The organism is Microbacterium testaceum (genome assembly GCF_001476285.1).
Lineage (GTDB): Bacteria > Actinomycetota > Actinomycetes > Actinomycetales > Microbacteriaceae > Microbacterium > Microbacterium testaceum_B.
This window is the reverse complement of the sequence record NZ_LDRU01000040.1, coordinates 1-55,674: the sequence shown is the minus strand read 5'-3', so window position 1 is coordinate 55,674 and position 55,674 is coordinate 1. Positions and strand designations below refer to the sequence as shown.

The following is a 55,674-nucleotide window of genomic DNA, read 5'->3' as shown; positions in this document are numbered from 1 at the left end:
CAGCGAGTACGCCGAACACGATGGTGCCGAGGATCACTCCCCCGGTGAAGATCCCCGAGTTGACGAGGCCCTTCAACAGGTTGATGCGTCCGTCGATCGCCGTGTAGTTCTCGAGCGTCAGGTTCGACGGGTGGGGGAACGCGCCCGCGATCGAGGTGTCGGGGTTCGTCTGCAGCGAGCCGACGACCATGTAGAAGAAGGGGAACAGGAACGCCAGGGCGCCGAGCGTCAGGACGCCGTAGGTCACGACCTTGGACCTCATGATTCCTCCCTTCCCACGAACCGGCGCTGGAGCGCCGCGATGATCAGCACGAAGACGATCAGCACCACCCCGATGGCCGCGGCGACGTCGGGGTTCTGCTGCTCGATGCCCTTCTGGTAGATCAGCAGCACGGGTGAGGTCGACGCTCCGTTGGGGCCGCCGCCGTTGGTGAGCAGGTACGGCTCGGTGAAGAGGTTCGCGCCCGTGATCGTGGCGAGCAGCACGACGAGGAACGTCGCCGGGCGCACGCCCGGGACGGTCACCGAGAAGAACTGCCGGAGGCGTCCGCCACCGTCGACCGCGACCGATTCATACAACTCGCGCTGCACGTTCTGGAGCGCCGCGAGGTAGAGCAGGATGTAGAACCCGAGCCCCTTCCACGTCACGAACAGCGCGATCGTCGGCATCGCCAGCGCCGAGTTGACCAGCCACGACGGGTTCGGCGCGAGCGGCCCGAGGGCGTTGTTGATCAGCCCGTCGTTCGAGAACAGGAAGAGCCACACCGCGACCACGGCGACGGATGCCGTGACGTAGGGCACGTAGAACGCGACCCGGAAGAACGCCCGGGCGCGCACGACGCGGTCCAGCGCCGTGGCCAGCACGATCGAGAGCACGACCGTCAGCGGGACGTTGATGAGCAGGAAGATCCCGACGTTGCCGAACGACCGCCATACGGCGGGATCGCTGAGCGCCGTGACGTAGTTGTCGAGGCCGACGAACGGCCGGTCGACGTTCGCGCCCGGGGCGGCGAAGAAGTAGTCGTGGAACGACATCCACACCGCGAACACGATCGGGTAGGCGAAGACGACCGCGATGAAGATCAGGTACGGAGCGGAGAACAGGATGCCGAGCGGCTGCGCCCCGAGGAGGCGGCGCCGCTTCTTCCCGGCATCCCCCGCTCCCCCCGCACGACCGGACCGGCCGGGGTCGCCCCCGGTCCGCCCGGGCCTGCGGGTGAGATCGACGGTCATGTCACTTCCCCGCCGCGAGCTGGTCGATCTGGGTCTGGGCGTTGGACAGGAAGGTGTTCACGTCCTCTTCGCCGAAGATGACCGACTTGGAGTACTCGTCACGGAACGCCTGCCAGATCTCGACCGAGCTGGTGACGTTCGGCACCTCGACGGTGCGCGCGGCCTGGTCGCCGAACTGCTGGTACGCCGGGTTGGCGCTGAAGTAGTCGGCGTACGTGGTGGTCAGGTCGGTGCGCAGCGGCATCTGCCCGGTCTCCTCGAGCCACTTCCCGTCCTGCTCCTGGCTGGTGGCGAACTTCAACACCTCCCACGCGGTGCCCTTGTTCTGGCACGCGGTGAACAGGCCGACGTTCTTCGCGTCGCTGAAGGTCCACGTCTGGTCGGCCGCAGTGCCCTTCTCCGTCGGCACGGGCACGGCACCCCAGTTGACCTTGTCCTTATAGACCGAAACGGCCCACGGCCCGACGATCGCCATCGCGGCCTTGCCGTCGGCGAACGCGTCGCCCTGGTACTGCTCGTTGCCGGCGAGCTTGTCGGCGTAGATGGTGCGCCAGAAGTTCGCGACGGCCTCACCGTCGGCGTCGTTGAAGGTGGCCTTGCCGTCCTCGACGAGCTGCTTCCCGCCGGTCTGCGCGGCGTACAGCGGGTAGAAGTCGAACCACGACTGGAAGAACTCGCTCGTGGGCGCCGGGTTGATGGCGTAGTCCGAGACGCCCGCCGCCTTCAGCTTCTGCGAGGTGGCGAGGAACTCGTCGTACGTCGACAGCTGCGGGTTCTCGGCGTCGAGGCCGGCCTTCGCGAACAGGTCCTTGTTGTAGAAGATCATGACCGGGTTGCTCTTCCACGGCAGCTGGTAGAAGCCGCCGTCGTCGGAGCGGTACTGGTCGGCGAGGTCGCCGCTGCGGTCTTTGATGTACTGCTCGCCGTCGGGGAAGTCCGACAGGTTCACGAGGCCGCCCTGGCGCTGGAACCCGGGCACCGCCGCGGGCGAGGTGTTGAACACCAGGCACGGGGCGTTGCCCGCGGTGATCGCCGCGCCGATGACCTCTTCGCTGGAAGACCCGGCGGGGATCTCCTGCGCGGTGATCTGCTCGTCGGGGTGGTCGGCGTTCCAGGCCTCCACCATCTGCTGGCCCCACGCGATCTCCGCGGCGTTGTTCGAGTACCAGATGGTGATGGGGCCCTTGGCATCCATCCCGGATGCTCCCCCGCCGCCTCCGCTGCACGCGGAGAGGGCGAGGATGCCGGTGGCGGCTACTGCTGTGGCGAGAATGCGTCGTCGCATGTCTTCCTCCTTGTGGGGCGGGCGGGGGCCCGCGGGTGTCAGCTTCGGGTCGGCGGCGCGGTGGAGTCGCGCACCTGCAGGCCGGGGTCGGCGAGGGCCAGCGCCTCGGGCTCTCCCCCCGCGATCGCCTGGAGCAGAGCGCGGGCCGCGGCCGCTCCCCAGCCCCGCGCGTCGGTGGAGACGCTCGTGAGGGCGGGGAAAAGGTGCCGGCCGAGTTCGGTGTCGTCGAACCCGGTGATCGAGAGGTCGCGGGGCACCGACAGGCCGCGGCGCTGCGCCGTGCCGAGCCCCGCGACAGCCATGTTGTCGTTCGAGTACACGATCGCCGTGGGCGGGACCTCGGCGTCGAGCAGGGCGGTGGTGGCCCGCGCCCCGTCAGCGGCGCTGAAGTCGGTCTCGACGACACGGACCCGGATGCCACGCGCCTGCGCCGCGGCTTCGAACGCCGCGGCGCGGTGGCGTCCGTGCAGCATCGCGAAGGGCCCCGCGACGTGGGCGATGTCGGTGTGGCCGAGGTCGGCGAGATGGTCGACGGCGAGGCGGATTCCGGCGCCGTCGTCGACCGAGACGGAGGTGAAGGGGCTGTCGACGTCGGGGACGCCGAGGGTGACGGCCGCGATGCCGAGGCTCGCGACGAGGTCGATCCGCGGATCGTCGGCCCGGAGGTCGGAGAGGATCACGCCGTCGACGCGACGGTCGGCCGCGAGTCCGCGGTAGGTCTCCTCCTCGTGGCGGCCGGGGGTGGCGGCCGCGAGCACGAGCACCTGGCCCGAGACGGAGAACTCGTCCTCGACGCCCGCGATGAACGACGGGAAGAACGGGTCGGCGGCGATGACGTCGGGGCTGCGGCCGATGACGAGGCCGCACGCGAAGGCTCGGCCGACGCTGAGCGACCGCGCTCGCAGGCTCGGGCTCCAGCCCATTTCGGCGGCGACGGAGAGGATGCGGTCACGCGTGTCGGGGGCCACGCCGGCGCGGCCGTTCAGCGCGAACGACACGAGGCCCTTGCTGACCCCGGCGCGCCGCGCAACGTCGGCGATCGTGGGTCGCGTCTCGTTCGTCATGGTGCACCTCGCTGTGGCATCCGTCGATCTAAACCGGTTCAGTGATGGTAAGCCTAAACCGGTTCAGGTCCGGCGTCAAGATCCGCGGTGGGAGCGTTCCTCGACGGGTCGACGTGCGGGTTCGGGGCGCGTTTCTCCGCGTGGGGCGTGAGATTCCCCGCCCCCAACGCCATTTCGCGCCCCGAACTCCGGCCGCCATCGGGGACGCGCGCAACCCCTCCCCGATGTCGGAGGCCCTCGATAGCGTGAGGACATGAGCGAACGCGAGTACGACCTGATCGTCATCGGAGCCGGCCCCGTCGGTGAGAACGTCGCCGACCGCGCGGTGCAGGCGGGGCTCACCGCCGTGATCGTCGAATCCGAGCTCGTCGGCGGCGAGTGCTCGTACTGGGCGTGCATGCCCTCGAAGGCGCTGCTGCGCAGCGGCGCCGCGCTCCGCGCCGCGCGCGACGTCGACGGCGCGAAGCAGGCCGTCACCGGCGACCTCGACGTCGCCGCTGTCCTTCGTCGCCGCGACACGATGACGAGCGACTGGAACGACTCCGGCCAGGTCGAGTGGCTGCAGGGCGCGGGCATCGACCTCGTTCGCGGGCACGGACGCCTCACCGGCGAGAAGACGGTCCAGGTCACCGCCGACGACGGCACGACGACCGACCTCGTCGCCCGCCACGCGGTCGCGGTGTGCACGGGTTCCGCCGCACTGCTCCCCGACATCCCGGGCCTCGCCGACATCGAACCGTGGACGAGCCGCGAGGCGACCGCGGTCCAGAGCGTCCCGGCCTCGCTCGCCATCCTCGGCGGCGGCGTCGTCGGTGCCGAGATGGCGACGGCGTTTGCGAGCCTCGGCGCCCAGGTCACGATCATCGCGCGCTCGGGGCTGCTGGGCGGCACCGAGCCGTTCGCCGGCGAGCTGGTCGCGGACTCCCTCCGCTCGCGCGGCGTCACGGTGAAGACGGGCGTGGATGCCACGGCCGCCCGCCGCGACGACGACGGCCGGCGTGTGCTCGAGCTGTCCGACGGCACCACCGTCACCGCCGACGAGCTTCTCGTCGCGACGGGCCGCGTCCCCCGCACGACCGACCTCGGCCTCGAGACCGTCGGGCTGGAAGAGGGGTCGTGGCTCGATGTCGACGACACGCTCCTCGTGCGCGGCTTCGACTGGCTGTACGCCGTCGGCGACGTCAACCACCGTGCGCTCCTCACCCACCAGGGCAAGTACCAGGCTCGCGCTGCCGGCGACGTCATCGCCGCGCGGGCGCAGGGTGGCGAGGTCGACGACGCCCCGTGGGGCGCTCACGTCGCCACCGCCGACCACGACGCCGTGCCACAGGTGACGTTCACCGATCCCGAGGTGGCATCCGTCGGTCTCACCGCCGCCAGCGCCGAGAAGCGCGGGCTGAACGTGAAGGTGCTCGACTACGACCTGGCACACGTCGCGGGCTCCAGCGAGCAGTCCGACGCGTACGTCGGCAAAGCGCGCGCGATCGTCGACCTCGACCGTGGCGTCCTCGTCGGCGCGACGTTCGTCGGCCCCGACATCGCGGAACTTCTGCACTCCGCGACGATCGCCGTCGTCGGCGAAGTCCCGATCAAGCGGCTCTGGCACGCCGTGCCCTCGTATCCCACGGTCAGCGAGGTCTGGCTCCGCCTGCTCGAGACGTTCGGTCGCGACTCCGCGTAATCTGGCGCAATGCCCCGTTCCGTCGCCCTCATCCGCGGGGTCGGTGGACCCACGGCCCTGAAGATGCCGCTGCTGCGCGAGGTGCTGGCATCCGCGGGTCTCGGTGAGGTCGAGACGCTGCAGGTGGCGGGGAACGTCGTGCTCGACGACGGTGGCCGCTCCTCCGACGAGATCGCCGGGACGGTTCGGGATGCGGTCCGTTCCGCGTTCGGCCACGACCTTCCGGTGATCGTTCGCTCGCACACCGAGCTGGCGGACGCGCATGCGCGGAATCCGTTCGCCGACGCCTCGGAGGGACGCTGGGTTCAGACGGTGTTCCTCGACGCCGCACCGGTTGTCGCGCTGGCGGTGCCCGATGGCATCCCCGAAGAGGCCGTGCTCGACGGCCGCGAGGTGTTCGTGCGGTATCCCGAGGGCATCGGCGGGTCGAAGCTGCAGGCCGGTTGGTTCGAGAAGCGCCTCGGCGTCACGGGTACCGCCCGCAACGCGAACACGATCGCGAAGCTCATCGCGCTGAGCGCCTGAGCCGCGCGACCCGCACCCGATCACAGCGCCCTTCGCCCCCGCGCCGAGGGCCGCATCCACGCCCAAGCGAGCGCCCGCACCCGCGCCGCTCGCGCTCGCACCGGCATCGGCGCCTTCCCCACCCATAAACGCGATCCACGCACATAAACACGAGCACCACGCGTTTATGCGAGCAAACAGCGTTTATGCCGCGGCATCCCGCCCCCGCGGCACCCACCGCACGCCGCACAAACACCGCCGCCCCCGCAACCGAAGTCGCGGGGGCGGCGGGAACAGTGCGGCTCAGTGGAAGAAGTGCCGCTCGCCCGTGAAGAACATCGTGACGCCGGCGGCTCGCGCGGCGTCGACGACCTCGGCATCCCGCACCGAACCGCCGGGCTGGATGATCGCCGAGATCCCGGCGTCGATCAGCACCTGCGGGCCGTCGGCGAAGGGGAAGAACGCATCGGATGCCGCGATCGAACCGTGAGCGCGGTCGCCGGCGCGCTCGACCGCGAGGCGGCACGAGTCGACGCGGTTGACCTGGCCCATGCCGATGCCCACGGTGGCCGAGCCCTGGGCGAGCACGATCGCGTTCGACTTCACGGCGCGGCACGCTTTCCACGCGAAGATGAGGCTCTCCATCTCGGCGGGGCGCTCGCCCGAGACGAGCTCCCAGTCCTTCGCGACCGACTCGATGTCGTCGGGGAAGCGGTCGGCATCCTGCAGCAGCAGGCCGCCCGAGACGAGGCGCACGTCCATGCGCTCCTGCTGCCAGTCGGTGGGCAGCTGCAGCACGCGGAGGTTCTTCTTGAGCTTGAACACCTCGAGCGCCTCGGGCTCGAAGTCGGGCGCGATGATCACCTCGGTGAAGATGTCGCGCAGGTTCTCCGCCATCTTGAGCGTCACCGTGCGGTTGGCCGCGATCACGCCGCCGAACGCCGAGACGGGGTCGCACTCGTGCGCGCGCAGGTGTGCCGAGGCGATGGGGTCGAGGGCGTTCGGGGCGGCGACAGCGATGCCGCAGGGGTTCGCGTGCTTGATGATCGCGACGGCCGGCTTGACCATGTCGAAGGCGGCGCGCAGGGCGGCGTCGGCGTCGACGTAGTTGTTGTACGACATCTCCTTGCCCTGCAGCTGTGTCGCCTGGGCGATGCCGTGACCGCCGACGCGCGTGTAGATCGCGGCGCGCTGGTGCGAGTTCTCGCCGTAACGCAGCGTCGAGAGGCGCTCGGCCTGGATCGTCAGGTGCGCCGGGAGGTCGATGTCGTCGCCGAGCGTCCCCTCGGCGAACCACGTCGACACCGCCGTGTCGTAGGCGGCGGTGTGCGAGAACGCGCGCGCGGCAAGCTCGCGACGCTGCACCAGCGAGGTCCCGCCGTCGCTCTGCAGGGCCGAGATGATCGCGGGGTACGACTCGGGCGACACGACGATCGCGACGTTCGCGTGGTTCTTCGCCGAGGCGCGCACCATCGCGGGGCCGCCGATGTCGATCTGCTCCACGACGTCGTCGCCCTCGGCTCCGGATGCCACGGTCTCGACGAACGGGTACAGGTTCACGACGACGAGCTCGAACGGCAGGATGCCGAGCTCGTCGAGCTGCGCTTCGTGGCCCTCCAAGCGCAGGTCGGCGAGGAGTCCCGCGTGCACGTTCGGGTGCAGGGTCTTCACGCGACCGTCGAGCGACTCGGGGAAGCCGGTCACCGCCGAGACGTCGGTGACGTCGTAACCGGCCTCGCGCAGCAGCGTCGCCGAGCCGCCGGTCGAGACGATCTCGACCCCGGCCGCCGCGAGAGCGGCCCCGAGCTCGAGAAGGCCGGTCTTGTCGCTCACCGACACCAGCGCGCGGCGGATCGGAACGATGTCGCGGGGACGGTAGTCGGCGGGGTCGTGGCGGGGTCCGGCCATGGCTGCGGCTCCTGTGTCTCGTGCGGTTCGAAGAGCGGGCGACCGCCCGCGGGGATCAGGGGGTGCGGGATGCCGCGGCGGCGAGGTCGAGCTCGCCCTCGGCGATACGGCGGACGACGTCGATCAGCAGACGTCGCTCGACGGGCTTGATGCGCTCGTGCAGGGCGGCTTCGTCGTCGCCGGGGAGGACCGGGATGCGTTCCTGGGCGAGGATCGGCCCGGTGTCGACGCCGGAGTCCACGACGATGACGCTGGCGCCCGTCTGGTCCACGCCCGCGGCGAGAGCGTCGCGAACACCGTGAGCGCCCGGGAACTCGGGCAGGTACGCGGGGTGCGTGTTGATGATGCGCGGTTCCCACGCGGCGACGAGGTCGGCGGGCAGCAGACGCATCATCCCGCTCAGCACGACGAGGTCGGGGTTCCACACCGCCAACTGCGCTCCGAGCTCGGCGCCCCACTCCTCGCGCGTCGCGAAAGCGCCGAAGGGAACGAGGAACGTGGGGATGCCGAAGTGCTCGGCGTGCGCGAAGCCGTCGGCCTCGCGATCCGCACCGACCGCGACCACGCGCGCCGGGAAGTCGGGGGCGGCAGCCGCCTCGAGCAGGGCGCGGAGGTTGGAGCCGGTGCCGGAGATGAGAACGGCGACCGTGAGCACGGAGGCCAGTCTACGCAGGTGCGTCCGGGCCCGCCGAGCGCGTGACGCTCAGCCCCGACCCGCCGAACCGTCGTCGTCGGGCTTCGCCCACGCCGCGCGGATGCGCGCGCGCACCTCGTCGTCGCTGAGCTCGCCCGCCGGGTCCGTCTCGCCGGGGGCGCGATACGAACTCGGCCAGACGTCGTGGGCGATTCCCGTGCCGGGCGCCGACACGGTGGGGGCGGGCCCGGTGGCGTGCTCGTCGCGGTCGAACGGTGCGTGCGCGCGCGGGCTGAACGAGAACGCGGGCACCTCGTCGCGCGCCTCGTCCTGCAGGCGCAGCGTGACCTCGTCGGCGGCCGTCGGACCGAAGCGCGGGCTCAGCAGCAGGATCGCGAGGCCGACCAGCACCTCGAGACAGAGGGCGAGGGCGAGCGGGCCCGGCTCCGGGCCCGTGTGGGCCAGACGCCCGGGACCGATCGCTCCCGTCGACGCCACCGCGATGAGCGCACCCACCCCGCCGGTGAGCGCCGCGACGACGATCGCGAGGACCAGACGCGGGCCGACCGGTTCGGGGTCGGTGGTCAGTGGCATCCGGGATCGAAGGATCCACCCGGTCAAGGCGCCAATACCGACGGGGAGCAGCACCAGCAGGAGCAGCCACGGCGAGGTCGTGTCGGGGATCGCCCCGAGCACCGGGATGCCGGGGAGTGCGCCGACCTGCGTGGCTGCGGGGGTGACGGCGGTGTCGGTGCCGACCGCGAACCCCGGACCTGCGATGAACGCCACCGCCCACAGGACGAGCGTCGGGAGGTACATGAGCTGGCAGAGCGCGATGACGGTGGCGCCGATGGCATCCGCGTTGCTCGCCTGGTAGATGCCGATGACCTGGGTCGAGCGGGCGATGAGTCCCGCGACGACGACGACCCCGCCGGCACCGACGAGTCCCAGCGTCGTGAGGGCGAGGCCCCGCAGAGCGAGCGGCGGCACGCTCCCCCATGCTCCCGGCAGGCGCGCCAGCTGACCGCGCAGCGCGTCGATCGGCCCGTCGTCGCCGACGCGCCAGGCCCCGACCACGGCGCCGAGGAGGGAAGGAACGAAGAACAGCAGCGAGGGCAGCAGGATCGCCAGCCAGGTCTCGGATGCCACGAGCGCGGCGTTGCCGGTCAACGCGACGACACTCGCGATCGCGGCGAAGACCAGCGAGCCCGAGAGCCATCCCGTGATCCCGGCCCCGGCTTCCGCGGCGCGAACGCCCGAGCGCGCGGCGAAGAGCGCGGTGAACGCGGCGAACGCCAGCGGAGCGAGCGACAGGGTGAAGCTCGCGAGCGAGGGGTCGATGCCGGTGGCAGCGAGGTAGGTGTCGGGGAGGGTCACCGCGAGCGGCACGAGGTGCCCGAGGTGCCAGATGGCGGCCGTTGCGGGCCACAGCGCACTCCAGTCGGGGCTGCCGAGACCGGCCACCCAGAGCAGGGCGAGCGGGGCGAGCACGACGGCGATACCGCCCGCGGCGGCCAGGACGGCGTCGAGAGCGGCCAGAAGGGCGACGAGAAGGCGATGCATGGGCGTGAGAGACCCTACCCGCGCTCCCCCAGCGCTCCCCTCAGGCGCGGCGGCGAGCGCCCGAGACGAGGTCGCGCAAGGTTCCGAGCAGGCGGCGCCGAGAGGGCCTTGACCCCGTCGAAGGGTCCGCCCCCGGCGCCCGACCGGAGGCTTCGACAGGTTCAGCCACCTCCGCCGTCGCAGCGCTGCGCGCCGTCGCCCACCGCTCCCACACCACGGTCGCCAACCGCGGGTCAGCACCGATCGGAGCGGTGGTGAGATCCGCGTCCGCTTTCTCGATCACACGCGAGAAATGCCCCGGCGCGAGGACGTAGCTCGCCGCGACGGTGCGGCGACCGGCCTCGCGCGCCTCGTTCACGGCATCCGGGATCCGGGGTTCGGATGCCGCGGCGTACGCCGTCACGACGGGACCGGCGATGCCGGCCTCCGTCATCAGCTCGGCCATACGCTCGACGTCCACGACCGCGCCGGGGCGTGTGGAGCCCGCGGCGGCGAGCACCACGGTATCGTCCGCGCGGGCACCGATCGCGCGGACGCGGTCCACGAGGATCTCGGCGAGCACGGGGTGCGGGCCGAGCGCGGGAGCCACGGGAAGCCCGTCCGCCGCCTCCACGAGGTCGACCTCGGTGTGATAGCCCGTCGACAGCAGCAGCGGCACGATGACGATGTCGTCCGTGCGCTCGCGCGCTGCCGCGACGACGTCCGTGACGTAGGGCCCGTGCACGTCGACGTAGGCCTCGTGCACCTCGACGCCCGCGGGCGCGGTCTCGCGCAGCACCTCGAGCAGTTCGCGCACGACGACGCGCCCCTCCTCGAATCTCGTGCCGTGCGCACAGGCGATGAGTACAGCGGTCATGCGTCCTCCTCGTCGATCACGTCGAGCCGGTAGCCGCGCTTGTACACGGTGCGGATGAGGTCGAGCCCGCCCAGCGCCTCGCGCGTACGGGCGACAGCGACCTCGACGGCGTGCCCGCTCGACTCCGCGCTCGACAGCGCCGCGATGAGGTCGGCGCGCGAGACCACCGCCCCGGGCTGGCGGCCGAGCGCGCGCAGGATCTCGACGCCCGTGCGGGGCAGGGGCGTGAAGACGCCGTCGAGCACGATCCCGGACGACCGGATGCCGAGGCGCCCCGCCGTGGTGGGGATGAGCGGAGCGTCCGCCCCGCCGTAGTACGTGACGACCGCGCGCACGAGGGCTCCGAGTCGACCGCGGTCGGGGATGAGCGGGGGGATCCCCGCCTCGATCAGGGGGCCGGCGGTGATGGGGCCGACGGCGGCGACCAGGACGTGCCCGCGGGCGGCACGGGATGCCACCCCGTCGAGCGCGTCGGCCCGCTCGGCCGCGAGGATCCATTCGCGTGCCGCGGGAGCCGAGGTGAACAGGACGGCGTCGATCTCTCCGCGCGCGACCTGCTGCGTCGACGCCGCGACGACCTCGGGATCGGGCGGCGGACCCCAGCGGTAGATGGTGAGGCTCGTCACACGCGCCCCCGCGGCTTCGAAGGCCTCGTCGAGGCCGTCGGCCCCCGAGCCGTGATGCTGGACCGCGACGTGCAGCCCCTCGATCCCCTCGGCGACGAGGAAGTCGCGCAGCTCAGCCGCCGTCTCGCTCTCGGCGACCCAGTCGGCCTCGAATCCCGCCTGCTGGATCGCGCCGCGGGCCTTGGGTCCGCGCGCGACGATCCGCGCGGCGTCGAGCACCGGGGCGAGAGCGTCGTGGAGTCCCGCCTCGTCCGCCGTCTCCATCCACGCACGGAAGCCCACGCCCGTCGTGGCGACGACGACGTCCGGCGGGTCGTCGACCAGGCTGCGGGTCTGCGCGATGAGCTCCTCGTCGTCGACGTGCGGGACGATCGTGAGCGCGGGCGCCACGCGCACCCGGGCGCCGTGGCGTTCGAGCGCGGCGGACAGCTCCCCCGACCGCCGGTCGACGGGAAGCAGCACGGTGCATCCCTGGAGCACCGTGCTGATCGTCCGCGCGGGTGTGGTCACCCGATCCCCTCGCTCTGGGCGACCGCCACCGGGAGCAGCAGGTCGGGCCGGGCGACCTCGCCGAACACGAGGACCGCGGGGTTGGCGAGACGGTGGGTCTCGGCATCCTGGATCGCCGTGGCGAGCGTCGTGCGGATCGTGCGCTGGGCGGGCGTGTGGCCGTTCTCAACGAAGGCGACGGGGCGGTCCTCGGGAGCGCCCGCGGCGCGGGCCGCCGCGACGAACCGCGGCAGGGCGCTCACCCCCATGAGGGCGACGACGGTGGCGGTGTCGTCGCGGAGCGCCGCGAGGGTCGCTTCGCTCGGGGACTCCTGACCGTTCACAACGTGCAGGGTACCGGCCACGCCGCGATGGGTCACGGGGATTCCCGCGGCGGACGGGACGGCGATCGAGCTGGAGATCCCCGGGACGACCTCGACGGGGATGCCGGCCGCCCGGCACGCGATGACCTCTTCACCGCCGCGTCCGTAGACGAACGGGTCGCCGCCCTTGAGGCGCACGACGCGCAGGCCCTTCGCGGCGCGGTCGACGAGGATCGCGTTGATCTCGTCCTGCGGGACCGGGTGGTGCTGCGGGCGCTTGCCCACGTCGATGAGCTCGACGTCGTCGCCGATCTCGGCGAGCACCCCGGTGGGGCCGAGGCGGTCGTGCACGACGACGTCGGCCTCGGCCAGCAGCGCGCGGGCGCGCACGGTCATCAGGTCGACCGGGCCAGGACCGCCGCCGACGAGCGCCACGCTCCCCACGAGCGGGCGACGTCGGCGGCGGAGCGGAAGGGCGCCTTCGGCGAGGCGCTGGGCGATGGCGTCGCGCACGGCGACGGTGCGGCGCGGATCGACACCCGCGGTCGAGACGACGCCGACCATGACGTCGCCGCTCGTCGTCTCGGCGGCGAGGCGCGCGGTGCCCTTGCCCCCGTGTCCGGCGTTGACGCACCACACGCGGCGCGCCTCGGCCGCGGCGACGACGGACGCGTCCACGGATGCCGAACCCGTGGCCGTGTGGCAGAACCAGGCGTCGTCGAGGTCCGCGGCCGCAAACGGGCGCGCGTGCCACTCGATGTCGCCGGAAGCGGCGAGCGCGGTCAGCCCGTCGGTCGCGACCGGCGCGACGAGGCGCACCCGGGCGCCCGCGGCGCGGAGCCGGGCGATCCGCCGCTCGGCGACGGTGCCTCCGCCGACGCACACGACGAGGCGATCGGTGAGGTCGAGTCCTGCGAGAGCGATCATCGGGGGTCCTTTCCTGCGCCGACGGAATCATCCGCGGGGGCGAGCTTGACGAACACGACGCCGTCGGTCACCGCGACCGGGTGCACCCGGACGCTCAACGGTTCCTTGCCCTGCGTGTCGAGGCACGCGCCGGTGCGCAGGTCGAAGACCTGCTTGTACATGGGCGATGCCACGGTGGGCACTCCCCCGCGGTCGCCGACGATCCCGCGCGACAGGATCGCCGCCCCGCTGAACGGGTCGATCTGGTCGGTCGCGAAGAGTCGGCCGTCGTAGGTGCGGAACAGCGCGATCTGGCGCCCGTCGACGAGGGCGGCCGCCCCGCGCTCGACGAGCAGGTCGTCGACGCGGCAGATGCGGGTCCAACCGGGGACGGATGCCGCGGGCGCGGGCACGGCGGTCGCCTCGGGCGTTGCGGCGGCGGGGGTCTCGGCATCCGGAGTCATGGCATCCGTCCTCGTCGCGTTCACGATCGTCACGAGCGCACCGCCAGCGTCGTGCCGCCGATGAACACCGCGCCCGAGGTGCGCTCCTCGGCCGTGGCGGGACGGGGCTGACCGCGCTCGCTCACGTAGGCGAGCGTGGGGTCGGCCGTGTCGGGGGCGTTGACGAAGCTCTGGAACCGCTTGAGCTTCTCGGGGTCGGCAAGGGTCGCGGCCCACTCGTCCTCGTAGTTGTCGATGTGGGCGGCCATCGCCCGGTCGAGGTCTTCAGCGATGCCGAGCGTGTCGTCGAACACGACACCCTTCAGCGCCTCGAGGCCGCCCTCGTAGTCCTCCATCCAGGGCGCGGTGCGCTGCAGCCGGTCGGCGGTGCGGATGTAGAACATCAGGAAGCGGTCGATCGCGCGCAGCAGGCCCTCGTCGTCGAGACCCTCGGCGAAGAGCACCGCGTGGCGCGGGGTGAAGCCGCCGTTGCCGCCGACGTACATGTTCCAGCCGGCCTCGGTCGCGATGACGCCGACGTCCTTGCCGCGGGCCTCGGCGCACTCGCGCGCGCAGCCCGAGACGCCGAACTTGATCTTGTGCGGCGAGCGCAGGCCCCGGTAGCGCAGCTCGAGCTGCACGGCCATGCCGACCGAGTCCTGCACGCCGTAGCGGCACCACGTCTGCCCCACACACGACTTCACCGTGCGCAGCGACTTGCCGTACGCCTGCCCCGACTCGAAGCCTGCGTCGACGAGGCGCTTCCAGATCGCGGGGAGCTGTTCGAGCCGGGCGCCGAACATGTCGATGCGCTGGCCGCCGGTGATCTTCGTGTACAGCCCGAAGTCGCGCGCGACCTCGCCGATCACGACGAGCCCCTCGGGCGTGATCTCACCGCCCGCGATGCGCGGGACGACGCTGTACGTGCCGTCGCGCTGGATGTTGGCCATGACGTGGTCGTTGGTGTCCTGCATCGTCGCGAGCTCGCCGTCGAGCACGTGCTCCGCGTACAGGCTCGCGAGGATGCTCGCGAGAGCCGGCTTGCAGATGTCGCACCCGCGGCCGGTGCCGAAGCGCTCGACGATCGAGGTGAAGGTTCGAAGCCCCGAGATGCGGACGGCGTCGAAGAGCTGCGCGCGGGTGAACGCGAAGTGCTCGCACAGGCCGTTCGACACTTCTTTTCCGGATGCCGCCAGCTCGGTCTGAACGAGCTTCTTGACGAGGGTGAAGCACGAACCGCACGCCGCCCCGGCCTTCGTGCAGGCCTTGACCTCGGCGGCATCCGCGCAGTCGTGCTCGGTCACGGCCCCGCGGACCGTACCGGCGGTCACGCCGTTGCACGAGCAGACGATCGCGTCGTCGGGGAGGTCGCCCTGTGGGGCCGGGGCGAGGTCGCTCGGCATGAGATACGCCGCCGGGTCGCCCCCGAGCGCGTGGCCGACGAGCGGACGGAGCGACGTGTAGGCCGAGGCGTCGCCGACCAGGATGCCGCCGAGCAGCGTCTGGGCATCGTCGCTCAGCACGAGCTTCTTGTAGACGCCCGACACCGGGTCGGCGTAGGTGACGTCGAGGGCGTTCGGGGTCTCGGCGAACGCGTCGCCGAAGCTGGCGACCTCAACGCCCGAGAGCTTGAGCTTGGCCGAGGTGTCGAAGCCGTCGAAGGCGGCCTCTCCCCCGAGCAGGCGGGTCGCGGCGACCTCGGCCATCGCGTAGCCCGGGGCGACGAGGCCGATGCACTGTCCGTCGAAGCTCGCGACCTCGCCGATCGCGAGGATCGAGGGGTCGGAGGTGTCGCAGCCCGCGTCGATCACGACACCGCCGCGCGCGTCGACCGCGAGCTCCGCGGCGCGGGCCAGCTCGTCGCGGGGACGCACACCGACCGTGAACACGACGATGTCGACGGCCTCCCAGGTACCGTCGCGCAGCTCGAGTCCGACCACGGCGCCGGACTTGTCGGCATCCACCCGGGTCGTCACCGACTGGGTGCGCACCTCGATGCCGCGCGCCTCGATGAGCCTCTGCAGCGCCTTCGCGCCGCCCAGGTCGAGCTGCGCCGACATGAGCCGCTCGTTCGACTGCAGCACGAAGGGCGAGACGCCCTCGGCCTGGAGCGCACCGGCAGCTTCGAGGCCCAGCAGGCCGCCGCCGACGACCGCGCCGCGCAGGGGGCGGCCGAGCTGTGCGGAACGCTGGGCGATCCAGGCGCGCATGCCCGCGACATCGTCGAGCGTGCGGTAGACGAAGCATCCGCGGTGGTCGAAGCCGTCGAGCGCGAGGCGCGCGGCGTACGAGCCGGTGGCGAGCACGAGACGGTCGTAGTCGTAGGTGGACCCGGCCGCGGTGGTGACGGTGCGCGCCGCGCGGTCGATGGTGGTGACGCGCGCGTCGGTTTCGACACGCACCCGCTCGTGGTCGAGCACCGCGGGGTCGAGCGTGAGGTCGTCGGGGGTCTTGCCGCTGAAGATCCCGGTCAGGCCGACGCGGTCGTAGGGCCCGCGCGCCTCGTCGCCGAGCACGGTGATCGACCAGCGGCCGTCGGTGTCGCGGCTGGTGAGGCTCTCGACGAAGCGGTGCGCCACCATCCCGGCACCCACGACCACGACGGATCCGGATGACGCGGGGTGGAGCATGCCGTCACCGTACGCGGCGGACTTTGCCGACGCGTCTGCGGCGTGTTTCGTTCCGGTTGCGGGGTTCGAGCGGGCCATGCCCCGACGCTAAGCAGCCGAGGTTTCCCCCGCCGTCGCCCCGGCGTTACCCCCGGCGAACGTTTCTCTCACGCGGGGCTGTCGTTCGTGTGAGGTTTTGCCGGCGGCATCCGCCCCGCCCTGCAACCCGCAAACCCCGCTCGTGCCGGGTGATCCTCATCGAGTGTCCAAAACACCCGGACAAATTTTCAGAACGTCCGGGTGTCTTGGACACTCAGCGGCCCGTGCGGACCCCTCGCACGAAGCGTTACTCGACGGGCTCGAGCACGAACACCTCGATGCGCCGCTCGGTCTTCTTCTGGTACTCGTCGTAGTCGGGCCAGACCTCGGTCGCGTAGCCCCACCACTCGTCGCGCTCGGCCCCCTCGGCCTGGTGCGCGTCGTACTCCTTCTTCACGTCGCCGTCCTGCAGGGCGACGCGCGGGTTCTTCACGAGGTTGTAGAACCAGGCGGGGTGCTCGGGAGCGCCGCCCTTGGACGCCACGACCGCGTACTTTCCGTCGTGCTCGACCCGCATCAGCGCGGTCTTGCGGAGCCCTCCGGTTTTGGCCCCGACCGTGGTGAGGACGATGATGGGTACGCCCCTCAGCTCGGCGGCTTCCCGGCCTCCCGAGGCCTCGAACGCTTCGGCCTGCTGGCGGGCCCACTCGCTGGTGCTGGGCAGATACTCTCCTGAGAGCGACATGTCTCCCACGATACGTCGGCGTCTTCCCCTCCGGTCTAGCCCCTTCCCCCTTTTTCTGGAGCCTTCATGAGCGCTTCTGCTCCCGAGACCACGGCCGCCCCCGAACCGAAGAACGGCCTCGACCGGTTCTTCGAGATCACCGCCCGCGGTTCGACCGTCGGCGCCGAGGTCCGCGGCGGCGTGGTCACGTTCGTGACGATGGCGTACATCGTCATCCTGAACCCGATCATCCTGTCGGGGACCCCGGACGTCTCCGGCAACGCCCTCGGCTTCCCCCAGGTCGCGGCCACCACCGCCCTCACCGCCGGCGTCATGACGATGCTGTTCGGTCTCGTCACCCGCCTGCCGTTCGCTTTCGCCGCGGGCCTGGGCATCAACTCGTTCCTCGCGGTCGGCATCGTCGGCGGGGTCACCTGGCCCGAGGCCATGGGGCTCGTCGTCATCAACGGCCTCATCATCGTGTTGCTCGCCGTCACCGGGCTTCGTCGCATGATCTTCGAGGCCGTGCCGCTGGCCCTGAAGACCGCGATCACCGTCGGCATCGGTCTCTTCATCGCGTTCATCGGCTTCGTCGACAGCGGCCTGGTCACCTCGACCGGGCTCAGCTCGCCGCCGGTGGGCCTCGGTGTCGAGGGCTCGATCGCGACGATCCCGACCACGCTGTTCGTGCTGACGCTTGTCATCACCGCCGTGCTGCTGGTGCGCAAGGTCAAGGCGGCACTTCTCATCGGTCTGCTCTCGGGCACGATCATCGCGGTGATCGTCGAGGCGGTCGCGCACCTCGGCGCCCGCTCCGACGTCAACCCGGGCGGCTGGAGCCTGAGCGTCCCGACGCTCCCTGCACAGCTCGTGAGCCTCCCCGACCTGTCGCTGGTCGGCCAGGTGGACCTCGTCGGCTCCTTCGGCCGCATCGGCGTCCTCGCCGCCCTGATGCTCGTCTTCACGCTCGTCTTCACGAACTTCTTCGACGCGATGGGCACGATGACCGGCCTCTCCCGCGAAGCCGGTCTCGCCGCTCCCGACGGCACGTTCCCCCGCCTGCGCTCCGCCCTGGTGATCGAGGGCATCGGCGCGGTGGCGGGTGGAGCGACCTCGTCGTCGTCGAACACCGTGTTCATCGAGTCGGGCTCGGGCATCGGCGAGGGCGCTCGCACGGGCCTCGCGAACGTCGTCACCGGCGGCCTGTTCCTGCTCGCGATGTTCTTCACCCCGCTGACCAGCATCGTTCCGACCGAGATCGCCGCCGCGGCCCTGGTCATCGTCGGCGCTCTGATGATGGCGCAGATCCGCCACGTCGACCTCAGCGACATGTCCGTGCTCATCCCGGTGTTCCTCACGGTGACCGTGATGCCCTTGACCTACTCGATCGCGAACGGCATCGGTGCGGGCTTCGTCAGCTGGGTGCTCATCCAGGCACTGTCGGGCCGCGCCCGCCGAGTCAGCCCGCTCCTGTGGATCGTGGCCGCGGGCTTCGTCGTCTTCTTCGCCCGCGGGCCGGTGGAGGCGCTGCTCGGCTGAGCCCCGTGCGTTGGTGGGGCCCGGATGCCACGGCATCCGGGCCCCTCCCCGTTCCGCGAGCATGTCGCCCGCCCGCCCACCGCGGCTCCGCCGCGACGACGTCGAGTGTCCAAGACACGCCGCAAAGTCGCCCCGTATAACGGCGTGTTCTGGACACTCGACGGCGCCGACAGGCGCGCAGACGCGCCGCGGCGGCAACGCGAAAGGGCCCGGATGCCATGGCATCCGGGCCCTCAGAACGAAACGTCAGAGCGCTTCGATGATCTCGCGCATCAGGGCGGCGGTCTCGGACGGCGTCTTGCCGACCTTCACGCCGGCGGCCTCGAGGGCCTCCTTCTTCGCCTGAGCGGTACCGGCGGAGCCGGAGACGATGGCGCCGGCGTGGCCCATGGTCTTGCCCTCGGGGGCGGTGAAGCCGGCGACGTAGCCGACGACGGGCTTCGTGACGTTGGCCTCGATGAAGGCGGCGGCGCGCTCCTCGGCGTCGCCACCGATCTCACCGATCATGACGATGGCCTTGGTCTCGGGGTCGGCCTCGAACGCGGCGAGCGCGTCGATGTGCGTGGTGCCGATGACCGGGTCGCCGCCGATGCCGATGGCGGTCGAGAAGCCGAGGTCGCGCAGCTCGAACATCATCTGGTAGGTCAGGGTGCCCGACTTCGACACGAGGCCGATGGGGCCCTTGCCGGTGATGTTCGCGGGGGTGATGCCCACGAGCGCCTCGCCGGGCGTGATGATGCCGGGGCAGTTCGGGCCGATGATGCGGGTCTTCTCGCCCTTCGACTTCGCGTACGCCCAGGCCTCGGCGGTGTCGCCGACGGGCACACCCTCGGTGATGACGACGAGGAGGGGGATCTCGGCGTCGATGGCCTCGACCATCGCGTCCTTCGTGAAGGCCGGGGGCACGAACGCGATCGACACGTCGGCGCCGGTCTCGCGCATGGCCTCTTCGACCGAGGCGAAGACGGGGAGCTCGACGTCGTTGCCCGACGCGTCCTTGTGGGTGACGGTCGTGCCGGCCTTGCGGGCGTTCACGCCGCCGACGACCTGGGTGCCGGCCTTGAGCATGAGGGCGGTGTGCTTGGTGCCTTCGCCTCCGGTGATGCCCTGGACGATGACCTTGGAGTCCTTGTTGAGGTAGATCGACATTTCTCTGTCCCTATCCCTTACGCGTTGGCCAGTTCGGCGGCCTTGTCGGCGCCCTCGTCCATACCGGCGGCGAGGGTGACGAGCGGGTGGTTGGCGGCGGCGAGGATCTCGCGGCCCTCCTCGACCTGGTTGCCGTCGAGGCGGACGACGAGCGGCTTGGTCGCGGTGTCGCCCAGGATCTCGAGGGCCTTCACGATGCCCTCCGCCACGGCGACGCACGAGGTGATGCCACCGAAGACGTTGACGAAGACGCTCTTGACCTGCTCGTCGCCGAGGATGACGTCGAGGCCGGCGGCCATGACCGTCGCCGAGGCGCCGCCGCCGATGTCGAGGAAGTTGGCGGGCTTGACGCCGCCGTGCTTCTCACCGGCGTACGCGACGACGTCGAGGGTCGACATGACCAGACCCGCGCCGTTGCCGATGATGCCGACCTGGCCGTCGAGCTTGACGTAGTTGAGGTCGTGCTGCTTGGCCTTCGCCTCGAGCGGGTCGGCGGCGTCCTTGTCTTCGAGCGCCTCGTGGTCGGGGTGGCGGAAGCCGGCGTTCTCGTCGAGCGAGACCTTGCCGTCGAGGGCGATGATGTCGCCGTCCTCGCTCTGGATGAGGGGGTTCACCTCGACGAGCGTGGCGTCCTCGCCCTTGTAGACGTTGAAGAGCTTGACGAAGACGTCGGCGACCTTGGGCGCGAGCTCCTCGTCGAACTTGGCGGCGCGAGCGATCTCGAGCGCCTTCTCGGGCGTGATGCCCTCGATCGGGTCGACCTCGATGCGCGCGAGGGCTTCGGGACGCTCGACGGCGAGCTCCTCGATCTCCATGCCGCCCTCGACGCTGGAGAGCGAGAGGTACGAGCGGTTCGAGCGGTCGAGCAGCACCGAGAAGTAGAACTCCTTGGCGATGCGAGCGCCGGCCGCGACCATGACGCGCTTGACGACGTGGCCCTTGATGTCGAGGCCGAGGATGGCCTGGGCCGCCTCGTATGCCTCTTCGGGGGTCTTGGCGACCTTCACGCCGCCGGCCTTGCCGCGGCCTCCGGTCTTGACCTGAGCCTTGACGACGACGACGCCACCGAGCTTCTCTGCGGCCGCCTTCGCCTCCTCAGGGGTGTCGGCGATGATGCCGGCGAGCACCGGCACCTCGTACTTCTCAAAAAGATCACGTGCCTGGTACTCGTAGAGATCCACGGACAATCCTTCGCTGGGCGATCGGTGGTGGGAGGAGGCAAAAGTCTCTCGATATCAAGAGATCTGCGCCAATCGACAAGCCTACTAGACAGGTCCGCCGCCCCCGACCCCAGCCCGTCAGAACGGAGGGGGTCCCGGATGCCGGGACCCCCTCCGGTCGCTGCGCAACAGGCTCAGGAGTCGCGGCGCGGCGCAGCCCCGAGGCGGATGCGGCGCACGTTGACCCAGTAGAAGATCGGCGTCAGCACCACGACGATGGCCGACATCGCGATGACGATGACGAGCGTCTGGTGCTGACCGAGCAGCGCGACGATGAGGTAGCCGAGGCTGGACGCGAGCGCCATGATGAAGCTGTTGAGCCAAAGACGGCCTTTGCTGGGCTGAGCGGCGGGGGTGGACATGGGTTCTCCTCTGGGTGGGTGGCGTCGGTTCGCGGTGGCGAGGTCCGACGGTCGGGGCGGGACGTGCAGGTTCAGCGCGGAGTGAAGGCAGCGAGCAGCCGATCGGGATGCCGGTCGAGGTAACGCCCGCTGAGCCTGGTCGACACGACGGCGGCGACGACGGCCACCACCAGTGCCGCGACGAGCACCGCTTGTACGGGAAGAAACGCCTGGGCGAGAGAGCTCAGCCACCCGGCCAGGAGCACGAGGCCGATGGCGGCACCGGACGCGCCGAGTGCACGCACCGCCAGCGTGCTGCGGTCCCCTTGCGGGGTCTCCTGGTCGTACGGGTTGCGCGAACTCGAGACCGCACCGACGGCGAACGAGAGGGCCAGGGCCGCGAGCGCGGAGATCAGCGCGGTCGGAACCTGATCGGCGGTTCCGCTCGCGATCCCGAGACCGATCGTGAGCGCGGCCGCCGCGGGAACGAGGAACAGCGAGACCGCCAGCATCTTCCCGCGAAGCACGGAGGCGAGCGAGGCGCCGGTCTGCACCGTCAGTTCGACCCCGCGCCCGTCCCAGGCGAAGAGGTTGAGCAGCACGCCCGACCCCATGGCCACGGTTCCGATGGCGACAGCGAACGGGAGCCCCGTCGTGTGCACCTGCGCCGCGGCGAACATCACGCCGACGGCGGGGCCGACGATCAGGAACTGCGCGGCCCGCGGCGCCCGGAAGAAGTAGTAGCGCAACTGCTGGCTCGCCGCCCCCAGGGCCGCACCGGCCGAGAACGGGCGCAGCACCGGCGGCACGAGCGACAGCACCCGCGCCGACCGGCGGCGGGGGGATGCCACGGCACGAGCGGTGTGGCCCTTCACATGCCGGCGCAGGGCGACGCCCCAGAGCACGAGGGCGAGCGCGATGGTCACGATCACGACGCCGAACCGCGCGAGCGCACCGGGCAGATCGCCCGTGTCGAGCACGTAGCCGACGGCCGCTGCCGCGCCCGGGGGCGTCCAGGTGAGGACGGTGAGGAAGATCGCCCCCGCGTCCTCGGCCGCACCGAGGATCGGAGCGAACACGTGCGGCAGGACGTAGATCGAGACCACCACGAGGCTCGAGAGGATCACGGCCACGTCACGTCCGCGACGTGCCGACAGCGCCTCCGCGAACAGTGCGCGCACGGCGTACGACGTCGCCACGCACATCACGGTGAACAACAGCCCCGCCGCGACGGCCGCGAGCCTGCTGGGCAGGTCGACATGGATCTGCGCGACGCCGCCGATGGCGGTCAGGAACGTCGCCGCCGCCATCGGCGAGAACAGTCCACCGAGGAGCAGCCCGCTCACCTGCTGCGTCCTGCTGAGCGGGTATTGCTCGAGCACCGTGGGATCGATGATGTTCGCGATCGGCAGGGGCGTGGTGATGGGGAGGACGACCCACCCCACGAAGAGCGCCACGAACAGCAGGAGCACGAGAAGGTCGCCGAAGGCCTCGACCCCGGAGTCGAGGGCCGCCACGAGCGCACCGCCGCACAGCCCCGCGAGGATGCCGAGCGCCCAGCCGAGCGCGAAGGTGGCGATGCCGAGAGCGGAGGCGCGCGCGCCCCCGATCTGGATCGCGAGCCTCAGGCGGGCGAGGACGAGAGCCATGCGAGATCCCCCTCCGCGAGGTCGCGGCCGCCGACGATGTCGACGAACGCATCCTCCAACGAACCGTTCGGCGCGAGTTCTGCCACCGTGCCCTCGGCGACGAGGGTGCCCTTGGCGATGATGGCCACGCGGTCGCACAGCTTCTGGACCACGTCGAGCACGTGGCTCGAGAAGACGACGGTGCCGCCGCCCTGACGGAAGCGCTGCAGCATCTGCTCCATCACCTGCGTGTTGACCGGGTCCAACGCACCGAAGGGTTCGTCGAGGATCAGCACGCGCGGGCTGTGCAGCATCGCCACGGCGAGGCCGACGCGCTTGGTCATTCCGAGCGAGAAGTCGGCGATGGGACGCCCGGCGTCGGCTTCCAGGTCGAGCACGCGAAGCAGATCGTCGCCGCGGCTGCGAATGTCGGCGGATGCCATTCCGCGCAGCATCCCCGCGTAGTCGAGCATTTCCCGTGCGGTGAGACGTCCGAACAAGGGCGGGTTGTCGGCGACATATCCGAGAAGGGCCTTGGCGCGCCGCGGGTTGGGCCACACCGAGACTCCGGCGACCTCGATCGTGCCGGCATCCGGCTCGAGAAGACCGGTGATCATCCGAATCGAGGTGGTCTTGCCCGCGCCGTTCGGGCCGGCGATGCCGTAGAACGACCCCTGCGGAATGGTCAGGTTCAGACCGTCGACGCTCGTGACGTCACCAAACTTCTTGACCACTCCCGCAACCTGAATAGCGCCTGTCATATCGCTGAGAATAGGGGAAGAAAAGGTTGCGATTGTGACGAGCTGCTAAATCAGTTTCGTCTTTGTTCGATGCGCGCGACCTGCGATCGAAAACGCACGGGTCGACTAGATCCAGCCCCGCTCCCGCGCGTGGATCGTCGCCTGCTGGCGGCTCGCCAGACCGAGCTTCCCGAGCACCGACGAGACGTGGTTGCGCACGGTGCCGGCCGACAGGTGCAGCGCCGACGCGATCTCGGCCACCGTTTCTCCTCGCGCCCCCGCGCGCAGCACGTCCAGCTCGCGGTCGGTCAGCGGGCTGCGCTCGTCGCTCAGGGCGTCGGCGGCGATCTCGGGGTCGACATAGCGTCGCCCGGCGGCGACCTCGCGGATGACCGCGGCAACGTCATCCGCCGGCCGTGATTTCGGCAGGAAGCCGTCGACCCCCGCACCGAGCGCGCGCCGCAGCACACCGGGCCGCGCGTGACGCGTGACGATCACGCACCGCGACGGCACACGCCGCAGGATCCGCGCGGCCGTGTCGACACCGTCGAGCCCGGGCATCTCGAGGTCGAGCAGGCACACGTCGGGACGCAACCGCTCGGCCTCGACGATCGCGCTCTCGCCGTCGCGGCACTCCCCCACGACCTCGAGATCGGGTTCGAGGCGCAGGAGCGCGGCGAGTGCCGTGCGGATCATGTCTTCGTCATCGGCGATGAGCACGCGGATCATGCCGGCACCTCCTCGGGCACGCGAACGGTGATGCGGAAGAGATCGCCCGCGTGGGCGGCATCCACTGTTCCGCCGACGCGGCGGACGCGCTCGGCGATTCCCGAGAGCCCGGCGCCGTCTCCGACCGGAGACGCGGCGGCGCGCGCGTCGTTCTCGACGGTCAGCACCCACGAGCCCTGGTGTCGAGCGAGGGAGAGGGATGCCGACACCCCACCGCCGTGCTTGAGCACATTCGTCGTCGACTCGCGGATCACCGGACCCAGCACGTCGGCCGGGGCTCGACCGGCCTCGGTGTCGACGAGTAGCTCGACGGTGAGACCCGCCGCGCGGAGCAGGTCGGCGGCGTTGGCGAGCTCATCGGGAAGGGGAACCCCGCGGAACCGCGCGGCGAGGTCGCGGGTGCCGCGCCGCGCATCGTCGACGCTGGCCCGAGCGGCGCGCACCTGCTCGACGGCCGCCTCCGGATCGCGCCCCATCATCTTCTCGGCGAGCTCGAGCTGGAGCGCGATCACCTGGAGGTGGTGCCCCTGCAGGTCGTGCAGGTCGCTTGCCAGGCGCAGGCGTTCCTGAGCGGCGGCGAGACGACCCTCAGCGCGACGGGCGCGATCGAGCTCGCGCACGATGTCCCACCACCACAGCGACGTCGCGGTCAGGGGCGGCAGCATCGCGATGAAGATGCCCATCCCGACGATCTGCGCGACGTATCCGTCCGGGTTGAGGCGTGTGGCCTCGATGATCCACGCGGCGATGATCACGACGGTCAGCAGCACGACGAGACGGAGCCGGATACCCGCGCGCCACCGCACGAGACACAGCGTCTGAGCGACGAGCACGGTGCCGAGCAGCAGGGAGCCCGCGGCCGCTCCGGCGAGCACGGCCGACACCGACCCGGCGAGCACCCACGGCCAGACCGGACGCCGCGCGCCGACGTCACGGTCGTCGAGCGGCTCGCGCCGGTAGTGCACGAGCAGGAGGATCGCGGATGCCACCGACCCGGCCGCCCCGACGACGTAGAGCGCCGTGATCCACGCGGGCTCGTTCAGGATCAGCACGAGGGCCCAGACGACCAGGCCGAAGACGTGCAGCATCATGATCGAGACGACCGTGTACCACCACGTCACGCGGACGTCGCGGGCGTACGCGGCAGCGGGGGAAGTGCTCACCCCGGCCACTGTACGGCCGTGACATTCGTCATGGGTGGGGCGGAACATCCTCCGGATTCACCGTGACACCGTGACACTGCCGTCGGAGGGCCGCTCTCGCTGGGATGGAATCACCGCGGAACACGCCGCGGGCTCATCCCCCGGGAGCATCCATGTCGAACCCCGTCTCCGATCTCGTCCTCGGTTTCCAGAACCTCGTCGCCGAGGTTCCCGACCTCGTCCAGCCGCTCGTCGTGGCCCTGGCCGGCGCCGTGCCCTTCATCGAGGGTGAGGGGGCCGCCGCGATCGGCATCATCGGCGGCATCCACCCGATCGTCGCGGCTCTCGCCGGAGCCGTCGGCAACCTGATCTGCGTCGCGGTCGTCGTCCTGGCGACCTCGCGCGTGCGCACGGCCGTGACCACTCGCCGAGGAGGTTCGGCGAAGCCCGCCACCGCTCGCCGCGAGAAGTTCGAGCGTGCCTACCACCGCTACGGAACGCCGGGCGTGAGCCTGCTCGGCCCCCTCCTGCTGCCCACGCAGTTCACGGCCGCGGCCCTCACCTCGACCGGAGTCCCGCCGATGCGCGTGCTCGCGTGGCAGGCCGCGGCGATCGCCCTGTGGACGACGGTGATCACGCTGATCATCACGGGAGTCATCCGTGCGGTCGCGTGAATCGGGCCTCACGAGCGAGCGTTGTCGCCGCTCATCGCCGCAAGTAATAGTATCTGCGTATGCACGTAGATACGGATGCCGATGACCTCACCCCCGAGAATGGGTACGTCGAGGTTGCAGTCGAGGTGTTCCGGTTGCTGGCCGACGCCACCCGCATCCGGATCGTCCTCGCGCTGCGGGCGGGCGAACTACCGGTGAACGCGATCGCCGAGACGGTCGGACGCAGCCCCGCAGCGGTCTCGCAGCACCTGGCGAAGCTGCGGTGGGGCAAGCTCGTGCGCATCCGCCAGGACGGCAACCGGGTCTTCTATCGACTGACGGACGAGCACGCGATGCGCTTGGTGATCGAGGCGCTCCGCCAAGCCGAGCACGCGGTCGACGAGCGCCCCGGACACCACGCGTGATCCACGTCCTGCGCAACAGCACCTACCGCGCCTTGTTCAGCGCACAGGTGCTCGCCCTGCTCGGCACCGGGCTGCTCACGGTGGCTCTCGGGCTCCTTGCGTTCGATCTGGCCGGAGATTCCGCCGGGGTCGTGCTCGGAACCGCCTTGACGATCAAGATGGTCGCCTATGTCGGTGTCGCGCCACTCATGGCCGCCCTGGTCGACCGGATGCCACGCAAGCTCGTCCTCGTCGGAGCCGACATCGTGCGGCTCGCCATCGCTCTGAGCCTGCCCCTCGTGACCGAGACGTGGCAGATCTACGTGCTCGTCTTCGTGCTGCAGTCCGCGTCGGCGACCTTCACCCCGGCGTTCCAGGCGCTCATTCCCGGCGTTCTGCCCGAGCCGCGTGACTACACCCGCGCTCTCTCGCTCTCTCGACTGGCGTACGACCTCGAAGCGTTGGTGAGCCCCGGCATCGCTGCGGCGCTGCTGACGGTGATGCCCTCCTCGCACCTCTTCACCGGGACGGCACTGGGGTTCGCCTGTTCCGCATCGCTCGTGCTCATCGCTCGCCTGCCCGCGCAGAACACCGACGCCGCGGCACCCACCACGTTCTGGCAGCGTCTGCGGACCGGCATCCGTGTCTTCCTGCGCACGCCCACGCTGCGATTCGTCCTGGCGACGAACGTCGTCGTGGCGGCCGGCACGGCGCTGGTTCTGGTGAACTCGGTCGTTTACGCGCGCGGAGTGTTCGCCCTCGACGACGCCGCGCTCACCCTCGCCCTGGCGTGCTTCGGCGGCGGGTCGCTTCTCGTCGCGTTCGTCGTGCCGCGACTCGTCGAGCGGTTCGGCGTCCTCCGCACGATGAGCGCGGGCGCGGGGGTCATCACCGTGGCGCTGGCCGCCGCCACCGCCGTGCTCGCCCTGCTGCCCGCAACCACCGCAGGCTGGGCCGCCCTTCTCGCGACGTGGGCGACTCTCGGCATCGGGACGTCACTGGTGAACACCCCGTCATCGCGCCTGCTCGCGGACGCCTCGACGGATGCCGACCGCACCCTCGTCTACACCGCCCAGTTCGCGCTCTCGCACGCGTGCTTCCTGGTCACCTATCCCCTCGCCGGCTGGCTCGGCGGTGCGGCCGTTCTCGCCCCACCGCTCGCACTCCTCGCCATCGCGGGCGCGGCGCTGATCCCGGCCCTGGCGCTCGGTCGGCGCGCGGCGCGAATCGCCCCGCCGGTCACCACACCGACGGGCGCACCCCCGGGCTGACGGGGCGCGGAGCCCACGGCATCCGCGCCCCGCCTGCGTCAGAGCTTCGCCTGCAGCTGCTCCATCTCGGCGATCTCGGCCATCTGCGCCTCGACGATGCTCTTCGCGAGGGCGACGGCGTCGGGGTTCGAGCCGTCCTCGATCTCTTCCTGGGCCATGTCGACGGCACCGCGATGGTGCTGGATCATCTGCGACAGGAACAGTTGCGCCGCCTCGTCACCCGAGGCGTTCTCGAGCGCGCGCATGTCGTCGTCGCTCATCATGCCGTCGCCGTGATGCATGGCATCCGTGTCCGGCGAATCGATCCCCCAGTCGTCGAGCCACCCTGTCATCTTGTCGATCTCGGGCTGCTGCGCGGCGGTGATCGTCTCGGCGAGTGCCGTCACGCGCTCGTCGATGCCGTCCTTCGACAGCAGGGTGTCGGACATCTCGATCGCTTGCGCGTGGTGCGGGATCATCATGCTCGCGAACATGACATCGGCGTCATTGGCGTCGGTGGTCGCCGGGGGCGCGGCGCTGCCGCCGTGGTCCATGCCAGGCATGTCGTCGTGCGACGGTGCCGCGCCGCTGCAGCCGGCGAGCAGGAGGACGGTTGTCAGGGTGAGGGCGGCGGTCGCCGCGAAAGGGTTCTTCATGGGGTTCTCTCTGGTCGGTGATGCCGCTCGACGGTCGTCGAGCCGGTGCGGTGCCCACGCCAAGCGGGCCGGCGCACCATCACGTGCGACGGATGCAGAGAACAGCGAGATCGGGTGGTGGCAGCGGGTGCGCGACGAGAGACCATCGCGCGGGTCCGGCGGAGAGCAGGAGCGGCCGCGCGAGCCGGAGCCGGAGCCCCGCCCCGGCGGCGAAGACGATGACGGCACCGAGCAGGGCCAGCACGCACGCCATCCACGCCATCGAGTGATCGGCGGAAGGGCTTGCCGCGTCGATCGGCGAGAGCGCCATCGAGTCGTGGTCGCTCCGATGCGCGGGAGAGGATGCCATGGCCGCGACGCCGTGGACCGTCGGGCCGCCGTGGCCGGTCGAGGCACCCGGGCCGGTCGACACGGAATGCGCGGTTGAGGCGGAGTGGCCGATTGCGGTCCCGTGGCCGGCGAACGCGTGCATCGCGAGGAGTCCGGCGATGACGGCGACCGTCAGAACCACGACGAGAGCGACGGCGCGCGGCCGCCGAGCATGCTCGGCCACGGTGACCAACGACATATCCACCCCCTCGAGAGATCCAGGCTACCGACGACCCCGGACATGCGAGCGGGGCCACCTGATCGTCGACCGAGAAGGAGGTGACGCAATTCGGTCGGCGTCGGATTCCGACGCCGCAGTCCAGCCGCGTGCCGAGACATCACGCCCGTAGGGACGACCGGGCGGCGCTTGCGGCGCCGCTCCCCTCGGGCGACGCCGCTCTCGCGAGCAGGAAGGATGCCACGGTCTCGGTCAACCGCTGCGCGAACTCATCCGAGTCGACGCGGCGGGCCGGGGCGGCGTGGTCGGGAAGCCCGATGCTGAGGTGGTGGGTCGCGACGGCCTCGACGACGTCGCCGGCCCAGTACAGGTCGTCCGTGGTCACCGCGATCCCGAAGCGATCGCAGACGCGCGAGAGAGCGTCGGTGACGGTTCGCTGCACGACCGAGCCCGAGGTGTGACCGCGTCCGGCTGCGGCCGGATAGTCGTCGGCGGCGCGGATGATGGCGCGCAGCAGCGTCGCCTCTCTGGTGAGGATCGTCAGGCGGGCATCGATCAGATGCGCGATGGCGTCGACCAGATCGCCGCCCTGCTCCGCGGCATCCGCGAGCGACTCCGCCATGTCGGCGTCGATGCGATCGAGTTCGCGTGCCGAGACGGCCAGCAACAGCGCCTCTTTACTCCCGACGCGGCCGTAGATCGTGCCCACCGCGACACCCGCGAGCGTGCTCACCTCCGCAACCGTGAACCCCGTCGCCCCGCGCTGCACGAGCAGGGCGACCGTGGCATCCAGTACTCGCTCGAGCGAGGCGCGACTGCGCTCCTGCGTCGCGGGAGGCAGCGTCGCCTCCGCTGACTGCGCTCTCACGCGAGACTCCATGTCGGCTTGCCCTTTCGTCAGGTCGAGGCTACCGTGAGAAATCCGAATGCGTATTCAGCTTCGGATTCCAGAGATGGCTTCGCTCGCCAGCGGCCGCTCCGGAAGCCATCCGCTCAGAGAGGAGCACGGCATGCCCGCCGCGAAGAAAGTCCTGATCGTCGGAGCCGGCCTCGGCGGGCTCTGCGCTGCCACCGCCCTGGCCCAGATCGGCGCAGAAGTCGACATCATCGACATCAAGCCCGACAACAGCGTTCCCGGCGTCGGCTTCGGACTCCGCCTGAACGGCCTCCGTGCCATACGTGAGATCGGCCTCCTCGAGCGCTGCCTCGAGATGGGCCAGCAGTCCCCCGCGATCGACCTCTACGACCCCGACGGCCGCCTGCTCAGCACCATGAGCTACGGCACCGAAGACGAGGGTCTGCCCGGGTGCGTCACCATGTCGCGGATCGGCTTCCTCGAGATCGCCACCGATCGCGCGCTCGAGGTGGGCTGCACCATCCGTCTCGCGACGACCGTCGCCGACCTGCAGCAGCACGACGACGGGGTGACTGTCACCTTCAACACCGGCGACAGCGCCGAGTACGACCTCGTCGTCGGCTACGACGGCATCAACTCGCAGATCCGCCACGAGTACTTCGGCGCGCAGTACGACCCGAAGCCCGTCGGCGGTGTCGCCTGGCGATGCGCCCTGCCCAATCGTCGTCGCCTGACCCAGCCCATCATCTGCCAGGGCTACGGCGGCAAGATCATGCTGACCCCGCTGTCGGCCGAGACGATGTACATGGTCCTGACGGTCGCGGAGCAGGGGCGTCCGCGCTACGACCCGGCCGAGATGCCGAGGATCATGCACGACCGCGCTCTCGCACTCATGGGCGGGGCGGAGTGGCTCAGCGACGCGCTCGACGACGTGCTGCACTCCGAGAGCGTGGCGTACACGCCGTACTCCACGGTCTGGGTGCCCTACCCGTGGTTCCGCGGGCGCGTGATGATCCTGGGCGACGCGGCACACGCGATGACGCCGTACCTCGGTTCGGGAGCGGCCATGAGCATCGAGGACGGGGTCGTGCTCGCCCAGGAGCTCGCGAAGGACCAGTCCCTCCTCGATGCGCAGCTCGCCGTGATGCGACGGCGACTCCCGCGGGTGCGGGCAGTGCACGACCGCTCGATCGAGTCGATGAACGAAGAGTTCGATTCGGTGACGCCCGAGACGTTCCGGCGCCGCATCGAGTTCCTCGCCCACGACGAGCCCATCGCGAACGAGTACGCGAACCGGCTCCTGAGAATGCCCATCTGACCGGTCGAGGAGAGAATCCCATGTCCCTTACCCACGAAACCTCCCAGACCGTCCGCTCCGTGCACGTCGACGCGAGCGCCGTCAGCGCGTGGAAGCCCCTCAATGGGGTCGGCGGCATCCCGGGCCCCGCCACCGGATTCGAGCAGTTCCCCGACCTGACGCCGATCTGGCGCGAGGCGGGAGTGAGCGTCGTCCGCTCGTTCGACTGGATGTCACGGCTCGACACCCGCGACAATCCGACGAGCCTCTTCCCCGACTGGGCCGCCGACCCCGACGATCCGGCGAGCTACAACTTCACCGCGACCGACGAGTGGGTCGAAGCCGTGCACGCGATCGGCGCCGAGGTGCTCTTCACGGTGGCCAGCTCGATCCCGAAGAACAAGCTGCCCGCCGAAGACATCGAGGTCTACGGCAGAGTCGTCGAGCACGTCGTCCGCCACTACGCGCAGGGGTGGGCGGGCGGCCCCGCCAAGCCGATCCGGATGTTCGAGTTCGGCGATCAGCCCGACCTCGGCCCGCTGCACTTCGCGGGTCGCCCGGAGGAGTTCTACGACATGTACGCGGCGTTCTGCGCCGCGGTCCAGCGCGTCGACGACACGCTGATCATCGGGGGCCCGGCCGTGGCCTTCCCTCTGAACGCGGATGCCGCCTACAGGGAGGGCTTCCTCGCCTACGTCCGCGAGCATGGTCTGCCGCTCGACTTCTTCTCGTTCCTGTGGTTCACCGATTCCAGCCGCGACCCGCTGAACTTCGGCTACGTCGCCGACGATCTTCGTCGCCTGCTGGACGAGTACGGATTCACGAAGACCGAGCTGATGCTCTGCTACTGGAACTACCTCTCGATCCCGACGAGTTCGGCCCCCTCCGATGAGAAGGGTGCGTTCCAGGTGGCGACGGCGATCGCCCTGCAGGACACGGCGATCGACAGCGCTTTCTTCTTCCGCGCCGACAGCGGACGGGATCCGCACTACGGCATGGTCGATCCCGCCGGCGTCTACGGCGCCGACGGACCCGATGAGCGCGCCCGCGCGCTGATCCTCGCCGGTAGAACGATGACGGGTCAGCGGCTCGCGGTGACCGGCGGCGACACCTCCGGCTTCGCCTGCGCGGCGGGCCGCGACGGCGACACCGTCCGCGTGCTGGTCGCGAACTTCGTCGCCCCCGCCTCAGCGCTGGAGAAGAGGGAGAGCGACACGTTCACGTTCCGCATCCCGATCGGAGAGCAGCGCATCGAGTTGAGCCTCGACCTGCCCCCGCAGCGGGCGGAGCTGGCATCCGCCGGTGTCACCTCGGCGCACGTCTCGATCGCCAACCTGCCGTGGGCCGGCCGGACCGTCTCGCTCACGCAGACCGCGCTGAGCGGCGAGACGTCCGAGCCCCGTGAGGCGCGGGTATCCGAGACGGGTGACCTCGAGCTCGATCTCGCGATCACTCCGCAGTCCGCGGTCCTCCTCGAGGTCACGGCGTAAGGCCACCACGTCCGCGAGCGATCTCAGCGCCAGAATCCCACGTGCGGCTGAGCCGCCTCGTCCTCCAGGTGCGGGCCCGACACCTCGACGGGGCGGGTCCCGTGCGCGAAGACGGTGCGCGACGGGAGGTCGAGCGAGGCGCCGTCGTCCTCGGGTCCGGCCAGGGCGATGAGCCCCGTCCCCGACAGCGCGTAGACCACGCGGCCGATCCCCGCCCAGAAGACCGCGCCGCAGCACATCGCGCAGGGTTCGCACGAGGTGAAGAGAGTGGATGCCGGCAACTCGGCGGCATCCACCTCGGTCCACGCGCGGCGCACGAGGTTCGTCTCGGCGTGACCGGTGACATCACGGTCGGTGAGGACGGTGTTCTCGGCTTCAAGGACACGGCCGTCAGCGGTCACGAGGAGCGCACCGAACGGGTGGTTGCCGTGATCGCGGGCGAGCTGGGAGAGCTCGATCGCTCGGCGGAGATGGGCGAGGTCGGTCGCGTCGAGGGTGTCGGCCATGAGTCGATGATGGCGCGCTCCGACGCGCGATCGAAAGAACGACGACTGCCTCCTGCCCGACGGACGAAGGAAACGTCCGGTTCGGGCAGTTAGTCTCGACGCATGACCTGCTCCCGCCCGACGTTCGCCGAGATCTCCGAGTGGGTCGCCGACTATGAGAAGCACGACCACGTCGCCCACGCGACCGTGCACGTCCTCCCTCAGGAAGACCCCGAGCACCTCGAGTCGGGAATCGTCGCGGTCCACCTGAATCACGGCCCCGCCTCGATCTACCTCAACGTCGACTGCGACCGGAAGTGGACGGCCGCCCTCACGGAGCGGTCCGGCGAGTTCCCGCTCTCGGGCGGGCACCTCATCGCTCTCGGCGAGGAGCTGTTGACGACCGGGCGACTCTGCGAGTACCTGCAATCGCGGACGGCCTGAGTGGAGATCGAGCCGGGAATCTACGAGCACTTCAAAGGCCAGCGCTACGAGGTGTTCGGAATCGCGAGGCACTCCGAAACCGAGGAGGTCTTCGTCTCGTACCGCAAGCTGTACGACGACTACTCGTACTGGGTGCGTCCCGTCGACATGTTCACCGGTGACGTCGAGCGCGACGGGTATTCCGGCCCCCGATTCCGGCGGATCGCCTAGCGGCTGCCCCGGCCTCGCGACCGAGAGCCGTGGCAGCCGCGCGCCGTCACACGCTCGTCCGCTGCGGGCCGGTCATCGACGACTCCCCCGTCGAGCCCTGCGCCGTGCTCGGAAGCGCCTCGGGCACGAACCGCCGCCGGAACGGCGCCGCCAGGGTCGGCAGCACACTGCGTCGGTGCACGATCAGGGCGACGACGGCGATCGCGATCTGCACTCCCGAGAGGACGTAGCGTCCCCCGGTGTCGGTGACGAAGAACTGCACCGCAAAGATCGCCGCGAGCGACGCCGCCGACCACCAGTGGAAACGCAGCGCCATGATGATCGCCACGCCCATGACCGTCTGCGAACCGGTGAGCACGAACTCCTCGATCTGACGCGCGTCGAGGGGAAGATCTCCCCCGCCGCCGCCGAAGAAGTGCGCGAGCGGCAGCGACCCGACGAGCAGGCTCCACTGGTTGATCTTCGACGCGATGAGCGTGCCGATCGCGGCCGCTCCCATGCCGCGCAGCGCGAACATCACGGCGATGATGAACTCGGGAGCTTCGGATGCCAAGGGCGCCAGCCACTGCACGAGGAAGTAGCTGTCGATCCCCAGCGCCGACCCGGAGTCGACGAGCGCCTCGGCGAAGGGCTCGGCGCAGGCGAGGATGATGGCCGCGGCCACGACGAACAGGGCGATCACGGTCAGGCGACGGGGACGCTGCGGCATGTCGGCGATGAGCGCCGCGGGTCCCACGAAGTGCTCCTCGTCGTCGTTCTCGGCCTGGCTGGCGCGCCAGAGGTAGAACGCGAACGCGGCGATCAGCACGAGGCCGAACCAGATGGGGATGTGTCCGAGGAAGGGGATCGCGAAAGCGAGGACGGCGAGCACCGCGAGGAAGCCCACGTCGAGCCGGGACTCTTCGGGCAACTGCAGGTACGACACCCGCGCAGCCCGCTTGCGCTTCGCCGCCCGGTTCGCCACCATCAGCGCCACGATCACGACGAGCGGCCAGCCGAAGCCGAGCAGCAGGCGGTTCGAGCCGGTCATGTTCGCCGCGGCGAACTGCTCGTACGCCGGGTCGTATCCCGAACGGAAGGCGTAGTAGAGGTCGACGGCGTACTCCGGCAGCACGGCGATGAGCGCGAGGATCGCGATCGCGAGCGGCCCCGAGATGTCTTTCTGCGCCGCCTCGGCCGCCCAGGCGAGGATGAAGCTCGCCGCCACCACGGCTGCTCCGAACACGACGAGGTCGAGGAGGGCGTCCGGGTGGAACCCGAAGAGGCGGAAGACGATGGCGGGCGCCGCGATGAGCAGGCACAGGCCGATGCGATGGATGAGCGCGCGAGGCATGGGTGGTCTCCGGTCGGACGCGGCCGAAGACGGTACAGCGACGCTTCGGCCTGGGCGGGCCGAAGGTCTCGCTCGCCTCGCCGCCGTGCGGCCGAGGTGGGATGCCGGGCGATCGTCGTGATCGCCAGTATGTCGACATCGCCGCGGACCGCGCGCGGCCCGGAGCTACTCCCCTTCGTTGCACTCAGCTTTCGACATCGCGATTCCTGAGCGCAAGCTGTGAGCGCGATTGTCAGTTTTTAGGGTGCCCTAACTCCCGCATTTCCGCGGCGGGCGTCACGCATTCTCAGCGTTTCGGGAACCCGAACGAGACCTGTCCGTCCCGCCCCGCCATCATCGATCCGCGAGATGCGAGATCGCCGTCACGAGCCGATCTACCGGCAAGCGTGCGTCCATCTCGACTGTCGCGCCGCGCCGAAGCAGCGGCTCGACCTCCGCGACGTAGCGCCGGATCTCTCCCTGTTGCTCCAGGGAATGACCGTAGGGGTTGTTCGTCCGCGAACGCACCCGCGCGATCAGCACGTCGATCGGCGCGCTCAGCAAAACCACGTGTTCGAATCGGTCGTAGAAGCGACCCTGGTTCTCGACCGTTCCCGAGACGACGACGATGCTTTCTGTCGCCAGCAACTCCGCCATGCGTGCCTCGTCCCAGGGGCCACCGTTCCCGTCGGTCCACCCGTCGTCATCGGTGTCGACGGTCCGGTAACCGCGACGCGCCAGCTCGGCGATCACCGTCGACTTCCCGGTGCCCGACATTCCGGTGATGAGGACTCTTGCCACAGGGCCACGCTAACGCGGTACCTCTGGGACCGATCGCCGGTGGCCCCTACCGCGACTCGAGAGCGAGCCGTCCGGCGAGCAGAACATAGGTCGCCGCGAATGTGCGGCGCAGCCACGCCATGACTTTCGGCCGAGTTATCACCTGGGTGCGCATCGTCGCGGCGAAGACGCCGTAGAGCGCGAACACGACGAACGTCAGCGCCATGAACACGAGGCTGAGCCAGACCATGTGCCACGTGCCGTTGGTTTCGCCCGCGGGAACGAACTGCGGCAGGAAAGCGAAGAAGAAGATCGTCAGCTTCGGGTTGAGCAGGTTGATCAAGACGGCGGTTCGGATCACGCGCCAGAACGAGACGGGCTCCGCGCTCGCGTCGACGTCGATCAGCGACTTGTCGCGGAAGGTCTGCCAGGCGAGGTAGAGCAAGTAGGCGACACCCAGCCACTTGATGGTCTGGAACGCAATCGCCGACGCGTTCAGAATTGCAGCGAGTCCGGTGATCGCGGCGATCATGTGCGGGATCACGCCGAGAGTGCAACCGAAAGCGGCGATGATGCCGGCCTTGGTGCCGCGAGAAAGCCCGGCGGCGATGGAGTAGACGGCCCCCGTGCCCGGGGTGGCGACCACGACGAGGGTGGTCAGCAGGAAGGCAATGCTCATCGAAGTTCCTCCGAGGGTCGTTGCTTCCGCACAGTACCGCGTTCGCCGGCCCGCTGACGCCGTGCTCCGTTCCGCCCCCGCTTGACTTCGAGCGCGCTCGAACTCTTAGCCTGACCGCATGGCAGACGACGAGACGCTCCTGACCGTCGCGCAGATGGCGGAAGCGACGGGGGTCACCGCGCACACGTTGCGCTACTACGAGCGCGCCGGCCTCATCCGCCCCGTGGCGCGCAACGCCGGAAACCAGCGCCGATACAGCGCGGTCGACGTCGACTGGGTCGCCTTCCTGCTCCGACTCCGCCAGACCGGCATGCCGATCGCGCAGATGCGCGAATACGCCGACCTGCGGCAGCTCGGCGACGCGACGATCGACGACCGCCTCCGCCTCCTCGAGGCCCATCAGATCGCTGTGCGAGAGCAGATCGCCGCGCTCCGCGCCCACGAGAAGGCGCTCGACGACAAGGTGCGCGTCTATCGCCGCATCCTCACCACGCGAGAAGGAAAGAAGCCATGACGGATCGCCAGCAGAAGTTCGCCTCCGGCAAGAAGGTTCTGGATGCCATCGACGGCGACGCCGGCACAAAGGTCATCGATGCGCTGGCCGATGTTTCCCCGGAACTCGCTCACCAGGTCGTCGCGTGGGCCTTCGGCGAGATGTACGCCCGCCCGGCACTCGCGCCGAGGGAGCGCCAACTCGTCACCCTCGGCATCCTGACCGCCCTCGGCGGGTGCGAGCCCCAGCTCGACGTCCACGTGAATGCGTCGCTCAACGTCGGGCTCACACCGGAGGAGATCACCGAGGCGATGCTCCATGCCGCTGTCTATTGCGGCTTTCCCCGGGCGCTGAACGCGACGTTCGCGGCGAAGAAGGTGTTCGCCGAGCGCGGGCTGCTGCCCGTGGGGTGAGGAACAGCTGAGATCGTCCGGGCGCTCAGCCCCCGCCATCAATGACGCAGAACCTGTTGCCCTCCGGGTCTTCCATGATGATGAAATCGGCATCCGAGGGCCGACGACTCCACTCCACCTCGCGGGCGCCCAGCGCGCTCAAGCGTGCGACCTCGGCCGCCTGGTCGTCGGCGTAGAGATCGAGGTGGATGCGAGGGGGCAGCACCCTCGTCGACCGCATCGCGTCGAGCGAGACGTTGGGCCCCCCGCCTCCCGGCGGCCCGAGCAGCACGAAGTCTTCCGACGCGCTGCGGCGTTCGTATCCGAGAGCCGCCGTCCAGAACGCTTCCTGACGGGCGAGATCGTCGACACGGATGACGATGGATCCCACGATCAACATCGCGACCTCCCTTGTTCGGCGGCAACCGGTTAGCGTCTCCCGCCATGGTGTCCGTTCGCATCCCCCACGTCGAGGGGGCGCGGGATCTGACTCGCTCATCTCACGCTGATCGCCGTCGGTCCGACCGAGATTGCGCAACGTCCGATGCACCGCCGGCACGTGCCGCATCGCATCATGGGCCGAGACGCGTCGTCGTGGCCGGACGAAACCGTCGACCTCCGAGGTTGCGCCTGGTGAGCGCACCGCCACCGTTGATGAACCTCCTCAGAGCCCTGTCGAGCGCCGACGCCCTCGGCGTAGCATTCGAGTAAGCCGGGTCCTCCGCGGCATCCGGTCCCTCCGTCACAACGAGCACTCGGGAGAAGCAATGGACACGATGGCCATGATGAAGTCGATGGACATGGGCGAGATGACCATGGACATGGATGCCATGCAGGAATGCATGCAGTCCCTGAACGCCTGCGCGATGGCCGCGGCGATGTGCGCCGGCAGCGACATGATGCACGGCCCCGAGATGGCCACGTGCTGCGCCATGTGCTCGAACATGGTCGAGATGGCTCAGGCGACGATGCACATGATGATGCGTCCGGCCGGGATGAACATGGACGTGATGAGCGCCATGATGACTGCCTGCATGACCATGGGCAAGGCGTGCGCCGCCGAGTGCCGCGCCCACGCCGACATGGACGAGATGTGCCGCTACTGCGCCATGGCCTGCGACGACATGGTCATGAAGTGCGAGGCCATGATGGCCTCGATGTCTGCCTGATTGCTCTCTTCCCGCGCGGCCGCTGACGTTTCGTCGGCGGCCGTTCGGCTACGCGACGCGCGCGGTCGTGGTGATCGCGGCGGCGCTGAGGAGTTCCGCGACCGGGTGGTAGGCCACCGGCTCCCCCACCGCGATGTCGACCGCGGGTCCCACGACCCGCAGTTCCGTCGTCGTGCCGTTCAGCAGTGCCACGGTCACGGTCGCGCCGTCGGCGTCGACCACGAGGCCGTCCCACCACGCGGACGGGTTCGAGGCTGCCATGCAGCGCTGGATCGGGTGGACTGTCGACGAGATCGTGCGGGACATGGCTTCACCTGCCTTCGGAGGGGGTTGGTGAGATGAAGCTACGGGATGCCGGCGACTCAGGCCGCGGAGGGCGTAGCGGGACGTAACACCCGGGCCGTGCCGAACCGCCCGCGCCCCGAGGACGAGCAGCGGGTCTCAGCGATCGCGCAGCACCGCGTCGAGGTCGTCGACCGCGGCGGCAACGTCCGCGGAGAACAGCAGAGCGATGTCGGAATGCGTCGCTGTCGGTAGTTCACGACAGAGCGACCCCGGGGGCAGAGCCTCCTCGTACATGCGGCGCAGGGCGTCACCCTGCTCGCGGAGGTCGTCGGCGCTACGGAACTGCGCTTGCAGCGGATCGATCGCACCCGCGCGCAGAACGATCGTCGGGGCGGCGAAAGGGCCGGGGCCCAGTTCGTCGAGGATCTCGGTGAAGTTCGCACCCTCTCGCGGTCCGGTCCTCAGGCCGTCGGCGACGTGGCGCTCGCGAACGAGCTGACGGATGCGCGGCGGAAGGTCGGTGGTGACCGATTCTCTCTATCGCCGAGCGGCGGCGCGATGCTCGTCCGTCACGACGACGGACGTCGAGGCGTTGGGCTTGATGCGCAGCCGCTCGGGCATCGCTTCGTTCCACGCGCCGTGCACGGGGTCAAGCAGGACCATTCCGGCGACGCGGTCGGGGAACAGCTGCGCGAAGCGCTGCGCGTACGCACCCCCGAGGGAGTGACCGACCAGGACGACGGGCCCCTGTACGTCCACCGCGCGAAGGAGAGCCTCGAGCTCCTCGGCGACAGCAGCCGCCGTCCGCGGGAGAGCAACGGGAGAACTCCATCCGGTGCCAGCCCGGTCGTAGATGATCCCGGCGCGCGATCGGGTCAGGCGGTCGAAGCTCAGCCACAGGTCGAGACCCATCTCGCCTGAGCCAGGCAGGAAGACCACGCACGGGCTAGGCCCTTCCCGGACGTCCGCCCACAGGCGACGATCCTCCACCTCGACGAATCGCCCTCTCGGCGGCGTCACACCGGTGAGGGGCTGCGCCGAATCGTCCACATCCCCACCGTAGCGATCACCGACACCCGCGACGCGGGGCCAGCCCGCCGAAGCACACGCCGGTGGCGAAAGTCGATGGCGCATGGACACACTGAGCGGCGCAACGTCCGTCACGTGTGGTGCGCGTCAGCTCCGTCGAGCGGAAGGTCATCGTAGATCCGCAGTGCCAGCGCCACCTGCAGAGGATCAACCCCGCGCGCGCCGACCGAGCCCTCGAACCGATCGACGCGCTGCCGCACGGTGTTGCGATGGACGCCGAGGTGCTCCGCCGCCCGCACCGCGTTCTTGTCGGCGGCGTAGTACGCCGCCACGGTTTCGCGCATCGAGCGGGCATGCTCGCCGGCACCGGCGTAGTCGCCCAGAACCTCGCGCACCCACGTCGCCGTCGCCGTCGCATCCTTCGTCAGCAGCTGGACGAGAGCGACCTGCGGGTCGGCGTACGACACCACCGCGCGATCGCGGTAGCGCGGCGACGACAGAGCGACGAGCCGCGCGATCGCGGCCTGCTCGTGCGTTCGGCGGAAGCCTTCGACCTCGTGACCCGGCTCGCCGAGCGCGATCCGGACGCCGGGCACCGTCGCCACGAGCTCCTCGACCTGCGCGAGAACGCCCGCGTCGAGGAGCGGTGCCCCGAACCACGCCCACGCCGTCGACCGGTCCACCGCCGTGATCAGCGGCGGTGTGGGAGAGCGCACCACCGTGGCCAGCCGGCGCAGCAGAACGTCGATCTCGTGCTGGCGCGCCGCTTCCTCGGCATTCACATCCGACCAGGCCATGACCCCGAGGTGCGCCTGCGCGAGCGTGTACCCGGTCTCCGACGCGAATCCGCGGATCGGCAGGGAGTCTCCGCGCAGCACCTTCAGGATGATGCTGGCGTTGAGGGTCGCGCGCGTGCTCCACCAGCGTCGGCGCTCCTGCTCATGAACGCCCGTCACGAGCTGCAGGATCCAGTCGATGTAGCGGTGCACGACATCGGCGATCTCACGGACGACGTCGATCTTGACCCGGTCCGCGACGCCCAGACGCTCCGCTTCGTCCATCCCGAGGCGCAGGAACATGCTCTGCCCCAGGTAGTAGGCGCGCGTCAGAGCCGACAGCGGCACGTCGCGCTGCGCGAGGCGCGCTGCGTACTCCACAGCAGCGGTCGTGGGCTGCAGGCTGTCGAGGTCGATGTGGTTGGCGAGGATGTGACAGATGGTCGTCACGTTGCCTTCGATGCTCGCCTGCAGCATCTCGACCAGTTGCGGATCGCCACCGAGGTCGTCGATACGGGATGCCAGGAGGTCGCGCATCTCGCGGACGATCTCGGGCATGCGCAGGTCGAGCTGTCGCGCGACGAGCGCGAGCAGTTCGGCCACGTCGTCGGCGTGCCCCGCCTCGGACTCGGATGCCGTCGTCACGCGGGCTGCACCTCCGCCGACCGTCCCGTGGGCGTGGGCACGATGCCGCGCAGCGCGCGACGGGCGGCGTTCACCCCGCACAGGCCGTGGATCCCCGGCCCCGGGGGCGTGGCAGCGGAACAGAGGTAGTAGCCCGGCACCCCCGTATCGTACGGCTGGGCCGTGATCCGTGGACCGAGTGTGAACTGCAGCGGCGTCTTCGCGCCGGTGAGGATGTCGCCCCCGACGAAGTTCGGGTTCCGCCGGCTCCACTCCGTCGCGGTGATGACCCGCATCGCCAGGATGCGATCCCGGAATCCGGGCGCGAACCGCTCGATCTGCGACACCACGGCTTCGGTGGCATCCCCCGTGTATCCGGCGGGCACGTGCGCGTAGGCGTACAACGGGTGCACGTCCCCGACGGAGCGCTGCGGGTCGGCGACGTGCTGCTGCCCGACGAGGACGAACGGGCGCTCCGGCATCCGTCCCTCGGCGACGTCACGTTCGGCCGCCGCGATCTCGCGCGCCGACCCGGCGAGGTGCACGGTACCCGCGCGGCCGGTCTCTTCCGCCCGCCACGGCACACCGCCTTCGACGGCGAACTCCACCTTGAAGGCCGCGGGCCCCGGGCGGAACCGCCGGAACGCCTCGGCCGTGCGACGGGGCATGCTCCCCCCGAGGATCTCGGCGACGGCGTGCGGGTGCACGTCGAGCATGGCGACGTCGTGCGGGGGCAGGTCTCGTCGGGACCGGATGCGCCTCCCGGTCTCGAACGTCACGCCGCGCTCGCGGAGCCGCGCGATCACCGCCGCGGTGAGCGTTCCCGTTCCGCCCGCGACGACGGGCCACCCCACGGCGTGCCCGGCGGTGATGATGCCCGCGCCGATTCCACCGACCAGCGGCTGGTCGAGGCGCTGGAACGCGTGCGCCGCGACGCCCAGGAACAGCGCGCGCGTCCGCTCCTCGGCGAAGGCGCGCGAGGTCCACAGCGGGGGCAGCGCCGCGGACGCCCCGAAGCGCGCGAGGAGGAAGGGATGACGAGGGATGCCGACGAGCGGGCGGAGGATGTCTTCCGACAGCGCCGCGAACGATCGGGACGACGGCCCGAACATCGCCCGCCACCGCCAGCCGTCGCGCCCGAGCTCGGCCGCGGTGTCGTCGATGGAGCGGCGCAGGAGCACCACGTCGCCGTCGTCGAGCGGGTGGGCGCAGTCGATCTCGGGGAGCACCCAGGGCGACTCGGGCAGGTCGAGGTCGGCGAAGTACGGCGACCCCGCGGCCATCGGGTGCACCGCGGCGCAATGGTCCTGGATGAGCCCCGCGAGGAGGGGCTCGCTGTTGCGCGCCCCTCCCCCGAGTTCTTCCGCCGCCTCGATGACGTGGACGTCGAGCCCGGCGGCAGACAGGGTCGCGGCAGCGGCCAGTCCGTTCGGACCGCTGCCCACGACCACCGCTCTCGTCACTTCGGTACCCGCTCTCCCCGCCTCCGCGAGACCGTGCGGACGCTGTTCGTCACGTCGGCCACTCGGCCGGCCGCGTCGGCACGCCAGGACCGCTCGAGCGGGATGGGGCCGTCCGCAAGCCACGGCTGGGCGGCCACGGCATCCGCCACGCGCCACCGTCCCCGCTCGATGACACCCCGGGCCGCATCTATCACCTTGTACTCCTGGAAGTTGGCGTGGATGGCTTGGGACTCCACCCATACCACCACGAACTCCCCGGGCTCGAAATGGCAGCGGCTCTGCAGGGCGCGGATGAGCGACTCGTCGTGGAGGTGTCCGTCGCCGAAGTTGAATCCGATGACCGAGTTGCAGGCGAACTCGCCCTCGCGGATGGTGCGCGTCTCGATGTCGGGCAGTGCCCGGTACAGCGCCGAGAAGAGACCGCGGCCCTGGCTGTGCATCGAACGCCAGGCCAGCGTCTGCTGCATCGTGATCTCGGCGATCTCGGGGGCGTAACCGAGCTGCGTGAGCTGATCGACCTGGTTCGAGGTCGGCCGGATGACGGCATCCAGCTTCTGCTCCGCTCCCGGGGTGAAGGTCCACAGCGCCGACGCCCAGTTACCCGCGTACTGGCGCATCGACGGCAGGAACGAGACCTTGTCGGGGCGCAGGTTGCCGAGCACCGGGAAGAAGAGCAGCGCCGCGACGATCCCGGCGAGCAGCCACCCATTCGAGAAGTCGGTGACCGCGTACCCCGACTGCGCGGGGAATCCGAGGAAGAGGAACACCGCGGCGTAGCAGAACAGGGTGTTCCACTCGAGCGGGACGGCGAGCGGGAACGTCGAGAAGATGAACAGGTGGAAGCCGACGATGAGGACGACCCCGGCAAGCGTGACCCAGAAGTTCTGTGAGAACAGCAGCACGAGCGGAACGGCGATTTCGACCGTGGTGCCCATGGCGTGAGCCATGAAGTGCGCGAGCTTCGACGGGCGGACGTCGCGCGGGAAGTCGCGGTACAGCGCGCGCTTGAGCCACCGCGGCGGCCAGAACGGGGTGTTGCTGAGCATCGGCGGGATGACGTTGACGAAGTGCTTGCCGAACTTCGAGATGCCCGCGCACACCCACACGGTCACGATGAGCAGCTTCAGCGCGATGATCATGTCGACGAACGACAGCGTGGCGAAGAAGACCAGCGCCGGCAGGTACTGCTCGATGCGCGAGGCGACCGCGATCGTCTTGTCGCGAACGCCCACGATCACCAGGAGCGCGATCGCGACGATCACGGGAGTGGTCTGCACCAACCCACTCGTGTTCTCGGGGAGCGCCGCGGCGAGCGCGGGGGTCACCGTGCCGGGGAGCACGAGCGCCGCGGCCAGCGCGGCGAGGAATCCGAGGTAGACGACGACATCGAACACCGTCCGGGTGTCACCGGCCGTCCCCGGCACCCACGCCCACGGCCGCAGCCGGATCGTGCCCGGCCGCGCCCAGAACTGGATGCCACCGGTCATGGGCTTGAACTTGCCCGCCGTCGGCCCCCACGAACCGGCCAAGCCGACTGCCTCGAGCAGCATCGTCCAGATGATCGCCTTCTGGTAGACGATCGGCTGATTCCACCACTGGTCGACCTGCCAGAACCATCCCACGCCGCTCGTGGCGGTGATGATGATGCTGCCGACGAGGAGCCAGAGCACGACGATCTTGACGACGTAGGTCGCGGCGATCATGCGGGGTGAACCGAAGCCGTACTCCACCCAGTGCAGGCTCAGCGCCCTGATCCGCTCGCGCAGCGGCTGGTGCAGGAACGTGGTCGTATCCACGGGCGGAAAATCCGCTGTCTTGAATCCCATGACAACTCCTTCGGTGACGGGATGGGGGAAGAGAAGTGGTCAGGCGGCGGCCGCGGCGAGCGCGCGGCGCATCGCGGGCTTGTCGACCTTGCCGACCGGGTTGCGTACGAGATCCGTGACGATGCGGATCTCGGCGGGCACCTTGATCTTGGTGAGACCCTGCGCGCAGTGAGCGCGCAGTTCGTCCTCGGTGACCGCCTCGCCGGGGTGGAGGACGACGTCCGCGATCGGAACCTCGCCGTAGACGGGGTCGGGACGCCCCACGACCGCGGCCTCGAGCACCGCGGGATGCGTGGCGAGGAAGGCCTCGATCTCCTTGGGGTACAGATTCTCGCCGCCGCGGATGATCATGTCCTTGGCCCGATCGACGAGCGTCAGGTAGGCGTCTTCGTCCAGGATGCCGATGTCCCCCGTCCGCAGCCATCCTCCGCGCATCACCTCGGCCGTGGCATCCGGTCGTCCGAGGTATCCGCGCATGACGGTCGGGCTGAGGATCGCGACCTCGCCTCGCACGCCCGGGGGCACGAGACGGCCCTCGTCGTCGAGGATGGCGATCTGTTGGCCCGGGAGCGCGCGACCGACGGTGCCCGGCTTGCGTTCGCCCCACAGCGGGTTGCACGCCGAGGCGCACGTGGCCTCGGTGAGGCCGTAGCCCTCGAGGATCGGGATGCCGAATCGCTCCTCGCTGAGGGCGAGGAGTTCGGCGCTGGCCGGCGCGGCGCCGCAGATCGCCACGCGCAGCGAGGGGAGGCGCGGAATCTGTTCCCGCGGCACCTCGGCCAGGCGGGCGAAGATCGCCGGCACCGCCGAGAAGTAGGTGGGCCGATAACGCTGGATCGCGTCGAGGAACGTGCCGGGGGCGAAGCGTTCCAGGATCGACACGCTGCCGCCCGCGCTGATGGGGGCGAGGAAGCTCACGCAGAGCGAGTTGACGTGGAAGAGGGGCAGGACGAGCAGCGCCTGATCGTCGGGTCCGAGCTCGATGTGGCGGCGGAGGGAGGCGGCCATGGCGCTGAGGTTGGCGTGATCGAGCATGACGCCCTTGGGCTGGCCCGTCGAGCCGCTCGTGTACACGAGCAGGGCCAGTGTGTCGGGGGTGATGGGCGGGTCGTCGACGGGTCGGTCGGGGATGCGCGCGAGGTCCGCCGGCGCCAACGTCTCGACCTCGACCGCGGGGGCGCCGGCCGTCACGAGCAGACGCGCTCCCGAGTCGTCGAGTTGGTAGCGCAGTTCCCGTTCCGTGAACGTGGGGTTCACCGGCGTGACGGCTGCGCCCACGCGCCAGGCGCCCAGCATCGCGGCAAGGAACGCGACCGAGTTCGGCAGCATGATCGCCACCACGTCCCCGCGTCCGATGCCGCGCGCGGCGAACTGCTCCGCGCACGCGGCCGCCCGCCGTTCGAGTCCGCTGTAGCTGAGTTCTTCGGTCACGTCACGCACAGCGGGCCGACCGGTCCCGGCTGAGGGGCTCCGCCACGGCAGATGCGCGAGGCCGGACACCGAGAGCGGTGTCGTGGTGCGAGTGTCGAGTTCGTCGAGAGACATCGTCGTTCACCTCCCCGCGCCGACGGCTGCGTCGGACGCGATTCGAGCGTTCTGGTGCGCGTCTTCGCGCTCCCCTCACGCTAGAAAGGTCGGCTGGGCAGCACAGTGGCGCGGGTGGCGAACTTCACACCGCGAGGTGTGCACCGTGCACGGGTGGGGCGGTTCGTCGGCCGGGGGGGGGAATCCCGGCCTATCGGCTTCCCGTTGTCGGGAATGGTCGTCGTCGTTGAGCGGAACGAGCACAACCCCGTCGGGACTGTTGCAAAGCGCGTCCGGGGCCATTCCTACCCGCGCTAGCCTCGGGGCATGACAACGCGCGATGCGTCGGGGCGCACCGTCGACGCGGCCCAGGACGCCCTCCACGAAGCCATGCGACGCAGCGACACGGATGCCCTGCAGGACTTGCTCTTCGAGGGTCTGACGTTCGAGCTTCCTGATGGCTCGGTGACCGACCGCGAAGCCGACCTGAACGCCCACTCGACCGGAGCGGTTCGCTTCGAGCAGTTGCTCGAGCTGCATCGATCAACACGAGAGCACGCGGGGAGGGCTCGGGTCGACTCATTGATCGACGCACGGCTGATCGACGACGGTCACCACGTCGAAGGAAAGATGAACTACCTCCGCTATTGGTCGATCATCGATGGGCGGTGGCAGGTCGTCGCCGGCAGCGTCCAACCGGTGCAGTGAGTCGGGTGTTGTTCACACACTCACGAGTGGCCTTCCGGGTTCCCGACGAGCTTCCCTCGGTGGAGACGCCTCCCCAGTTGCGTACGACGAAGGCGGAGGCGTTCACCATCGACGTGCCGTCCGGCGCACGCATCGAGCACGGCACAGGCGGCGACGATCCCCTGCTGACGGCGCGATGGAGCGAGGCGGTCGTCCGCGTCGTCGCGCATCGTGAGATCGGCGTGATGACGGTGCGCGACTATGGCGTGGACATGATGAGTGTCGTTCACGCGAGCGAACCGCACGTGCACATTGACCATGTCGAGTACGGAACGCTGGCGGGGATCGACTGCGCCGTCGTCCGGGGCACGGCCGACGCGTTCGCGGTCGTCGCGGTGTGCGCTGCTTTGGGGGCGAATCGGGTGGTTGTTCTCGGCTCCGTTCCCATCGACGACGACCACCTCGCGGACCAGGTCGATGTCGTGCTGGGCTCGCTCAGAATGGCGTGAGAGAAGCAAGCGCGACGCCTTCGCGCAACGGGTGAGGAATCGTTCTGCTCTCGCCACGTGTTCAGGGCGAGACGCGCACGATCGATACGTTGTATGCAGCGCCTTGCCCGAGGACGCTGTCGTTCACGCTCAACGTTGGGTCCTCATGCGTGTGATTCTTTCCCTCGTCGCCTTCGCCGCGTGCGCTATCGCGCTGATCGCCGGAATCTCCCTCTTCGCGGGCACCGTTCCGGGTGGGGCGTGCGAAGGAGTGGTGTACGACGCGGCGACATGCGAGAGTCTGCGCCTTCGGCAATCGCTCCTCGCCGCGATCTTGATCGGGTCGGCGGTGATTGCCGCGTCTGTCGTCAGCGGCGCTCTGATCATCTCGGCGGCAACGGTGCGCGGGCGACCCACCGCCGCCGAAGAGCTGCCGACAGGCTGAAGCCCGCTCATCACCTGAGACAGCCGCGCCCGCTCGGAGCGTGCGGTTCTCCGATGGCGGCAGCGGTTCCTGCGCGGCCCGGTCTACGGTGAGGATCGTGCAATCGTTACGCCCCCGGACGAACACAGACCTGCCTGTCATCGCGAGCTGGGTTCCCGACGCCGAGGCTCTCTACGCCTTCGCCGGCCCGTGGATGACGTGGCCCTTCCTCCCGCGCGACCTCGACGATCTGCACAAACGACCCGGCGCGACCGCCTGGATGCTGGACACCGGAGAGGGCGAGCCCGTCGGCCACGTGCAGCTCACCCCGGCCGATGACGCTTTGCGCATCGGCCGACTGATCGTCGATCCGACCGTGCGCGGCCATAGCTCTCGCCACCGACACCCGGGAGGCTGGGGCAGCACGCCGAGGCGCACCTCACCGCGGGCCTCGACGGCAACACCTACTCCCTGCCGATGACAGCGAACGCACCCACCGGGCAGACCGGGCCAGCGTTCCGCGAAGCGTCCTTGGCTCGCCGTAGGTACGATCTGCGCATGCGCCAGCCCAAGCAACCGCCGGTGACGCGGACGACGGCGCAGCTCGTCATCATCGTCGGCTCGATGATCCTCTTCGTCGGCCTCGTCTTTCTGACGATCTTCCTGGCGCTGGGAGACCCGACCGTCACCAGTGCCCGAGGTGTTCCCCTGTGGTTGTCCACGTCCGTCTTGTTGGTCATCGGGAGCGCAGTGATCACGGTCGGAGTGGTGATGTATCCGCGAGGTCGTTCGGGCACACCGCCGACGTGATTCGACCGGTCGCGGGAGGCGTACCGCTCTTCACGGCGCCAGGGAGCATCAAGGGATGCCACCTCTCTCGCCCGATCCCCCACTCCCCGACTGCGACGTCTGCACGTCGGTCGCTGAGTACCGGATGAGCTACGGCGAGCGCGAGCTGGTCATCCGTACGGCCGAGGATCGACTCGCCGAGCGGCTGGACGACGGACGCATGCATGTCCTCCGCGCCGACGTCCCCCTCCGCGACATGGTGCCACTGGCCGAATCCGACCTGAAGTACACGATCGTCCTCTTCGCGCACTGCGCCGCGTGCGGGACGACGTGGTTCTACGGGCTGTGCATCCGCGGCCGGCCGGCGTACAAGCCGGTGCAGGCGGGTGCCGAGGAGAGGTGGCCGTGGTCTCCGGTGCCGGAGCGGGAACGGTGGGCGCGATGACGGGCGACCGGATGCCGAGAAGCTGAGGGGATCCTCGCGACAGCCGCGTCCGCTCGAAGCGCGCGGCTCTCCGGTGACGACAGCTGCCCGATCTACGGTGAAGAGGTACGCAACCGCCTGGAGTCGTCGCTGCACCGGGACTCGGACGCTCCGATCGCACTAATGGCCTACGTCCTCTGCGCCCGCCGTCGAAAGGTCAGAACATGCCCTCCGCCGTCACGCTCATCCGTTCGACCGCCCTCTCCGACAGCGCGGAGTACGCGTACGCCGCCACCGCTCCCGCCGACGCGCGGCTGATCTTCCTCGCCGGTTCCTGCCCGCTGAACCTCGATGGCACGACCGCGGGCGTCGGCGATTACGCAGCCCAGGCGGCGAAGTGCGTCGAGAACATGAGGATCGCTCTTGGCGAGGCCGGCGCGGAGATCACGGACGTCATCAGCACGCGCGTCCTCGTCGCCTCGACCCGCCAGGCCGACCTGGTGTCGGCGTGGGAGGTCGTCCGGGAGGCATTCGGCGAGCACGACGTGCCGAGCACGCTCCTCGGCGTGACCGTGCTCGGCTACGACGACCAGCTCGTCGAGATCGAGGCGGTTGCGGCGGTCGTCGACCACTGAGACGAGGGAGCGCCGACTCATCAGGACCTCGCACGACGGTTGAGGTCAGAACGTCGAGCCCCTCAGGAAGTGGCGTTATCTCCGGACGGACGTCGCTCTCACCACGAGGGGGATCAGGATGCCGAGCACCGCCGGCACGACAAGCATGACGAGCAGTCCCCACTCCGAATGAACCCCGATCCGATCGTCGTCACGGAACCCTTCGAATAGGGGCAACCCGACAAAGGAACCAGGGATGACGACAGTGGCGACTGCCGTACGGGCCGCTTCGGAAACCTGCACGAAGACCGTCAGCGTGGCGGCGACGGCGACCACCCAAAGAGCTGAAGCAACCGATAGCGGCCGAAGCACGAGAGGGCGATCCTCGCGGTTGGTCTGAGTCATGGGCTGTGTCCTCTCGCGCCGGTGCCATCTACACAGACGGCCGCCGAGAGTCACCCCGCCATACGAGCACCTGCGTGGTTCGGCGAGCCGTGGAGCTCACGCTAGGCATGCGAACATGCGCGCGGAGGAGAATTCACCGTGCCTGGCCGGAGAATTCATCCGGCGCTCGTCTCGGTTTTCGCATACGTGAGCCTGTGCTGGTCTGGCGTGGGCCAGCACGCCGGGGCCGACACCGCGCGAGGAGGCTGCAACCCCAAGAGTTGCCGCCACCATCAGCCTCGCTGTCGACACCGCCGGCGCGTCCCCAGGGCTCGAGCGAGAAGGGTCACGACGTCTCACTTCGACGCCGCGAGCACCACCGCCAACCCCTCCCGCAGATCGCGCACGGAGTCCCCCGGCATCTCCATCGCGGGGAAGTGGCCGCCCGCCTCGGGCGCCCGCCATCGCACGATGGGGCGGAACCGTTTCTCCGCCCAGGGCCGCGGATGCTTCTCGATGTCGTGCGGGTAGGTCGTCAGGGCCGCGGGCACCGTCACCCGCAGGTCGGGGTCGAGCGACTGATGACTCTCGAAGTAAATCCGCGCAGCTGACGCCCCGGTCGCGGTGAGCCAGTACAACGTCACGTTGTCCAGGAAGCGATCGCGCGAGATGGTCTCGAACGGCGAGTCGACCGTGTCGCTCCACTCGGAGAACTTCTCGAGGATCCACGCGAGCAGCCCGACGGGCGAATCGACCAGGGAGTACCCGATCGTCTGCGGCGAGGTCGCCATGACCTTCGCGTACGCGAGACGGTTCCTCTGGAAGGCGCGGGTGTGCTCGACCCATTGGCGTTCGGTCTCGTCGAGCACGTCGAAGCTGAGCCCGGGCGGCGCGATCGCGGTTGTCGTGTGGATGCCGATGACCTGCGCTGGAAACCGGCCACCGAGGGCGATGGCGACCGGCCCACCCCAATCGCCCCCGTGAGCGAAGAAGCGGCCGTACCCGAGCCTGCCCATGAGCTGCACACACGCGGCCGCGATGCGCTCGGTGCCCCATCCCTCTTCGGCGGGCTTGTCGGAATAGCCGAATCCCGGGAGCGAGGGCACGAGATGGCACGCCGGGCTCTCGGCATCCTGAGGTTCGGGGATAACCCGACATGTCGGTGACCGCTGTCATAATCAGGGTCGACATGGGGGAAATGCACTGATGGCAGTAGACAAAGACAAACAATCCGCGCGAACGATGACGAAGATCGTCTACTTCGACGAGGAGTCCGCGTCGGACTACCTCGACATCTCGGCGGGCGGCAAGGAAACTTCGACACGAGAGAACATCAAGGAGCGAGCGAAGAGTACGCACGCCGATGTGGAAACGAGCCTGATCGCCAAGCTGAGTTGGCTGCCATTCTTTGGCGGCTCAGCGGAGGTCAGCGCCGGTGCCGGACTGTCCGCTGCTGGTCGCAGCATCCTCAACAAGACGCTCTCGAACACGATACTCACCGACTACCTCGAGAAGAGTGAGGGTGACCAACGCGTCCTCCAACTGCGAGACCTACGGGTCGCCGCGCCGAAGGATTCCATGGCGTACATGAAGATGTACACGCCGTATATGGTGGTCCTCAAGATGGACGGGCTTCCCCTGGACCTAGCGCGTCTCGATGAAGCCCTGACGGGTGCTAAGGGGTACTACGAGCTCTTCGGCATCGGGCCTGACGGGTCAAAGCGTATCCTTCGCTTCAACATCAGAGCCTTCCGAAATAGCTACGGCCTCGCCGACCTCGGGCGGATGCGCCTCGTCTTCCATGGCATCCTCGTCGGCCAGACCGCCGAAAGCGACCTCGGCATGAAGGCTGAGATGTCACTTAACGCGGGCGACGAGCTCGTGACCGCAGTAGAACTCATTGACGGAACCCCCACCCCCGGCTCGGAGCTTCTCGACGTATACGACGTACTGCTCGCCGGAGTTGAGCATGTCGGGTGACATGAAAGTCACCATCTACTACGGCCCGCTCTCCTGGTTCCGTGACGAACTTGGAACGGCTGATTGTGAGTACCTACTCGATATTGTCAATGAGCGGGACGAAGCCAGGCGTCGCATCGTTCATACAGCCGAGGGCCAGGAGACTGGACGCGTCGCTTCAGGCCCGCGGCTCACGCGTGTGGTTGCTGAGTCCAGCGACTACGCGAGCATTCAGGAGCACGCGATCATGAACTTCATCGGGCTCGTCCGCCCGATCGATCCCGAGGAACTCGTCCTTCACAATCCACCTGCTCACATCGAGACGCAGCTGGCAAGGGAGCTCAATACTGACATCAAGCGATATGACTATCCGGCGGTGACGCGGGAAACGCTCGTTCGCTTTCGTGATGGCTTCGCGGGCCATCTTGTGGGCCAGGAGAGCGTCCGAGAGTCATTGCTCGCAGCGATGTACTCGCTCACGACGGCGCAACGCGCAAAGCCGGTTGTCCTGATGTTCTATGGCCCGTCGGGTGTAGGGAAGACAGAGACCGCCCAGTTCATCAACGGGCTTCTGGGCGGAACACTGCTGCGCAAGCAGTTCTCGATGTTCCACAACGACAAGTTTGCGTCGTACGTGTTCGGTGGGTCCCACTCCGAGGCGTCGTTCGCACGCGACCTACTGGACCGCGAGTCCGGAGTCATCCTCATTGACGAGTTCGACAAGGCGAACTCCGTCTTCCACAGCGCGTTCTACCAACTGTTCGATGGCGGCATTTTCGAGGACAAGAACTATACCGTGCAGGTGGGGCCGTCGCTGATCATCTGCACGTCGAACTACAACTCTGAGTCTGAGATTCGGGAAGCGCTAGGAGACGCGCTCTACTCGCGCTTCGATTCTCTTGTGCGGTTCACGGCTCTGTCGAAGGATGAGATAAAGCAAGTAATCGATCGCTTGGTCGATGCGCGCACATTATCTCTCGCTCCCGACGAGCAGGAGCGCCTGAGCGTGGACGACATCAAGACCACGTTGTACCCCCTGGCCGATGGACCGGGCAACGTTCGCAAGCTCAGCAAGCTGGTGGACGAAGTCATTTCGCTGGTTCTTGTGCGTGCAGTGCTCGAAGACGGGCGCGAAACCGACGCTAGCGCTAGGAGCACTTAGGTCCGCAGATGAGACGAGCCACGACCCGATTTTCAAGCTCGCGGGCTCCGATCCAACAGACCAGAGCATGAGCGGAGCGCAAGAGCCCCAGACGACTTACGACGACATCTTCGGAGATCTGGACGTCCGATGCCGCTGCTGGTTGAGCACGTTGGTCCATCCCGACGATCGACAACGACCGCCAGACGTCGCCCTTCACCTATTCAGGCAGCCCCGATCACCCGAGCTCGCTCACCAGACAGCTACGAACTGAGCAGGAACGAACTGCCCGATCTAGCGCAAGGAAGACCCGCAAATGATCTGAAAGCTGCGCCGGTCGACGCAGTTGTCCCGTTGCCCTCCTCGACCCGGATAGATGCCCACGGACACCGAGCTAAGTGTTGACCTCTGTTGCCAGTACTTCACAGTCGTGACCGGTCGCTGCGGTGCCAGTCGGGAGGCCATTCCGCGCGGATGGCGTCAACCCAAGCTATGGCTTCACCCGGCCATTGCGTCGGCGGCTCCTCGCCCTGGAAGAGGAACTTGGAGCCCCGCTCGCGCGCCCCTACTCCCAGCACCGCACCACCCGGCGTGCGCCGCCAGGCGCGAAACATTTGACCGTCTCGGGTGACCTCTACGGCGAAGCCGTGCGCCCGGGGGAGTCCGTGCTTCTCGGCGTCAACGATCCAATCAAGAAGGTCCGTCCAGTAGCGCCCTCCCTGCCGATCGAACTGGCCGTTCTGACATGTCCAGATCCAGTCGAGGCGGTCTTTAGTGACGTCGAACTCTCGGCGATCCAGGTGCGCACCGTGGTCATCTAGACCGCTATTACCGGTGTGCTCATCCAGAGTGCGAAGTCGCTCTTGTTTCCTCTCGCTCGCGCCGCGCAACGTCCTCACGAAACGAGCGCATGTAGGCCAGGCCCTCTCTTAAACCCGACTTGCGCCCGAGGTCGCTGTACCGTCCGGTGAACTTCGCCAGCAAGCCCAGCCGCAGCCGGGTGCCGACGAGGAGGGCAGCAACGAGCGCGGGCGTCAGCGGTCGGCCGAAAGCTCGTGCCCGAGCGCGCACGCTATCTGTGCGTGCGTAAAAACCAAATAGGTAAAAGAAGGGGAGGAGAGAGAGCGGCAACCAGAAGCCGAAGAACAACGAGCGGAAGAACTCTGCCCAGTCAGGCGGCTCCTGGAACAGGCGCACCGTCGTCCAGACGATGAGGAACGTACCCAACAACGCCAGAACGACATCGCACAGCCGCTGGACCGGGGCCCACTCGGGCTTGGTCGCGGCCACCGCGGTGAGAGCACCGAAGAAGATAGCCACGAGCTGGACCACAATCTCCCATCCGAGGGCAAGAGGGGCAGTGTCCAAGTAGAGAGTGAGCAGCGCCGCGAGCGTCAACGTTTCGCGGATAAGGCGGTGAGTCAGAGCGTCGCCCGTCTTGAAGCTCATTGAGCGGAAGGTCATCGGCAGTATCACTGTGAAGGTTGTGATAACCGTGTCCTTCAGAAGCGCGGGCTCCCAAAGGCCGACCGCCCTCGCAATGAGCGTGGACAAGACGCACATTGCGAGGACGAGCAGATACACGGCAACTAGGCGCGGCGCGAATGCCGCTGTCACCAATGGCTTGAGGTGCGGGACTACACCCCGCCTGGTCTTCGGCCATAGGAATATCGCCACGATGGCAGCGAAGATGATGATGAGTGTTGCCCACTCGCGAGAACTCAGCATTTAGCCCCCCGGTTTCGAGGCATAGCCTCCACCGGCACTCTAGAGGCGGCCACTGACACCGCCCGTCGGACCGCGCCCCGCATGCGGAGGGAGGTCAGGAAGCCTTATCGCGCAGCTTGGATAACATCGCGTCTACTCTTTCGACAGCGTTCGCGTGCATCCGCTCGTTTGTGTGAAGGTAACGGCGTTTGCTGGTAGCGGAGGCGTGATCGGCCCGCTCGTGGATCACGCGTTCGGAAGCTCCCGCTTCGGCGACCAGACTGAGACCCGTGTAGGACATCGGGACGCGAAAGTTAGCGTAGCCAGCGACTGCGCAAGCTGCGCTCCACGCACCTGGAGGCTACGTCGCGGCATCCGCTCGGCTCGTTCGCCTCGGGGACAGGGAAGCGTGCCCGATGGCGTGAGGCATCAACTCCAGAGCCTTTCGGCCGCGCTCCAGAAGCTCGACGCGCTTGTGCTGGCCCGTTTTGGTGTCGGCGGTGTAGCCATCCCGGTCTTCTGCCTTGTTGATGACCACGCCTCCACGCCCAATGATGAGTCTCACGACGGTCAGCACGAGGGCTACCCGGTCAAGCCATCCCGGAGCCGCAGTCGCGTCGAACCACCATAGCGGCGGCGGAGGCGCGTCTACGGACAAGCTCGCAGGCTCACCATATCGGGACGGCACAGCACCGCTCGTAGCCAGCTGGCCGTGTGCGACGCTGAGCCGTTGAGGCGGAGGTTCGGAGGGCTGACGAGAATCGAACTCGCATCATCTGCCCGGAAGACAGAGGCATTACCAATGACGTACAGGTCCGCATTTCCCGGCTAGTTCTCACCGCCCCGCAGCGGGTCGGACGGGTTTTGGTCGGGATCTCGGTTCTAAATTGTCGGGCGATCCCAGTGTTTGCATGGGATCCAACGGAACGCACCATCAGTTTGGAAGACTGGCGTGCGGCCGCCCTGACCTTCTCGCTCATGTAACACCCACGTAAACTCCCCCTCTCCCACCCCGCCCGGCGGGGTGGGAGAGGGGGA

General features: G+C 69.2%; 60 protein-coding genes (1 of these 60 only partly in view). 22 read left to right on the top strand and 38 right to left on the bottom strand.

The genetic code is table 11. The annotated features are described in order from the left end of the window. The 4 genes in view from NS283_RS08465 to NS283_RS08450 are tightly spaced (at most 38 nt apart) and all read right to left on the bottom strand, a layout consistent with a single transcriptional unit that may run on beyond the window. Positions 1-262, bottom strand: the beginning of a protein-coding gene (locus NS283_RS08465; protein ID WP_058596421.1) for a carbohydrate ABC transporter permease. It extends 566 nt beyond the left edge of the window; only the first 262 of its 828 coding nucleotides appear in the window; the start codon lies at positions 260-262; the stop codon falls past the left edge of the window. Continuing rightward, positions 259-1,233 carry a carbohydrate ABC transporter permease gene (locus tag NS283_RS08460; protein ID WP_058596420.1) on the bottom strand — a complete coding sequence of 325 codons (975 nt, stop codon included), beginning with the start codon at positions 1,231-1,233 and terminating at the stop codon, positions 259-261. Before NS283_RS08460 ends, NS283_RS08465 begins: the two co-directional genes overlap by 4 nt. A gap of 1 nt (position 1,234) precedes the next feature. Further along, positions 1,235-2,518 (bottom strand): extracellular solute-binding protein, encoded by a 1,284-nt coding sequence (locus tag NS283_RS08455; protein WP_058596419.1) that lies wholly within the window; start codon positions 2,516-2,518, stop codon positions 1,235-1,237. Positions 2,519-2,556: 38 nt separating this feature from the next. Then, positions 2,557-3,582 carry a LacI family DNA-binding transcriptional regulator gene (locus NS283_RS08450; RefSeq protein WP_058596418.1) on the bottom strand — a complete coding sequence of 342 codons (1,026 nt, stop codon included), beginning with the start codon at positions 3,580-3,582 and terminating at the stop codon, positions 2,557-2,559. A gap of 253 nt (positions 3,583-3,835) precedes the next feature. On the opposite strand from NS283_RS08450, the gene NS283_RS08445 reads away from it, so the two are divergent. Both NS283_RS08445 and NS283_RS08440 read left to right on the top strand, forming a co-directional pair. Next, positions 3,836-5,263: a dihydrolipoyl dehydrogenase family protein gene (locus NS283_RS08445; protein ID WP_058596417.1), complete on the top strand. Its 1,428-nt coding sequence runs from the start codon at positions 3,836-3,838 to the stop codon at positions 5,261-5,263. 9 nt (positions 5,264-5,272) lie between these two features. After that, entirely contained in the window at positions 5,273-5,788 is a 516-nt protein-coding gene (locus NS283_RS08440) for a DUF1697 domain-containing protein (RefSeq protein ID WP_058596416.1), read from the top strand. Positions 5,789-6,070: 282 nt separating this feature from the next. Here the strand turns inward: NS283_RS08440 and purH are convergent, their stop codons facing one another. The 9 genes from purH to NS283_RS08395 form a co-directional block, all read right to left on the bottom strand. Further along, positions 6,071-7,675, bottom strand: a complete 1,605-nt coding sequence (gene purH / locus NS283_RS08435; RefSeq protein WP_058596415.1) for a bifunctional phosphoribosylaminoimidazolecarboxamide formyltransferase/IMP cyclohydrolase — start codon at positions 7,673-7,675, stop codon at positions 6,071-6,073. Positions 7,676-7,730: 55 nt separating this feature from the next. Further along, positions 7,731-8,330 carry a phosphoribosylglycinamide formyltransferase gene (gene purN, locus NS283_RS08430; protein ID WP_058596414.1) on the bottom strand — a complete coding sequence of 200 codons (600 nt, stop codon included), beginning with the start codon at positions 8,328-8,330 and terminating at the stop codon, positions 7,731-7,733. Positions 8,331-8,378: 48 nt separating this feature from the next. After that, entirely contained in the window at positions 8,379-9,872 is a 1,494-nt protein-coding gene (locus NS283_RS08425) for a cell division protein PerM (protein ID WP_058596413.1), read from the bottom strand. 40 nt (positions 9,873-9,912) lie between these two features. Beyond that, positions 9,913-10,728: a sirohydrochlorin chelatase gene (locus NS283_RS08420; protein ID WP_081317334.1), complete on the bottom strand. Its 816-nt coding sequence runs from the start codon at positions 10,726-10,728 to the stop codon at positions 9,913-9,915. Continuing rightward, on the bottom strand, positions 10,725-11,864 hold the full coding sequence (locus tag NS283_RS08415) for a uroporphyrinogen-III synthase (RefSeq protein WP_058596412.1): 1,140 nt from the start codon (positions 11,862-11,864) through the stop codon (positions 10,725-10,727). The genes NS283_RS08420 and NS283_RS08415 overlap by 4 nt, the downstream gene beginning before the upstream one ends. Beyond that, the gene (gene cobA, locus NS283_RS08410) at positions 11,861-13,093 is read right to left on the bottom strand and encodes a uroporphyrinogen-III C-methyltransferase (protein WP_058596411.1); all 1,233 of its coding nucleotides are present in this window, start codon (positions 13,091-13,093) and stop codon (positions 11,861-11,863) included. The genes NS283_RS08415 and cobA overlap by 4 nt, the downstream gene beginning before the upstream one ends. After that, positions 13,090-13,536 carry a nitrite reductase small subunit NirD gene (nirD, locus tag NS283_RS08405; protein WP_081317336.1) on the bottom strand — a complete coding sequence of 149 codons (447 nt, stop codon included), beginning with the start codon at positions 13,534-13,536 and terminating at the stop codon, positions 13,090-13,092. Before nirD ends, cobA begins: the two co-directional genes overlap by 4 nt. Positions 13,537-13,565: 29 nt before the next feature. Further along, positions 13,566-16,145 (bottom strand): nitrite reductase large subunit NirB, encoded by a 2,580-nt coding sequence (nirB, locus tag NS283_RS08400; protein WP_058596435.1) that lies wholly within the window; start codon positions 16,143-16,145, stop codon positions 13,566-13,568. A 325-nt stretch (positions 16,146-16,470) separates the two neighbouring features. Continuing rightward, positions 16,471-16,908: a nitroreductase family deazaflavin-dependent oxidoreductase gene (locus tag NS283_RS08395; RefSeq protein ID WP_058596410.1), complete on the bottom strand. Its 438-nt coding sequence runs from the start codon at positions 16,906-16,908 to the stop codon at positions 16,471-16,473. Positions 16,909-16,974: 66 nt separating this feature from the next. Here NS283_RS08395 and NS283_RS08390 point away from each other — a divergent pair, with 66 nt between their 5' ends. Beyond that, on the top strand, positions 16,975-18,426 hold the full coding sequence (locus tag NS283_RS08390; RefSeq protein WP_058596409.1) for an NCS2 family permease: 1,452 nt from the start codon (positions 16,975-16,977) through the stop codon (positions 18,424-18,426). A 246-nt stretch (positions 18,427-18,672) separates the two neighbouring features. Here the strand turns inward: NS283_RS08390 and sucD are convergent, their stop codons facing one another. The 7 genes from sucD to NS283_RS08355 all read right to left on the bottom strand — a co-directional run bounded on the left by sucD (position 18,673) and on the right by NS283_RS08355 (position 25,396). Next, on the bottom strand, positions 18,673-19,575 hold the full coding sequence (gene sucD / locus NS283_RS08385; protein WP_058596408.1) for a succinate--CoA ligase subunit alpha: 903 nt from the start codon (positions 19,573-19,575) through the stop codon (positions 18,673-18,675). Between the two features lie 17 nt (positions 19,576-19,592). Further along, a complete protein-coding gene (gene sucC / locus NS283_RS08380; RefSeq protein WP_058596407.1) occupies positions 19,593-20,756 on the bottom strand; it encodes an ADP-forming succinate--CoA ligase subunit beta in 1,164 nt (387 codons plus the stop codon). 173 nt (positions 20,757-20,929) lie between these two features. Beyond that, the gene (locus tag NS283_RS08375) at positions 20,930-21,157 is read right to left on the bottom strand and encodes a hypothetical protein (protein WP_058596406.1); all 228 of its coding nucleotides are present in this window, start codon (positions 21,155-21,157) and stop codon (positions 20,930-20,932) included. Between the two features lie 71 nt (positions 21,158-21,228). Further along, positions 21,229-22,785 carry a hypothetical protein gene (locus NS283_RS08370; RefSeq protein WP_058596405.1) on the bottom strand — a complete coding sequence of 519 codons (1,557 nt, stop codon included), beginning with the start codon at positions 22,783-22,785 and terminating at the stop codon, positions 21,229-21,231. Next, positions 22,761-23,525 (bottom strand): ABC transporter ATP-binding protein, encoded by a 765-nt coding sequence (locus NS283_RS08365; RefSeq protein WP_058596404.1) that lies wholly within the window; start codon positions 23,523-23,525, stop codon positions 22,761-22,763. The genes NS283_RS08370 and NS283_RS08365 overlap by 25 nt, the downstream gene beginning before the upstream one ends. Before the next feature lie 105 nt (positions 23,526-23,630). Beyond that, a complete protein-coding gene (locus NS283_RS08360; protein ID WP_058596403.1) occupies positions 23,631-24,233 on the bottom strand; it encodes a response regulator transcription factor in 603 nt (200 codons plus the stop codon). Beyond that, on the bottom strand, positions 24,230-25,396 hold the full coding sequence (locus NS283_RS08355; protein WP_241492215.1) for a sensor histidine kinase: 1,167 nt from the start codon (positions 25,394-25,396) through the stop codon (positions 24,230-24,232). Before NS283_RS08355 ends, NS283_RS08360 begins: the two co-directional genes overlap by 4 nt. A gap of 152 nt (positions 25,397-25,548) precedes the next feature. On the opposite strand from NS283_RS08355, the gene NS283_RS08350 reads away from it, so the two are divergent. Genes NS283_RS08350 through NS283_RS08340 form a run of 3 tightly spaced genes read left to right on the top strand, consistent with a single transcriptional unit; the run spans position 25,549 to position 27,703 of the window. Continuing rightward, positions 25,549-26,049, top strand: coding sequence for a hypothetical protein (locus NS283_RS08350; protein ID WP_058596401.1), 501 nt, complete (start codon positions 25,549-25,551; stop codon positions 26,047-26,049). Between the two features lie 59 nt (positions 26,050-26,108). Continuing rightward, entirely contained in the window at positions 26,109-26,453 is a 345-nt protein-coding gene (locus NS283_RS08345; RefSeq protein WP_058596400.1) for an ArsR/SmtB family transcription factor, read from the top strand. After that, on the top strand, positions 26,450-27,703 hold the full coding sequence (locus tag NS283_RS08340; RefSeq protein WP_058596399.1) for an MFS transporter: 1,254 nt from the start codon (positions 26,450-26,452) through the stop codon (positions 27,701-27,703). The genes NS283_RS08345 and NS283_RS08340 overlap by 4 nt, the downstream gene beginning before the upstream one ends. A 38-nt stretch (positions 27,704-27,741) precedes the next feature. Here the strand turns inward: NS283_RS08340 and NS283_RS08335 are convergent, their stop codons facing one another. The 3 genes from NS283_RS08335 to NS283_RS08325 form a co-directional block, all read right to left on the bottom strand. Then, the gene (locus NS283_RS08335; protein WP_058596398.1) at positions 27,742-28,338 is read right to left on the bottom strand and encodes a DUF305 domain-containing protein; all 597 of its coding nucleotides are present in this window, start codon (positions 28,336-28,338) and stop codon (positions 27,742-27,744) included. 79 nt (positions 28,339-28,417) lie between these two features. Then, on the bottom strand, positions 28,418-28,906 hold the full coding sequence (locus NS283_RS08330; protein ID WP_058596397.1) for a hypothetical protein: 489 nt from the start codon (positions 28,904-28,906) through the stop codon (positions 28,418-28,420). A 139-nt stretch (positions 28,907-29,045) separates the two neighbouring features. Then, positions 29,046-29,753: a TetR/AcrR family transcriptional regulator gene (locus NS283_RS08325; protein ID WP_193752651.1), complete on the bottom strand. Its 708-nt coding sequence runs from the start codon at positions 29,751-29,753 to the stop codon at positions 29,046-29,048. Positions 29,754-29,895: 142 nt separating this feature from the next. Here NS283_RS08325 and NS283_RS08320 point away from each other — a divergent pair, with 142 nt between their 5' ends. Beyond that, on the top strand, positions 29,896-31,059 hold the full coding sequence (locus NS283_RS08320; protein ID WP_058596395.1) for an FAD-dependent monooxygenase: 1,164 nt from the start codon (positions 29,896-29,898) through the stop codon (positions 31,057-31,059). Positions 31,060-31,079: 20 nt separating this feature from the next. After that, positions 31,080-32,528, top strand: coding sequence for a GH39 family glycosyl hydrolase (locus NS283_RS08315; RefSeq protein WP_153003313.1), 1,449 nt, complete (start codon positions 31,080-31,082; stop codon positions 32,526-32,528). Between the two features lie 23 nt (positions 32,529-32,551). On the opposite strand, the gene NS283_RS08310 is transcribed toward NS283_RS08315, so the two are convergent. Then, the gene (locus tag NS283_RS08310) at positions 32,552-33,034 is read right to left on the bottom strand and encodes a nucleoside deaminase (RefSeq protein WP_058596393.1); all 483 of its coding nucleotides are present in this window, start codon (positions 33,032-33,034) and stop codon (positions 32,552-32,554) included. Positions 33,035-33,136: 102 nt separating this feature from the next. On the opposite strand from NS283_RS08310, the gene NS283_RS08305 reads away from it, so the two are divergent. Together NS283_RS08305 and NS283_RS08300 are read left to right on the top strand one after the other, a co-directional pair. After that, the gene (locus NS283_RS08305; RefSeq protein WP_058596392.1) at positions 33,137-33,457 is read left to right on the top strand and encodes a hypothetical protein; all 321 of its coding nucleotides are present in this window, start codon (positions 33,137-33,139) and stop codon (positions 33,455-33,457) included. After that, on the top strand, positions 33,458-33,667 hold the full coding sequence (locus tag NS283_RS08300; protein ID WP_058596391.1) for a DUF1653 domain-containing protein: 210 nt from the start codon (positions 33,458-33,460) through the stop codon (positions 33,665-33,667). 46 nt (positions 33,668-33,713) lie between these two features. Here the strand turns inward: NS283_RS08300 and NS283_RS08295 are convergent, their stop codons facing one another. From NS283_RS08295 to NS283_RS08285, 3 genes are all read right to left on the bottom strand, one after another. Beyond that, a complete protein-coding gene (locus tag NS283_RS08295) occupies positions 33,714-35,000 on the bottom strand; it encodes a sodium:proton exchanger (protein ID WP_058596390.1) in 1,287 nt (428 codons plus the stop codon). Positions 35,001-35,333: 333 nt separating this feature from the next. Beyond that, positions 35,334-35,780, bottom strand: coding sequence for an AAA family ATPase (locus NS283_RS08290; protein ID WP_058596389.1), 447 nt, complete (start codon positions 35,778-35,780; stop codon positions 35,334-35,336). A 46-nt stretch (positions 35,781-35,826) separates the two neighbouring features. Continuing rightward, entirely contained in the window at positions 35,827-36,438 is a 612-nt protein-coding gene (locus NS283_RS08285) for a LysE family translocator (RefSeq protein WP_058596388.1), read from the bottom strand. 118 nt (positions 36,439-36,556) lie between these two features. Here NS283_RS08285 and NS283_RS08280 point away from each other — a divergent pair, with 118 nt between their 5' ends. Both NS283_RS08280 and NS283_RS08275 read left to right on the top strand, forming a co-directional pair. Further along, the gene (locus tag NS283_RS08280) at positions 36,557-36,952 is read left to right on the top strand and encodes a MerR family transcriptional regulator (RefSeq protein WP_058596387.1); all 396 of its coding nucleotides are present in this window, start codon (positions 36,557-36,559) and stop codon (positions 36,950-36,952) included. After that, positions 36,949-37,344, top strand: coding sequence for a carboxymuconolactone decarboxylase family protein (locus NS283_RS08275; protein WP_058596386.1), 396 nt, complete (start codon positions 36,949-36,951; stop codon positions 37,342-37,344). The genes NS283_RS08280 and NS283_RS08275 overlap by 4 nt, the downstream gene beginning before the upstream one ends. A 25-nt stretch (positions 37,345-37,369) precedes the next feature. Here the strand turns inward: NS283_RS08275 and NS283_RS08270 are convergent, their stop codons facing one another. Beyond that, the gene (locus NS283_RS08270; RefSeq protein WP_081317331.1) at positions 37,370-37,723 is read right to left on the bottom strand and encodes a VOC family protein; all 354 of its coding nucleotides are present in this window, start codon (positions 37,721-37,723) and stop codon (positions 37,370-37,372) included. 367 nt (positions 37,724-38,090) lie between these two features. Between NS283_RS08270 and NS283_RS08265 the strand changes: the two genes are divergently transcribed. Next, positions 38,091-38,492 (top strand): hypothetical protein, encoded by a 402-nt coding sequence (locus NS283_RS08265; protein ID WP_058596385.1) that lies wholly within the window; start codon positions 38,091-38,093, stop codon positions 38,490-38,492. 48 nt (positions 38,493-38,540) lie between these two features. Here NS283_RS08265 and NS283_RS08260 read toward each other — a convergent pair whose 3' ends face one another. The 7 genes from NS283_RS08260 to NS283_RS08235 form a co-directional block, all read right to left on the bottom strand. Continuing rightward, positions 38,541-38,798, bottom strand: coding sequence for a hypothetical protein (locus NS283_RS08260; RefSeq protein WP_058596384.1), 258 nt, complete (start codon positions 38,796-38,798; stop codon positions 38,541-38,543). A 135-nt stretch (positions 38,799-38,933) separates the two neighbouring features. Beyond that, the gene (locus tag NS283_RS18880) at positions 38,934-39,071 is read right to left on the bottom strand and encodes a hypothetical protein (protein ID WP_193752650.1); all 138 of its coding nucleotides are present in this window, start codon (positions 39,069-39,071) and stop codon (positions 38,934-38,936) included. 243 nt (positions 39,072-39,314) lie between these two features. Continuing rightward, positions 39,315-39,716: an alpha/beta fold hydrolase gene (locus NS283_RS19230; RefSeq protein ID WP_058596383.1), complete on the bottom strand. Its 402-nt coding sequence runs from the start codon at positions 39,714-39,716 to the stop codon at positions 39,315-39,317. A 221-nt stretch (positions 39,717-39,937) separates the two neighbouring features. Next, positions 39,938-41,227 (bottom strand): PucR family transcriptional regulator, encoded by a 1,290-nt coding sequence (locus NS283_RS08250; RefSeq protein WP_058596382.1) that lies wholly within the window; start codon positions 41,225-41,227, stop codon positions 39,938-39,940. Next, a complete protein-coding gene (locus NS283_RS08245; protein WP_058596381.1) occupies positions 41,224-42,669 on the bottom strand; it encodes a phytoene desaturase family protein in 1,446 nt (481 codons plus the stop codon). The genes NS283_RS08250 and NS283_RS08245 overlap by 4 nt, the downstream gene beginning before the upstream one ends. Further along, positions 42,666-44,495: a DUF3556 domain-containing protein gene (locus NS283_RS08240; protein ID WP_058596380.1), complete on the bottom strand. Its 1,830-nt coding sequence runs from the start codon at positions 44,493-44,495 to the stop codon at positions 42,666-42,668. The genes NS283_RS08245 and NS283_RS08240 overlap by 4 nt, the downstream gene beginning before the upstream one ends. A gap of 39 nt (positions 44,496-44,534) precedes the next feature. Continuing rightward, the gene (locus NS283_RS08235) at positions 44,535-46,040 is read right to left on the bottom strand and encodes a class I adenylate-forming enzyme family protein (protein ID WP_081317329.1); all 1,506 of its coding nucleotides are present in this window, start codon (positions 46,038-46,040) and stop codon (positions 44,535-44,537) included. Positions 46,041-46,346: 306 nt separating this feature from the next. On the opposite strand from NS283_RS08235, the gene NS283_RS08230 reads away from it, so the two are divergent. The 7 genes from NS283_RS08230 (at position 46,347) to NS283_RS08205 (ending at position 49,466) form a co-directional block, all read left to right on the top strand. Next, positions 46,347-46,727 (top strand): nuclear transport factor 2 family protein, encoded by a 381-nt coding sequence (locus NS283_RS08230; RefSeq protein ID WP_081317328.1) that lies wholly within the window; start codon positions 46,347-46,349, stop codon positions 46,725-46,727. A gap of 59 nt (positions 46,728-46,786) precedes the next feature. Then, complete coding sequence (locus NS283_RS08225) at positions 46,787-47,215, top strand: hypothetical protein (RefSeq protein ID WP_058596378.1); 429 nt, start codon at positions 46,787-46,789, stop codon at positions 47,213-47,215. Positions 47,216-47,360: 145 nt separating this feature from the next. Further along, on the top strand, positions 47,361-47,639 hold the full coding sequence (locus NS283_RS08220; protein ID WP_058596377.1) for a hypothetical protein: 279 nt from the start codon (positions 47,361-47,363) through the stop codon (positions 47,637-47,639). A gap of 97 nt (positions 47,640-47,736) precedes the next feature. After that, entirely contained in the window at positions 47,737-48,099 is a 363-nt protein-coding gene (locus NS283_RS18635) for a GNAT family N-acetyltransferase (protein WP_153003311.1), read from the top strand. Positions 48,100-48,176: 77 nt separating this feature from the next. Beyond that, positions 48,177-48,428 carry a hypothetical protein gene (locus NS283_RS08215; protein ID WP_058596376.1) on the top strand — a complete coding sequence of 84 codons (252 nt, stop codon included), beginning with the start codon at positions 48,177-48,179 and terminating at the stop codon, positions 48,426-48,428. Between the two features lie 55 nt (positions 48,429-48,483). Then, the gene (locus NS283_RS08210) at positions 48,484-48,852 is read left to right on the top strand and encodes a hypothetical protein (protein ID WP_136587133.1); all 369 of its coding nucleotides are present in this window, start codon (positions 48,484-48,486) and stop codon (positions 48,850-48,852) included. 203 nt (positions 48,853-49,055) lie between these two features. Continuing rightward, a complete protein-coding gene (locus NS283_RS08205; RefSeq protein ID WP_058596374.1) occupies positions 49,056-49,466 on the top strand; it encodes a RidA family protein in 411 nt (136 codons plus the stop codon). A 75-nt stretch (positions 49,467-49,541) separates the two neighbouring features. On the opposite strand, the gene NS283_RS08200 is transcribed toward NS283_RS08205, so the two are convergent. Continuing rightward, entirely contained in the window at positions 49,542-49,850 is a 309-nt protein-coding gene (locus NS283_RS08200) for a hypothetical protein (RefSeq protein ID WP_058596373.1), read from the bottom strand. A 335-nt stretch (positions 49,851-50,185) separates the two neighbouring features. Further along, entirely contained in the window at positions 50,186-50,935 is a 750-nt protein-coding gene (locus NS283_RS08195; protein WP_241492213.1) for an alpha/beta fold hydrolase, read from the bottom strand. A 136-nt stretch (positions 50,936-51,071) separates the two neighbouring features. Here NS283_RS08195 and NS283_RS19085 point away from each other — a divergent pair, with 136 nt between their 5' ends. Both NS283_RS19085 and NS283_RS08185 read left to right on the top strand, forming a co-directional pair. Further along, complete coding sequence (locus NS283_RS19085) at positions 51,072-51,809, top strand: DUF6414 family protein (RefSeq protein WP_206542548.1); 738 nt, start codon at positions 51,072-51,074, stop codon at positions 51,807-51,809. Position 51,810: 1 nt separating this feature from the next. Beyond that, positions 51,811-52,950, top strand: a complete 1,140-nt coding sequence (locus NS283_RS08185; RefSeq protein WP_206542547.1) for an AAA family ATPase — start codon at positions 51,811-51,813, stop codon at positions 52,948-52,950. An 819-nt stretch (positions 52,951-53,769) separates the two neighbouring features. Here NS283_RS08185 and NS283_RS08180 read toward each other — a convergent pair. Next, on the bottom strand, positions 53,770-54,657 hold the full coding sequence (locus NS283_RS08180) for a hypothetical protein (RefSeq protein WP_058596371.1): 888 nt from the start codon (positions 54,655-54,657) through the stop codon (positions 53,770-53,772). Positions 54,658-55,674 lie beyond the last annotated feature (1,017 nt).

Coding starts and splice junctions, on each gene's coding strand:
- NS283_RS08330 (WP_058596397.1), bottom strand. CDS start 28,906: ATGTCGTTGGTCACCGTGGCCGAGCATGCTCGGCGGCCGCGCGCCGTC.
- NS283_RS08295 (WP_058596390.1), bottom strand. CDS start 35,000: ATGCCTCGCGCGCTCATCCATCGCATCGGCCTGTGCCTGCTCATCGCG.
- NS283_RS08310 (WP_058596393.1), bottom strand. CDS start 33,034: ATGGCCGACACCCTCGACGCGACCGACCTCGCCCATCTCCGCCGAGCG.
- NS283_RS08320 (WP_058596395.1), top strand. CDS start 29,896: ATGCCCGCCGCGAAGAAAGTCCTGATCGTCGGAGCCGGCCTCGGCGGG.
- NS283_RS08395 (WP_058596410.1), bottom strand. CDS start 16,908: ATGTCGCTCTCAGGAGAGTATCTGCCCAGCACCAGCGAGTGGGCCCGC.
- NS283_RS08420 (WP_081317334.1), bottom strand. CDS start 10,728: ATGACCGCTGTACTCATCGCCTGTGCGCACGGCACGAGATTCGAGGAG.
- NS283_RS08235 (WP_081317329.1), bottom strand. CDS start 46,040: ATGTCTCTCGACGAACTCGACACTCGCACCACGACACCGCTCTCGGTG.
- NS283_RS08270 (WP_081317331.1), bottom strand. CDS start 37,723: ATGTTGATCGTGGGATCCATCGTCATCCGTGTCGACGATCTCGCCCGT.
- NS283_RS08450 (WP_058596418.1), bottom strand. CDS start 3,582: ATGACGAACGAGACGCGACCCACGATCGCCGACGTTGCGCGGCGCGCC.
- NS283_RS08230 (WP_081317328.1), top strand. CDS start 46,347: ATGACAACGCGCGATGCGTCGGGGCGCACCGTCGACGCGGCCCAGGAC.
- NS283_RS08205 (WP_058596374.1), top strand. CDS start 49,056: ATGCCCTCCGCCGTCACGCTCATCCGTTCGACCGCCCTCTCCGACAGC.
- NS283_RS18880 (WP_193752650.1), bottom strand. CDS start 39,071: ATGTACGAGGAGGCTCTGCCCCCGGGGTCGCTCTGTCGTGAACTACCG.
- NS283_RS08375 (WP_058596406.1), bottom strand. CDS start 21,157: ATGTCCACCCCCGCCGCTCAGCCCAGCAAAGGCCGTCTTTGGCTCAAC.
- NS283_RS08370 (WP_058596405.1), bottom strand. CDS start 22,785: ATGGCTCTCGTCCTCGCCCGCCTGAGGCTCGCGATCCAGATCGGGGGC.
- NS283_RS08185 (WP_206542547.1), top strand. CDS start 51,811: ATGAAAGTCACCATCTACTACGGCCCGCTCTCCTGGTTCCGTGACGAA.
- NS283_RS08305 (WP_058596392.1), top strand. CDS start 33,137: ATGACCTGCTCCCGCCCGACGTTCGCCGAGATCTCCGAGTGGGTCGCC.
- NS283_RS08455 (WP_058596419.1), bottom strand. CDS start 2,518: ATGCGACGACGCATTCTCGCCACAGCAGTAGCCGCCACCGGCATCCTC.
- NS283_RS08285 (WP_058596388.1), bottom strand. CDS start 36,438: ATGAGCATTGCCTTCCTGCTGACCACCCTCGTCGTGGTCGCCACCCCG.
- NS283_RS08445 (WP_058596417.1), top strand. CDS start 3,836: ATGAGCGAACGCGAGTACGACCTGATCGTCATCGGAGCCGGCCCCGTC.
- NS283_RS08365 (WP_058596404.1), bottom strand. CDS start 23,525: ATGACAGGCGCTATTCAGGTTGCGGGAGTGGTCAAGAAGTTTGGTGAC.
- NS283_RS08315 (WP_153003313.1), top strand. CDS start 31,080: ATGTCCCTTACCCACGAAACCTCCCAGACCGTCCGCTCCGTGCACGTC.
- NS283_RS08390 (WP_058596409.1), top strand. CDS start 16,975: ATGAGCGCTTCTGCTCCCGAGACCACGGCCGCCCCCGAACCGAAGAAC.
- purH (WP_058596415.1), bottom strand. CDS start 7,675: ATGGCCGGACCCCGCCACGACCCCGCCGACTACCGTCCCCGCGACATC.
- NS283_RS08260 (WP_058596384.1), bottom strand. CDS start 38,798: ATGTCCCGCACGATCTCGTCGACAGTCCACCCGATCCAGCGCTGCATG.
- NS283_RS08460 (WP_058596420.1), bottom strand. CDS start 1,233: ATGACCGTCGATCTCACCCGCAGGCCCGGGCGGACCGGGGGCGACCCC.
- NS283_RS19085 (WP_206542548.1), top strand. CDS start 51,072: ATGACGAAGATCGTCTACTTCGACGAGGAGTCCGCGTCGGACTACCTC.
- NS283_RS08265 (WP_058596385.1), top strand. CDS start 38,091: ATGGACACGATGGCCATGATGAAGTCGATGGACATGGGCGAGATGACC.
- NS283_RS08200 (WP_058596373.1), bottom strand. CDS start 49,850: ATGACTCAGACCAACCGCGAGGATCGCCCTCTCGTGCTTCGGCCGCTA.
- NS283_RS08240 (WP_058596380.1), bottom strand. CDS start 44,495: ATGGGATTCAAGACAGCGGATTTTCCGCCCGTGGATACGACCACGTTC.
- nirB (WP_058596435.1), bottom strand. CDS start 16,145: ATGCTCCACCCCGCGTCATCCGGATCCGTCGTGGTCGTGGGTGCCGGG.
- NS283_RS08210 (WP_136587133.1), top strand. CDS start 48,484: ATGCCACCTCTCTCGCCCGATCCCCCACTCCCCGACTGCGACGTCTGC.
- NS283_RS08335 (WP_058596398.1), bottom strand. CDS start 28,338: ATGAAGAACCCTTTCGCGGCGACCGCCGCCCTCACCCTGACAACCGTC.
- NS283_RS08350 (WP_058596401.1), top strand. CDS start 25,549: ATGTCGAACCCCGTCTCCGATCTCGTCCTCGGTTTCCAGAACCTCGTC.
- NS283_RS08220 (WP_058596377.1), top strand. CDS start 47,361: ATGCGTGTGATTCTTTCCCTCGTCGCCTTCGCCGCGTGCGCTATCGCG.
- sucD (WP_058596408.1), bottom strand. CDS start 19,575: ATGTCGATCTACCTCAACAAGGACTCCAAGGTCATCGTCCAGGGCATC.
- NS283_RS08280 (WP_058596387.1), top strand. CDS start 36,557: ATGGCAGACGACGAGACGCTCCTGACCGTCGCGCAGATGGCGGAAGCG.
- NS283_RS08440 (WP_058596416.1), top strand. CDS start 5,273: ATGCCCCGTTCCGTCGCCCTCATCCGCGGGGTCGGTGGACCCACGGCC.
- NS283_RS08425 (WP_058596413.1), bottom strand. CDS start 9,872: ATGCATCGCCTTCTCGTCGCCCTTCTGGCCGCTCTCGACGCCGTCCTG.
- NS283_RS08360 (WP_058596403.1), bottom strand. CDS start 24,233: ATGATCCGCGTGCTCATCGCCGATGACGAAGACATGATCCGCACGGCA.
- NS283_RS08275 (WP_058596386.1), top strand. CDS start 36,949: ATGACGGATCGCCAGCAGAAGTTCGCCTCCGGCAAGAAGGTTCTGGAT.
- NS283_RS08345 (WP_058596400.1), top strand. CDS start 26,109: ATGCACGTAGATACGGATGCCGATGACCTCACCCCCGAGAATGGGTAC.
- nirD (WP_081317336.1), bottom strand. CDS start 13,536: ATGACTCCGGATGCCGAGACCCCCGCCGCCGCAACGCCCGAGGCGACC.
- cobA (WP_058596411.1), bottom strand. CDS start 13,093: ATGATCGCTCTCGCAGGACTCGACCTCACCGATCGCCTCGTCGTGTGC.
- NS283_RS08180 (WP_058596371.1), bottom strand. CDS start 54,657: ATGCTGAGTTCTCGCGAGTGGGCAACACTCATCATCATCTTCGCTGCC.
- NS283_RS08215 (WP_058596376.1), top strand. CDS start 48,177: ATGCGCCAGCCCAAGCAACCGCCGGTGACGCGGACGACGGCGCAGCTC.